Below are 43134 nucleotides of genomic sequence, written 5' to 3'. Positions count from 1 at the left end.
GCCGCGCGTCCGGCCCCGGCCGCCGCCCGTCCGGCTCCCGCCGCCGTGCCGGCCGCCGGCCCGGCCCGGTCCGCCCAGCAGGCGGCGGTGGCGTCGGTGTCCGCCGCCGCCGAGTTCGCCGCCGACGACGACCGGTCCGAGGCGGAGCGGGAACTGCTCCGTGCCCTGCAGGCGATGCGGTGAGGGATGCCATGAGCGTGACCAGCCTGCGCCAGCCCGACGAAACCGCCCCCGCCCCCCGCGCCGCGCGCACCGCCCAGCCGGCGCCGCGTCCCACCGCCGGGCGCAAGCGCCGCCGCACCCCGATCGTGCGGGTGCTGCCGGTGCTGATCTTCTGTGGCGTGCTGATGCTGTCGGTGCGGGTCACTGACCTGTTTCTCGGCCTGACCGGGCTCGGTTCGGTGTCGGTGGCGCCGTTGCAGGCGCAGCAGACCACCCCGCCGGCCCCGCCGCCGGCCGCCCCGGCCGCCGCCCCGGCGCCGGCCGCCCCGCTGACCGACCCCAACGAGGGACGGACCCCGACCGAACTCGACGTGCTCGAAAAGCTGCGCGACCGCCATGCCGCGCTCGACGCCCGCGAACGCGACGTCGAACGGCGCGAGGAGACCCTGCGCGCGGCCGAGAGCCAGATCGATCGCAAGATCGCCGAGATGAAGACGCTGCAAAGCACCATCGAGGGGCTGCTGCGCCAGTACAACGACCAGGAGGACAGCAAGATGCGGTCCCTGGTCAAGATCTATGAGAACATGAAGCCCAAGGACGCGGCCAAGATCTTCGAGCAGCTCGACATGAGCATCCTGCTTGAGGTGCTGGAGCGGATGAAGGAACAGAAAGTGGCGCCGATCCTGGCGGAAATGGACCCGATGAAGGCCAAGTCGGTCACCGCCGAAATGGCGCAGCGGCGCCAGATGCCGGCGCCCTCGAGTCCGGCGCTGGGCGCGGCGGGGCGGGGCGGGGCCGGCGGCTGATCGCGCCGCGCGAGGATCTGATTGCCGCGTTGTGTGTAAAAATGGCTTGCGCCCGTCGGCGGGGCTATCTTAACTAAGCCAATTCGTTAGAGTTCCGGTCAGTCGGTCTCTGCCGGATGGGTGTCTTGAAGGAGCGGATGGATGGCTGTCGATAAGAATATGAACGTCCTCATTGTGGACGATTACAAGACGATGTTGCGGATCATTCGAAATCTGCTGAAGCAGCTCGGGTTCAACAACGTCGATGAAGCCACCGATGGGGCGATGGCGCTCCAGATGCTCCGGGTCGGCAGCTATGGCCTGGTGATTTCCGACTGGAACATGGAGCCGATGACCGGCCTCCAGCTGCTGCGCGAAGTCCGCGCCGACGCCAAGCTGAAGCCGATCCCCTTCATCATGGTCACCGCCGAATCCAAGTCGGAAAACGTCATCGCCGCCAAGGAAGCCGGTGTGTCCAACTACATCGTCAAGCCGTTCAATGCCGAGACGCTGAAGAACAAGATGACCAGCGTTCTGGGCGATTTCTGACGGCGGAAGAAGGGGGTCGCGTCATGTCAGCAACGGGCGTTGATCGCGACCTGGAGGCGCGTCTCGATGCGATCCGTCGTGACCATGGGGACACGGTGCGGATCGATCAGGTCGGTGAGGTGGTGCGGTCGCTGCTGGATTCGATCGGCGGCGACATCAGCGCCGGCGATCTGAGGCTCTATCGCGAGGTCGAGTCGCTCGCCAATTACATCCACGCCGCCCGCGAGGAAATCGCGGCGCTGCGGCCCGGCGACATCAAGGATCGGTTCATCGCCTCCGCCACCGACGAGCTTGATGCCATCGTCGGCGCCACCGAGGCGGCGACCAACGAGATCATGGATGCCGCCGAAAGTCTCGAGTCCCTCACCGGCGAGATCGATGCCGCCGCCGGGGAGAAACTGTCGGAGATCACCACCCGGATCTATGAGGCCTGTACCTTCCAGGACATCACCGGTCAGCGCATCACCAAGGTGGTGAAGGCGCTGAAGGAGATCGAGGACCGCGTCGAGGGGCTGGTGCGGATGTTCGGCGCCGAATATGACGGCAAGGACGGCGCGGGCAAGGATCAGGCCGCTCCGGCCGCCCTGACCGACCAGGACCTGCTCAACGGTCCCCAGCTTCCCAGCACTGCCGCCAATCAGGCCGATATCGACGCGCTGCTGGCGAGTTTCGACTAGACAGCGATGGTGGCCTCGGCCCACACGTCGATGAACGCCCGCGCCGGCCGTCTTCTGGCCGCGTCGGTGGCGTTCGCCGCCCTGGTTGCCCTGGCCGGACCGGCCATGGCCCAGCCGTCGCCCCGTGCCGCCGATCACGACGGCTACGGCCGGATGGTGTTCGAATGGCCGGGGGCGGTGACCTTCTCCGCCGTCGTCGCCGACGGCGCCCTGGTGGTCAAGTTCAACAAGCCGATCGCCGGCGACCCCAAGGTGGTGGTCAAGCCGCTGGCCCGCTATCTGGCTGGGGTCAAGCTCAGCCCCGACCGCACCACCGCCACCTTCGCCCTGGCCCGTCCGGTCAAGGTCAAGAGCTTCCGCGACGGCGGCAAGGTGGTGATCGACGTCAGCGAGGACAACACCCCGCCGACGCCCAAGACCGCCCCCGCCGCTCCGGCTGCCGCCCCCGCCGCCACCGCTCCGGCCACGCTGCCGGTCGCCGCCACCGCCACGGTGGCGCCGCCGCAGCCGGCCACCGCCGGGCCGGCCCCGGCCGGAATCCCGGCCGGTCCGCCGACCGATCTGATGGTGCGGGGCGGCGAGCATACCGGCTTCAACCGGCTGGTGTTCGACTGGCCGAAGCCGGTGGGATACACCGTCGAGGAAGACGGCGGCGACCGGGTGATCGTCAGCTTCGCCCGGCCGGCCCGGATCAATCCGACCGCCCTCAAGAGCGCGCTGCCGGCCGATGTCGGTCTGGTCGAGGTCCGTCCCTCCGGCACCGGCACCGCGGTGGTGCTGTCGCTGGCGCCGGGCATGCGGGCCCGCCATTTCACCAGCGGCCCCAAGGTGGCGATCGATCTGGTCCGTCCGGCCGACGCGCCGCCGCCGCCCCGGGCGGAAGGGGTGCCGCCGCCGCCGCTGGCCCCGGCGCCGGGCGGCGAACAGCCGCCCAGCCTGCCGCCCAGCGCGCCGCCGCAGGCCGCGCCGGCCCTGCCGCCGGTGACGGTGCCGCCCGCTCCGGCCCCGACCCCGTCCGAGCGGGTGGTCAGCCTCGGCTTCGCCTTCGACAAGCCGACCGGGGCCGCGGTGTTCCGCCGGGGGCCGTGGTTGTGGGCGGTATTCGACGCCAAGACCGAACTCGACACCAAGCTGTTGAAGCGTACTGGTGGAGATCTGGTGGCGGAGGTCGAGCAGGTTCAAGGGGTGAAGGGCACGGCGGTGCGGATTTTGCTCCAGCCGGGCTACAATCCGTCGGTGCGCAAGGAAGGCCAGCTGTGGGTGCTCGACATCCACCGCCAGCCGCTCCAGCCGCGCCTCCCGGCCGAGGTCACCCCCCGGCTCGATTTCCAGGATCGCGGCCGGCTGGTGATCGCCGCCGCCGACGGTCTGCCGGCGCAGATGCTGCGCGATCCCGAGGTCGGCGACGTGATCCAGGTGGTGCCGCTGACCGAGGTCGGCCGCGGCGTGCGCGATGGCCGCGTCCTGCCGGGCGCGACCCTGCTGCCCAGCGCCCAGGGCGTCGCCGCCCTGCCGGTGGCCGACGGGGCCCGGCTTGATGTCGCCAAGGCCCAGATCGACCTGACCGCGCCGGGCGGGCTCTATCTGTCGCCGGCTCCGGCCGGCGGCCCGGCGGTGGCCGAGACCCCCGCCGCCGCGCCCGCCGCCGGCGAGGGGGGACCGCTCGACATTTCGACCTGGATGCGCGGTGGGCCCGACAAGTTCGCCGAGGAGCATGACGCCCTGCTGCACGATCTGGCGCAGCAGCGTCCCGACGAACGCAACCGCCAGCGGCTGGAGATCGCCCGCCATTACCTCGCCAACGGGTTCGCCCCCGAGGCGCTGGGCGAATTGCGGCTGATCGCCGCCTCCGATCCGGGGATGGCGGAATCGCCCGATCTGCGCGCGGTGCGCGGCGCCGCCAATTTCCTCGCCCACCATGACGAGGAGGCGATCGCCGACCTGTCGCTGCCGGCGCTGAAGGACGATCCCCGCGTCCAGCTGTTCCTGGCCGCTGCCACCGCGCGGGCCCGGCCCAATCCCGAGCAGCAGGCGCTGACGCTGCGGCTGGCCCCCGACGAGATCAAGGGCTGGGCCCCGCCGCTGCGGATGGCGCTGGGCGATGTCGCGGTGCGCACGGTGGCCGGGGCCGGCGACGGCAAGGGCGCCGCCCGCGTCCTCGACGCGATGATGGGGCCGGGCCTGTCGAACCGCGAGGTCGCCCACCTGTCCTACCTCGGCGGTCTCGCCTCGATCGCCTCCAAGCAGTACGATCAGGCGATCAACCGCTTCAACGAGGCCGAGGCCGGCCCCAGCCGGCCCGACCGGGCCTATGCGGTGCGCGACCGGGTCGAGTTGCAGCTCCGCCTCGGCAAGATCACCCCGGACCAGGCGATCTCGGAACTGGAGAAGATGCGCTTCGCCTGGCGCGGCGAGGATTTCGAGTTCCAGTTGCTGAAGCGGCTGGGCGAGTTGCAGCTCGACGCCAAGCGTTATGGCGAGGGCCTGCGCACCCTGCGCCAGCTCACCGTCAATTATTCCGGGCACAACAACATCCCGGCGGTGCTGGCCGACATGAGCAACGCCTTCTCCAGGCTGTTCCTGGCCGGCGAGGCCGACAAGCTGCCGCCGGTCACCGCGATCGGGCTGTATGACGAGTTCCAGGAACTGACCCCGTCCGGCCCGGCCGGCGACGAGATGATCCGCCGTCTCGCCGACCGTCTCGCCTCGGTCGATCTGCTCGACCGCGCCAGCGATCTGCTGCGCCATCAGGTCGAACAGCGGCTGACCGGGCTCGACAAGGCCCGCATCGGCAGCCGGCTGGCCTTCCTCAACATTTCCAACCGCAAGCCGGCCCAGGCGCTGGAGGCGCTCGACCTCAGCGAGGTGCCCGGCATTCCGGCCGACCTTGCCGCCCAGCGCCGCTATCTGCGGGTGCAGGCGCTCGACGATCTCGGCCGCTCGGCCGAGGCGCTGGCCCTGATCATCAACGATCAGAGCGAGGAGGCCGGCCGCCTGCGCGGCGAGATCAACTGGCGGCTCAAGAAATGGCCGGAGGCCGCCGCCGCGCTGGAAAGCGCGCTCGAGAAGCCGCTCGGCAACCGTCCGCTCGATCCGGCGATGAGCCACCGCGTGCTCGACACCGCGACGGCGATGACCCTGGCCCATGACGAGCGCGGTCTGGCCCGGCTGCGGCGCAATTTCGGTCCGCTGATGGAAAAGACCGAGCAGGCCGGCGCCTTCAACCTGCTGACCAGCGAACCCGAACGCGGTATTGCCGATTACCGCCGGATCGGCGACAAGATCAAGCAGGCCGAGGAATTCCAGACCTTCATGGGCGAGTGGAAGAAGCGGGTCAAGGATCGCGGCCTGTCGTCGATGAACTAGCCGCGCCGGCCCGGGGCGGCGCCGAAGGGGCGGAGGAAAGCGGGATGCGCTGGCAGAGGGTGGGGGCAATGGTCGCGCTGGGGCTGCTGGCCGGGTGCGGCTCGCAATTGCCGCCGCCCGAATCGGTCGCCTTCACCAGTCCGGTGGCCGGACGCACCCCGCCGCTGCCGGCCCGGGTGATGGTCTATGCCGGCCAGGACGATCTCGCCCGTCCGCTCAAGATCCAGGTCACCAGCCTGCACAGCGAGGAAAACCCCGAGGTCAAGGACGGCCTCGCCTTGGCCCGGGCCGCCACCACCGTGCTCGGCCGCGCCTTCGCCCGGGTCGCGCTCGACGATGCCGCCCTCCGGCCGCAGATCGTGGTCCGCCCCTACGGCAAGGCGCTGTGGTTCAAGCTCGACGGCCAGTTGCGGATCGGCTGCGGCCTCGACGCCTATACCGCCGACGGCTTCCCGCTCGGCAATTTCGCCGGCCGCTTCTCGGTCAGCACCGGCAATTACCAGGACGATCTGCTGCCGGCCTACGCCCAGTGCCTCAAGCGGCCGGTCGAAAGCCTGCTCGCCAGCCCCGCCCTGGCCCGGCTGGCCGCCGCCGGTTTCGCCGATCCGCCCGCCGGTCCGGTCGAGGCCTGGATGCGCACCCTCGGGCCGATCCCCACCCCGCCCTGAGCCGGCGGACAGGCTGTCGCGCGGGCTCCCGCCCGCGGACCCGGCCGGGGCGATGCCCCGGACCCCCTTCTTTTTTACGAAGGGAGGGGCGGGTGGGGGGCGCCTGAGCCGTTGCCGTCGGGCGGATTTTTCGACAGTGTAAAAGAGAGCGCGTGATCATCGCGGGAGGGGAGATGGCCCGGGCAAGCGACGGCGACCGGCTGCGGGCTCTGCTGGTCGAGGACGACCCGGCCGATGCGGCGCTGGTGACCCGGCTGCTGCGGCGGACCCGGCCCGGCGGGTTCGAGGTGACGGTGGCCGACCGGCTGGCGGCGGCGGTGGCGGCGCTGGCGGCCGAGCCGGACGGGTTCGACGTGGTGCTGGCCGATCTCGGCCTGCCGGATTCCTGCGGCATCGCCACCCTGGACGGGTTGACCCGGGCGGCGCCGGCGGTGCCGGTGGTGGTGCTGACCGGGCAGGACGACGAAGCCCTGGCCCTCGACGCGGTGCGGCGCGGCGCCCAGGATTATCTGGTCAAGGGCAGCGGCGACGGCGCGATCCTGTCGCGGGTGGTGCGCTACGCGATCGAGCGCAAGGCGACCGAGGCGGCGCTGCGCGAGGCCCGCGACGCCGCCGAGCAGGCGGCGCGGGCCAAGTCGGTGTTCCTGGCGATGATGGGGCACGAGATCCGCACCCCGCTCAACGGGGTGCTGGGAATGGCCCGCCTGCTGCTTGAAACCCCGCTCGCCACCGGGCAGCGCGCCCATGTCGATACCCTGCTGTCGGCGGGCGAGCTGCTGCTCGGGCTGGTCAACGACCTGCTCGATTTCGCCCGGCTCGACGCCGAGGCGCTGACCCTTGAATCCGAGGCGTTCGACCTCGCCGCCACGGTCGAGGAGGTGCGGCTGGTGCTGGCGCCGCGCGCCGGCGACAAGGGGCTGGCGCTGACCTGCCGGCTGGGGCGGGACTGCCCGCGCCGGGTGCGCGGCGACCGGCTGCGGCTGCGCCAGATCCTGTTCAATCTGGTCGGCAACGCGATCAAGTTCACCGACCAGGGTGCGGTGACCCTGACGGTTGCCCCGGCGGGGGGCGAACGGCTCGAATTCGTGGTCGGCGATACCGGGATCGGCATCCCGCCCGAGGTCGGGCTGGCTTTGTTCGAGGAATTCTGGCAGGGCGGGGATGGGGCGACCCGGCGGCGCGGCGGCGCCGGGCTCGGCCTCGCCATCTGCCGCCGGCTGTGCCGGCTGATGGGCGGCGAGATCGGCTATGACAGCAGCCCCGGCCAGGGCAGCCGCTTCCGGGTCGAACTGCCGCTGCCCGAGGCCTGCGGCCCCGAGGAGCCGGCGGTGCCGCCGCCGCCCAGCCCCGGCCCGTCGCGGCGGATCCTGCTGGCCGACGACAATCCGGTCAACCGCGCCGTCGCCGCCGGCCTGCTGGAACGGCGCGGCCATCAGGTCACCGCCGTCGCCGATGGCACGGCGGCGGTGGCCGCCGCCGCCGCCGGCCGGTTCGATCTGGTCCTGCTCGACTGGCGGATGCCGGGGCTCGACGGCCTTGCCGCCGCACGGGCGATCCGCGCCCTGCCCGGGGCCGCGCCGCCGCTTTATCTGCTGACCGCCCATGCCCAGGCCGAGGCGGCCGAACAGAGCCGCGCCGCCGGCCTGGACGGCATCCTGGCCAAGCCGTTTCGGGTCGAGGACGTGCTGCGCCTGCTGGCCGGGTCCGGTCCGCCGCTGCCGCCGCCGCTGGTGGCGCTGGCCGACCTCGCCGTCGATCGCCACGACCTCGGCGCCGAGCGGATGAATGGGCTGCTGGCGCTGTTTCGCCGCAGCGCCGGCGCCGATCTCGACCGCCTGCTCGGGCTGGTCGCCAGCGGCGCCTTGGCCGAGGCCGGTAGCACCGCCCACCGCCTCGCCGGGGCCGCCGCCAGCCTGCATCTGCGCCCGCTGTCGGAACGCTGCCGCGACCTCGAAGCCGCCGCCCGCCGGGGCGATGCCGTCGCCGTCGCCGCCCTGGCGGCCGATCTCGCGCCGCTGTGGCAGGCCTCGGTCGAGGCGCTGGCGGCGGCGCTGGCCTGAGCGGCAAACAGATACCGGTTCGTCGGCTTCTTAGCTGAAGGTCGCCTCGGCTTCGGCCTCGCGGACGATGTCGATCAGGCGGAGCAGGATATCGGGTTCCTGGGCGCCGGCGAGGGCGTACTGGCCGTCGAGGATCAGGCAGGGCACGCCGTTGACGCCGAGGCGGTGGGCGCGGGCATTGTCGGCCAGCACCGCCGCGAGGTCGGTCTCGGAGGCGAGGTGGTCATACAGCGCCTTGCGGTCGAGGCCGAGGCCGGCGCCGATTTCGGCCAGCACCGCGATGTCGCCGATATCGCGCCCCTCGCAGAAATAGGCGGCGTAGATCGCCTCGACCGCCTCGGCGTCGCGGCCGATCGCGGTGGCGTAGCGGATCACGCGGTGGGCGTTGAGGGTGTTGGGGGTGCGTCCGATCCGGTCGAAGGCGAAGGTGATCCCCTCGGCCAGTCCGGCGGTGGCGACCGCGGCGTGGATGCGCTGGGCCCGGGCCGGGCCGCCGAACTTGCGGTCGAGATAGATCCGGCGATCGACTCCCTCGGTCGGCAGATCGGGGTTGAGCAGGAACGGCCGCCACAGCAGCGTCACCCGGCTGTCCGGGCGTTGCCGCAATGCCCGCTCCAGCCGGCGCTTGCCGACGTAACACCAGGGGCAGACGGTATCGAACACATATTCAATCCGCATCCGCCACCGCCTCCGTCCGGGTCGCCGCCATGGCGTCAGGCTCCGTCGTCGAGCAGCTGGCCGGCCCGCGCCAGCAGGGTGGCGCGGTCGTCGTCGGCCTGGGCCTCGGCGCAGCCGACCTGGACCCACACCCGCACCGGCTGGAACACGTCGGGAATGGCGAAGTCGGTGTTGGACAGCACCCCGGCGATGCGGTGCATCACCACCTCGGCCTCGACCAGCGGGGTGTCGGGCAGCACCACGCAGAAGCGGTTGGCGGCGAAGCGGGCGGTCAGGTCCTCGGCCCGCACCAGCCGGTTGATCCATTGCCCGAGCTGGCGGATCAGATGGTCGGCGGCGGCGTCGCCGAAATGGGCCCGCACCGAATCGAGGCTGGGGATCGCGAACAGCACCGCCGTCAGCGGCCGGTCGCGTTCCCGCGCCGCCGCCAGCCGCAAATCGAGATGGCGGTCGAGGAACGGCCGGCCATAGGCGCCGGTCAGCGGATCGGCGGTGGCCGGGCCCAGGCTCTGGCCCAGGGTGGCGCGGATCGCCCAGCGCAGCCGCTGGCGCCGCACCAGGGTCAGCACCGCCGCGCGCAGCCGGCCCGGCCGCAGCGGGCGCAGCAGCACCCGGCTGGCCCCCCGCCGGTAGCCACGCGCCACCGTGGCGGCATCGTCGGCCAGCATCACCACCGGCAGATTGAACAGGCGGGTGTTCTGGCGCAGCTCGGCGGCGAAGGCCATTTCCGGCTCGCCGCAGGCGGTCAGGATCGCGGCGTCGGTCGGCGCCTGTTCCAGCAGCCGTTCGGCGGCGTACAGATCGGGGCAGACGGTGGTGTCGGCCTCGTCCGGCGGGATCTTGCCGGCCAGGCCCTCGGGATCGGGACCGATCAGCAGCAGCGCCGGCCGTCCGGTGGTGGGGGGGGTGACCCGGTCCGGCGCCTTCAGCCCGAACGCGGCGGCGGCGGCGGCGCGCAGCCGCAGCTCGTCATGCATCGTTCCCATCCGCACCAGCGGCCGCAGCCGGGCCAGCACCTCGGTCTCGTCGGCGCCGACCGCCAGCAATTCGTCGATCCCGGCCTCCAGCGCCCGGCCGGGCAGGGTTTCGTCCCCGTCGGCGGTCAGCACCACCAGCGGCACGTCGGCACAGGCCGGATCGGCCCGCAGCGCGGCGGCGCGGGCCAGCGGATTGCCCGCCGCCTCGCCGATCAGGATCAGGTCGGGGCACAGCCGGCGGGCCTGGGCGATCGGGTTTTCGCTGGCGACCACGACGGCATAGCCGGCGGAATCGAGCCGGTCGAACAGCCCCGCCGCCGCCGCCGGGTCGGCGTCGACGACGAGAAGCGTGGCAAGGCAATTCATTCGCGACTTGTCCAGGCCTGGGGAAAGATTGGCGCAGCATACTATGGGTTCGCTTCGTCCCAAAGGGGAACTCGGCCATGCGCGCTGCGGTTTTACGGGCCGCGCGCCGCCTCTGCCCGCCGGGGCCGCTGCCTGGTTATTGGGCGAAAAATAACGGCTGAATGCCTAAAATTGCGGCCCGGCGGCGATGACGCTGTTTTAGGCAGTGGCAATGTCATTGAAATGAAACGATTCTTTTCCAGGCCGGCGCTGGCGCGCTGCTTGCTTGCGAGGCGGCAACGCCGTGCGGGCGGGTGGATCTGGCTACGAGGATGATGATGGAGACGGCCAAAACCGGTGTGGATGTGTTGTTTGTGCTGTTGGGGGCGGTGATGGTGCTGGCGATGCATGCCGGCTTCGCCTTTCTCGAAGTCGGCACGGTGCGGCGGAAGAATCAGGTCAACGCCCTGGTGAAGATCCTGTCCGACTTCGCGGTTTCGACCCTGGCCTATTTCTTCGTCGGCTATGGGGTGGCGTATGGCACCTCGTTCCTGGTCGGGGCCGGCACCCTGGTCGGCGGCGAGGGCAGCGGTTTCGCGGCGCAGGGCTATGATCTGGTCAAGTTCTTCTTCCTCGCCACCTTCGCCGCGGCGATTCCGGCGATCGTGTCGGGCGGCATCGCCGAGCGGGCGAAGTTCCTGCCGCAATTGATGGCGACGGCGGTGCTGGTCGGTCTGGTCTACCCGCTGTTCGAGGGGATGGTGTGGGGCACCCGCTTCGGCGCGCAGGAATGGTTGCAGGCGACCTTCGGCGCCGCCTTCCACGATTTCGCCGGTTCGGTGGTGGTGCATGCGGTCGGCGGCTGGATCGGTCTGGCGGCGGTGCTGATGCTGGGGGCGCGGCTGGGGCGCTATCGCAAGGACGGGCGGCTGGTGGCGGTGCCGCCGTCGAACATTCCGTTCCTGGCGCTGGGGGCCTGGATCCTGTCGGTCGGCTGGTTCGGCTTCAACGTGATGAGCGCGCAGAGCGTCGCCACCCTGTCCGGTCTGGTCGCGCTCAATTCGTTGATGGCGATGGTCGGCGGCATCCTGTCGGCGCTGGTGGTCGGCCGCAACGACCCCGGCTTCGTCCATAACGGCGCGCTGGCCGGTCTGGTCGCGGTCTGCGCCGGTTCCGACGTGATGCACCCGGTCGGCGCCCTGATCACCGGCGCGGTGGCGGGCGGCGCCTTCGTCTGGCTTTTCACCCTCTGTCAGGTCAAGTGGAAGATCGACGACGTGCTCGGCGTCTGGGCGCTGCACGGGATGTGCGGGGCGATCGGCGGCATTGCCTGCGGCCTGTTCGGCCAGCAGATGCTGGGCGGCCTGGGCGGCGTCAGCCTGCCGGCCCAGCTGGTCGGCACCCTGGCCGGGGTGGTGGTCGGCTTCGTCGGCGGCCTCGCCGTCTACGGCACGCTGAAGGCGACGCTGGGCATCCGCCTTGACCCCGAGGCCGAGTTCAGCGGGGCGGATCTGGCGATCCACCAGATCGGCGCCTATCCGGAAGAGGCGATGCCGGTCCATGACGACGCGATCGCGATGGCCGCCCACGCCGCCAACCTCCGGCGCGGCTGACCGCGCCAGCCGCCGGGGGCCTTTTCCTCCGGCGGCTTTTTTACTGGTTCATCACGGAACTCCGGGGAAGAGAGCGGGCCATACCAACGGCGGCTGTCCTTGACCGCTCCTTGTTGGGCTATCGCCCAAGCCCATTTGGGGCGATGCCCCAAACCCCCTTTGATTCCTTTCATAAAATCTGGAGGCGGAAGACTCCATGCCCGCGCGGGGCGCAAGCCCAGCAGCGGGGAACGGAAAGGATGGGGCCGTTCTCCCCGCCAATCCGTGATGAACCAATTTTATGAGGTGCGCCAGCAAATACCTGGGCTACGCGGGTGGCCACTTACGATCTATTTTATGCCAAGGCGATGAAGGAGGTATGGTGTCAACCCCTCAACTATCGCTTTGGCAAATTCCTGGCTCTGAGCGGGTCCGATGATATCACCGGGCTTCAGTTCTAGCTTCTTTCCGGCGGCGATAAACGATTCTTTAAATGCGTTGTTTGTCCCTCTCTCATTGGATATCCTCATGACGATATCCATTGTTCTTTCAATCGCTTCCATATAGGATTTTTGCGAATAGCCGTTGCCGCCAATGGTTTCGTCGATCACCTCCGCCGACAATTGCCATAACAGATCGATTTCGATGGAATCGCCGGTCATTGGGTTCATTGCATAGGCTTCATCAAGGTCGGGGCCATCATAGTTGTCGCTCAGCAGGATGAGCCACCTAGCCAACCCGAAATACTCGACATACCCGAGCAACTTGCCGTCCACCTTGCTGCCGTGAACAGCCACGCAGTGGAAGACTGTATTGGCAGGGCGGGTATTTACGATGTCGACCAGATACGATAGACCATAGCAGAATGGCGGAGCCGAATCGTCGTGCAGGAATTCGAACACGCTTTCGCATGAATGTGGGTCGATCCCATTTTTGACGGCAAATGCGAGAGCCGTTTTGACGACTGACCGGCCTGCTAACGGTCCTCCAAATTGGATATCGACCTTCAAAGGCTCATTAAGGTAATTGTTCTGGGCTTTGGTGTTGGCAAGGGCTTCAGTCTGGTCGATCTGAGGAAATCGCTTCGCAATTTCTGATATCTTTTTGCGGGCCTCTCTCGGCGTTCTGGCCGCAAATGAAATCCTTGTCGTCTCTCCGTCTTTTACCTCTTCATATTTGAACTTGGCGGGTCGCATGGTCCCGTCAGGATGGAGCAAGAACTCCTCCCCTGAAATCGTCGCTACTCGCTCCGGCGGCGACTCTTTCCTGTCCCTAACGATGCCGACCATTACCGAAAACCAATTGAACTGAGCAGCTAGAGCTGCGTCCCACGTTTCCCCCTTGTCGCTATTGCAACTCCGGCAAATGAACCACTCCACCTTCTCCATTCCGCCGATGGAGTTTGGAATGATGTGTTCCTTCGTCCTGTTCTCGTCGGTGAGTTCGACTGGGCATAGTGCACAGATCAATTTGGTTGCCATAGCTATAGGTCCCAGTTCTAGTGCCGCGAGATTAAATCCGTACTGGCCGGTATCCCAGGCCTTTTTCGGCGGCTTTAGCCGCAGAGGCCGGCTGTGGACCAACATGGAGCGTCGCCGAGCGTCCCTCCCCTGGTGATGGCAATGCAGAAATTGCGTGCGTCGAACTTGTCAGGAACAAGTAAAGCGACGCGTTGTGCTGCCCGTAATCGGCTTAGATTCCGTTGTGGATCCCGGAATTATGTGCTGCCTTCTTACGAGTGAATTTCCCGCTTTGCTGCTCGCATCTGACCATCTAATAGATTATTTTATAATGAGAAATTCAGTATATTGTTGTGGCGTGGCTGGAGCGTCCACCTCCGGTGGCTTTTGATCGAAGCAGGTCCAGGAGCCGCTGGCTCCTGGCGGGTGCGGGCAGAGCCCGCGTTAAGCCTCGGGCAACCCGGCGACGCGCCGGATCAGGGCGTAGACGGTTTCGGGCCGCTCCTCGTGGGCGAGATGCCCCAGTCCGTCGAAGATCGCCAGTTCCGACCCCGGCACCATCGCGTGGACCTTGCGGGCGACGGTGGGGGGGATGGTGCGGTCGTTCGACCCGCTGGCCAGGACCAGATGGGTCGCGAGCCGGGGCAGATCGTGGCGCAGCGGCTTGAGGTCCCAATTGGCCATCATCGCGATGGCCGAGCCGACATGCTGGGGCGAGGTGCCGAGGCGGCGGTACAGCTCGACCGTTTCCGGTTGCAGCACCGAGCCGGTCCCCTTCATCAGGTCATCGACCATCGAGGTGTAGCGGGCGCGGAGCGCGAACAGATAAGGCGGGTGGGGCAGGGCGGCCATCAGCTTGGCCAGCGGCGAGAACACCCGTTGGGTCATGCCGTCGAGCGGCAGCAGGGCGCCGCCGAGGCTGATCACCGCGCGCGGCGCGATCATCCCGTCGAGGCACATCCGGATCAGGATCGCCGCCCCGGCGGAATGCCCGACCACCAGCTCCGGCTCGAGTCCCAGTTCACGCAGCAGGGCGGCGTGGGAGCGGGCCATTCCCGGCAGCGACAGATGGGACGGTGCCGGGCGGGTGGTGAAGCCGTGGCCGGGCATGTCGGCGGCGACCACGGTGAAGTCGCGGGCCAGCAGCGGCAGCAGCCCGGCCCAGGAATGGGTGGCGGCGCCGGTGCCGTGGATCAGGAAGATCACCGGCCCGGATCCGGCGATCTGGACATGCCAGGTGAGGCCGCCGGCATGGACGAACCGGCTGGCCTGGCGGTTGGGCCAATCGCGCCCATCCCTGTCCCAGATCAGCCGGCTGTGCATCATGCTTATCCTCTCCTGGACTCGGCGGCGACCGAATCCGCGGTGGTGGCCTTCACCGCCCGCGACATCGCCTGGGCGTCGGCATAGGGGAGCAGCAGGTACTTTGCCCCCATTTCCGCCGCCAGTTTCTGCGCCATCGCCTGCGGCCGGCGCGCGGTATCGATCAACATCGTGGCGAAGCCGGCGATGCGCAAGGCCTGGGCGGACTCGATCGCGTCCTTTTCGGCCTGGGGCCGGCCCGGGGTGCCGTCGCGGGCGATGTTGCCCTGACCGTCGGTGAGGAACACCAGCACCGGGGTCTGGCCCTTGTCGCGGCAGGTGGTGGCGACCATCCCGGCGGCGTCGATCGCCGAGGCGAGCGGCGTGCCGCCGCCGCCGGGCAGGCCGGCCAGCGACCGCTTGGCCCGCACCAGCGAGCGGGTCGGCGGCAGCAGCACCTCGGCCTGCTTGCCACGGAACGCCACCAGGGCGACGTTGTCGCGGCGGACGTAGCAATCGGCCAGCAGCAGTTCGACCGCGCCTTTGGCCTCGGCCAGACGCTGCAACGCCGCCGAGCCCGAGGCATCGACCACGAAGATGGTGGTGGTTTCCGACCGCTGCTTGAAGTGGGTGCAGCGGAAGTCGCTGCGCCGGACCTCGACCAGGGTGGAGATGCGGCCCTCGCGTTCGGCTTCCTGACGGCGGATCGGCTGCCAGGGCGCGGCGGCGCGCAGGGTCTCGATCAGGTTGAGGCGGGTGTTGGCGGTCGGCTCGCCGGCCCGGGTGGCGGCGGGGCGGCCGCGCCGGCCCTTCTTCTTGGCGGCGCCGGCCCGGCCGCCGCCGCTCGACTGGGCGCGGGAGCGGACGGTCTTGCCCTCGCGCAGCTGGGCCAGCAGCTTGTCCGGGATCGCCGCCTGGGCGACGGCGATCATCATCTCCTCCAGTTCCTTGGGGTCGATGCTGTCGGCGTCTTCCTGCTCCTCCGGCTCCTCGGGCGGGTCGGGCTCGGAATTCTCCTCCGGCGGCGGCGGCTCGTCGGGGGGCGGCGGTTCCTCTTCCGGCGGCTCGGCGTTGGGCAGGATGGTGGCGCGCGGGGCCAGCACCAGCGAGACGGCGGTGGCGGCGTCCTCCTGGGTCACGCTGTCCCGGCCGGCCAAGGCGGCGGCGGCGCGGGCGACCTTGATCGCCAGCAGCGAGGCGCGCACCGAGGCGACCCCGAACGCCAGCGCGGCCGAACAGATCGCGTTGACCATCTCGTCGGCGATGCCGACTGAGCCGAGCCGGGCGCGGGCGGCGGCGACCGCCTCGGCCGGCAGCGCCGGCACGGAGAGGTCGGCCTCGGTCACCGCCGACAGGTCGAGCAGGAAGGCGAGGCGGTCGGTCAGCGCCACCGGCGGATGCTCGTCGTCGGCGAGGCCCTCGTCGAGGGCGACCACGCCGATCCGGGTGGTCGAGCGCAGGCCGAGCCCGTCGCGTTCGAGCTGGACCTCGCCGCGATCGATCACCCCGCCGACCCGGCCGGCGACACCGGCGGACAGGCGTTCGGCCATCGCCAGCACCACCACGCCGCCATCGGCCTCGACCAGCAGGCCGCGCTCGGCCACCGGTTTGCCGGTGCGCAGCGTGGCGGCGAGGTCGAGCCCGCCGAGCAGGCGGCTGTCGGTGATGTGGTTGGGCACGCGGCGGAGGGGCGCGCCCTCCGGCAGGTAGTCGCGCAGCAGGGCGAGCCAGCGGTCGCGGGCCGGATTGGCCAGCGAGCGCAGCGACACGCCGTGCAGGCCGGCCGGATCGATCGCGAACAACGCGACGGCGCGCGCCGCCGCGGCCCAGTGCGGCGAGGCCGCGGGGCCGGCGTCGGCGGTGGTGCTCATTCCGCGAACACCTCCTGGAGCGCGCGCTCGATGCGGACGGTCGAGCCGGAATCGTCGAGCACGTTGCGGCGCAGGCGGTGGCGCAGCGCCGAGGGGGCGACGCGGCGGATATGCTCGGCCAGCACCTCGTCGGCGCCGTCGAGCGCGGCGACGGCGCGGGCGGTGCGCAGCAGGGTCAGCTCGCCGCGCAGGCCGTCGGTGCCGAGCAGCATGCACAGCTTCGAGGCCAGTTCCAGCACCGGATCGGACACGCCGATGCCGGGCAGGCGGGCGCGGGCATCGACGATCTTCTGGCCGATCTTGGCGTCTTCCTCGGCCCACTGGGCGACGAAGCCCTCGGGGTCGCGGTCGAAGGCGTCGCGGCGCTTGACCACCTCGATGCGGGCGGCGAGGTCGGTGGGGGTGCGGATCTCGACCGACAGGCCGAAGCGGTCGAGCAGCTGCGGCCGCAGCTCGCCTTCCTCGGGGTTGCCCGAGCCGACCAGCACGAAGCGGGCGGGGTGGCGGATCGAGATGCCTTCGCGCTCGACCACGTTCTCGCCCGAGGCGGCGACGTCGAGCAGCACGTCGATCAGGTGGTCTTCGAGCAGGTTGACTTCGTCGATGTAGAGGAAGCCGCGATTGGCGCGGGCGAGCAGGCCGGGCTCGAACGCCTTGACGCCCTGGGTCAAAGCGCGTTCGAGGTCAAGCGCGCCGACGACGCGGTCCTCGGTGGCGCCGAGCGGCAGATCGACCACCGGCACCGGCACCATCGCCGTTTCCGCCGGCTGGCCGTCGGTGCCGTGGCGGCCGTGACAGCCCTCGACGCAGGGCTTGGTCGAGGCGGGATCGGCGGCATAGCGGCAGCCGCTGACCACCGCCATCTTCGGCAACAGGGTCGCCAGGGCGCGCACCGCGGTCGATTTGCCGGTGCCGCGGTCGCCCAGGACCAGAACGCCGCCGACGGTCGGCGACACCGCCCCCACCAGCAGGGCCAGTTTCATTTCTTCCTGGCCGACGATCGCCGAAAAAGGAAAAACAACGCGCATGGTCATACCGCTCCGAACTGGATGAAGTGTCGCGCGCCGCCACCGATCCTGGCGCGCCGCCCGGTCCGCCGCCCGGCGGGCACGGGCGCGCGCCCAGGGTCTCGGGCGCGGGACCGCCGTTTCCTCGAAATGTGAGCTGCTGCTGAAAAAGTCGCCGGCTCCCCCCGAAGTGCGAGGCGCGGATGATATTTCATAAAGACCGCGCCCCGCAATTGCTTCCTCCGCGCCTTGACGCCGCGTCCGGCTGGGGTATCGTTCCCCGCCATTCCCGTCCGCCGAGGAGAGCCCGGCCCATGACCGCCCATCGCCCCGATCCTTCCGGTCCGGCTCGGATCGGCCCCAATTCGATCATCCGCATGGCCGAGGCACTGCGCGAGCAGCAGGGCGAGGCCCGCACCGCCGAACTGTTCGCCGCCGCCGGCCTCGCCGCCTATCTGACCAATCCGCCCGAGACGATGGTGCTGGAGGAAGAGGTGATCCGGCTGCATCACGCGGTGCGGGCCGGGATCGGGCTCGACGCGGCGTCCCGCGCCGGCTGGGACGCCGGCCGCCGCACCGGCGAATACCTGCTGGCGCGGCGGATCCCCAAGCCGGCCCAGGCGGTGCTGAAGCTGCTGCCGCCCGGCCCGGCCGCCCGCATCCTGCTGAAGGCGATCGGCCAGCATGCCTGGACCTTCGCCGGCAGCGGCCGGTTTTCCTACCAGCTCGGCCATCCGCTGCGGATCACCATCGAGAACTGCCCGACCGCGCGCGACGCCCAGGCCGATCAGCCGCTGTGCGCCTTCTACACCGGCACCTTCCAGCGCATCTTCACCGAGCTGGTCAGCCGGAAGACCGAGGTGCGCGAGATCGCCTGCGCCGCGACCGGGGCGCCGGCCTGCGTGTTCGAGCTGCGCTGGAAGGAATAGGCATTCGCGGGCTCTGCCCGCACCCGCCAAGGGCCGCAAGGCCCTTGGAACCCTTTCCTTGCCCTTCGCGCGGCAAGCGCCCGCGCCCAAGCTGAAAGACCGGTCCGTACCCGACCCCCCATGGGTTCCAAGGGCCTTGCGGCCCTTGGCGGGGGTGGGCGGAGCCCACATCACCAGAAAGGGTCAGGCGGTGCGGATCTCGCTGAGGAAGCGGCCGACCTCGTCGCGCAGATGCTGGGAATTGCCGGCCAGCGAGCCGGCGGCGCCCGACACCTGACGCCAGCTCTGTTCCGCCGTCTGGGCGGTGTCGGCGAAGCCGACCACCAGCGCCTGCACCCCCTGGGTGCCGCTGGCCGCCTGCTGGACGTTGCGGGCGATCTCGCGCGTCGCCGCGCCCTGTTCCTCGACCGCGGCGGCGATGGCGGTGGAAATCTCGCGCACCTGCTCGATCACCCCGGCGATGCCCTTGATCGCCTCGACGGTGTTGCGGGTTTCCTCCTGCACGGCGGCGATCTGCTGGCCGATCTCCTCGGTGGCGCGGCCGGTCTGGTTGGCGAGGCTTTTGACCTCGTTGGCGACCACGGCGAAGCCCTTGCCGGCCTCGCCGGCCCGTGCCGCCTCGATGGTGGCGTTGAGCGCCAGCAGGTTGGTCTGGGCGGCGATGTCGTTGATCAGCTGCACCACCGCGCCGATCCGGTTGGCGGCGTCGGCGAGGCCCTGGATCATCCGGTTGGCGCGGGCGGTCTCGTCCGAGGCGACGGCGGCGATGCGGGCGGATTCCTCGACCCGGCGGTTGATCTCGCCGATCGAGGCCGACAGTTCCTCGGCCGCCGCGGCGACGGTTTCGACGTTGGCGGCGGCCTGTTCCGCCGCCGCCACCCCGGAGGCCGACTTGGTGACGGCGGTGGCGGCATCGGCGGCCATCGTCTCGGCGGTGCCGCGCATCTCGCGTGACGAGGACGACACCGACTCGACCAGCGACAGCACCCGGCTCTCGAACAGGGCGGCCATCTCGTTGCGCTGGTGGGCCTGCTCGGCGGCGCGCTGGGCCTCGGTCGCCGCCTGCTGCTGGCGCAGCTCGGCCAACTGGCGCAATTGCTGCTGGAACACCCCGGTGGCGCGGATCATGCCGCCGATCTCGTCGCCCCGGTCGGCCTCGGCGATCTCGACCTCGATCTCGCCGGCGGCCAGGCGCTTCATCGCCCCGGTCAGGCTGCGCACCGGGCGGACGATGTCGCGGCTGATCAGCAGGCTGATCGCCACCATCACCACCATCAGCGCCAGGATCACCCCGGCCTGGCTGCGCAGGTTGGCATGGAAGGCGGTCTCGATGTCGTCGATGTAGACCCCGCTGCTGACCACCCAGCCCCACGGCTGGTAGAGCAGGGAATAGGAAATCTTGGGATAGACGGTGCTGCCGCCGCCGGCCTTGATGAAGCGGTAGGCGACGAAGCCGCCGCCCTGCTGGGCCGATTCGATCATCTTGCGGATCAGGGGGATGCCGTCGGCATCGACCTCCTCGATGCGCGACTTGCCTTCCAGCCCGCGCTTGACGTCGAGCAGTTCGCAGATGCCGCTGACATGGTGGATGAAGATGTAGTCGTTCTTGCCGTAATGCAGGGCGCGCAGCGCCTCGCGGGCCTGGGATTGGGCCTGCTCGCGGGTCAGCGCCCCGCTTTCCTCCAGCTTGCCGTAATGGGCGGTGATCGAGTAGGCCGCCTCGACCACCTGCCGCACCGCGATCTTGCGGTCCTCGGTGATCTCGTTGCGCAGGTTGAGGGCGGAGACGGCCGACACCGCGATCAGGGCGATCAGACAGATCGCGATCTGGAAGCCGATCTTGGTCCGCAGGCTGACGTTGCGTATCAGGCGGTTCATCGCACCCTCGCTGCTGGTTCGCCTCCGGCCGCCCTCCGCCTTCCCCGGTTGAGGCCGACCGCCCCGCACCATGACATGAATTTTCTAAGATATTATGACCTTAAGGGTCGTGATGTCCGCCCGCCCCGGGCCTTTCGGCGTGGGCGGGCGGGCGGGACGGTCTCAACCGCCGAGCAGGGCGTGGGCGAGGGCGGCGGCGGCGAGGATCCAGACCGTCAGACTGACCTCGCGGCCGCGCCCGGCCAGCAGCTTGATCGCGGCGAAGCTGATCAGGCCGAAGGCGATGCCGTGGGCGATCGAGAAGGTCAGCGGCATCGCCAGCGCGGTGATCGCCGCCGGCACCGCCTCGGTGACGTCGTCCCAGGCGATCCCCGACAGGCCGCCGGCCATCAGGCAGGCGACGAACAGCAGGGCCGGGGCGGTGGCGTAGGGCGGGATCGAGGCCGCGAGCGGGCTGAACAGCAGCGCCAGCAGGAACAGCGCCGCCACGGTCAGCGCGGTCAGGCCGGTGCGCCCGCCGGCGCGGATCCCGGCCGCGCTTTCGATGTAGGAGGTGGTGGGCGAGGTGCCGAGCATCGCCCCCCCGGCGACGGCCAGGGCGTCGGCGACCAGCACCCGGCCGACCCCGGGCACCCGTCCCTCGGCGTCGGCGAGGCCGGAGCGGTGGGTGACCCCGACCAGGGTGCCGACATTGTCGAACAGCACCACGAACAGGAAGGCGAAGACGATGGTGGCGAGGCCGAGGTCGAACGCGCCGCCGACATCCATCGCCAGCCAGGTGGGGGCAAGCGCGGGCGGCGCGGCGACGAGCCCGCCGAACGGCGACACCCCGAGCGCCATCCCGGCGGCGGCGGTGGCGAGGATGCCGATCAGGATCGCCCCCGGCACCCGGCGGGCCTCCAGCCCGGCCATCAGCAGCAGCCCGGCCACCGCCAGCAGCGGCTCGGGCCGGTGCAGCGGGCCGAGGGTCACCAGGGTGGCCGGGCTGGCGACGACGATGCCGGCGTTCTTGAGGGCGATCAGGCCGAGGAACAGGCCGATCCCGGCCGAGATGGCCAGCTTCAGCCCGCGCGGGATCGCGGCGATGATCGCCTCGCGCGCCGGGGTCGCGACCAGGATCAGGAACACCACGCCGGACAGGAACACCGCCCCCAGCGCGACCGGCCAGGGATGGCCCTGGCCCAGCACCACGGTATAGGTGAAATAGGCGTTGAGCCCCATGCCGGGGGCCAGGGCGATCGGATAATTGGCGATCAGCCCCATCAGCAGGCTGCCCAGCGCGGCGGCGAGGCAGGTGGCGACGAACGCCGCCCCGTGCGGCAGCCCGGCCTCGGCCAGGATCGCCGGATTGACGATGATGATGTAGGCCATGGTGAGAAAGGTGGTCAGCCCGGCCAGCAGCTCGGTCCCCACCGAACTGCCACGGGCGCGCAGCGCGAACAGACGGTCCAGCATCCCCGGAAACTCCCCCCTCCGTTTTGCCCTTGGCGGCGGCCAGGGCCGACGATACGGTACCGCCCGGCTCCGCCCGAGGCGAGCGGGAAGCGCCCCGGCCGGCGGCGGACCGGACCAAGCCCGCGAAAAGGAGTCGTGACCCTTGGCCAAACCCTCCCCCCGTTTCGTCTGCCAGCAATGCGGCGCGGTGACGACGCGCTGGGCCGGCAAGTGCGAGGCCTGCGGCGCCTGGAATTCGATCGTCGAGGAAGCGGCGCGCGAGGAGGTGCCGAAGGGCCTGTCCGGGGCCAAGGGGCGGCGGATCGAGTTCGTCGCGCTCGAAGGCCACGCCGCGCCGCAGCCCCGGCTGGTGACCGGGATCGGCGAGCTGGACCGGGTGTGCGGCGGCGGGCTGGTGCCCGGCTCGGTGCTGCTGGTCGGCGGCGATCCCGGCATCGGCAAATCGACCCTGCTGCTTCAGGCCAGCGCCGCCCTGTCCACCGGCGCCCGGGTTGCCTATATCTCGGGGGAGGAGGCGGTCGATCAGGTGCGGATGCGGGCCCATCGCCTCGGCCACGCCAAGGCCGGGGTGGCTTTGGCCGCCGCCACCAGCCTGCGCGACATCGTCGCCACCCTCGACGCCCCCGACGCCCCGGCGGTGGTGGTGATCGATTCGATCCAGACGCTTTATTCCGACGGCATCGAGGCGGCGCCCGGTACCGTCAGCCAGGTGCGCGCCACCTCGGCCGAACTGATCCGGCTGGCCAAGCGGCGCGGCTTCGTGCTGTTCCTGGTCGGCCATGTCACCAAGGAAGGGGCGCTGGCCGGGCCGCGGGTGCTGGAGCACATGGTCGATACCGTGCTCTATTTCGAGGGCGATCGCGGCCACCAGTTCCGCATCCTGCGCGCGACCAAGAACCGTTTCGGCGCCACCGACGAGATCGGAGTGTTCGAGATGACCGAGCACGGACTGGCCGAGGTGCCCAACCCGTCGGCGCTGTTCCTGGCCGAACGGCGCGGCAATGTCGCCGGGGCCTGCGTCTATGCCGGAGTCGAAGGCAGCCGGCCGATGCTGGTCGAGATTCAGGCACTGGTCGCCCCCAGCGCGCTGTCCTCGCCGCGCCGGGCGGTGGTCGGCTGGGACGCCGGCCGGCTGGCGATGGTGCTGGCGGTGCTCGACGCCCGCTGCGGGCTTGCTTTGTCGGGGAATGACGTTTATTTGAACGTCGCCGGCGGGCTTCGCATCACCGAACCGGCGGCCGATCTGGCGGTGGCGGCGGCGCTGGTGTCGTCGGCCTCGACACAGCCGGTGCCGGCCGACATGGTGGTGTTCGGCGAGGTGGGATTGTCGGGCGAGGTCCGGGCGGTGGCCCAGGCCGAGCTGCGGCTGAAAGAGGCCGCCAAGCTGGGATTCGCCCAGGCGCTGGTGCCGTCGCGGCCGGGCCGGGGCCGGGGCGGCGGGGAGGCCGGCCCGTTGGCGATTCGGGCCGTCGGCCATCTTCAGGACGTGCTGGGGCTGTTCCCCCCGCCCTGAGACCTCCGACGGAAGGGAACCAGGGCAATGCATGACCTCAACGTCACCGTGGTCGACATCGTCGTGATCGTGGTGCTGCTCGGCTCGGCCGGGTTCGCCTTCCTGCGCGGATTCGTCCAGGAGGTGCTGTCGATCACCTCGTGGGTCGGCGCGGTGTTCGCCACGCTGTACGGCTTTCCGGCGCTGCAACCGGCCTTTCGCGGCTGGATCGGCGTCCCCTGGGCGGCCGACGTCGCCGCCGGGGCGCTGCTGTTCCTCGCCACCCTGCTGGTGCTGTCGCTGCTGACCAAGCAGGTGTCGGACCGGGTGCGGCGCAGCGCGATGAACAGCGTCGATTCCTCGCTCGGCTTCCTGTTCGGGCTGGTGCGCGGCGGGGTGCTGCTGTCGCTGGCCTTCCTGTCGCTGGCCTGGCTGTTCGACGTGCCCGAGCATTATCCCTCGTGGCTGGCCCAGGCCCGCACCCGCCCGTGGCTCGAACGCGGCGGCGCGCTGCTGAAATCGCTGGCCCCGGCCGGGTTCGGTCAGGCCGAGGCGCAGACCCGCGCCGTGTCGGCCGAGGCGCGTCAGGCGATCGAGGCCGAGCAGACCTTCCAGAAATTCGTCGCCCCGCAGCCGGCGGCGCCGGCGGCGGCCCAGCCGGCCCCGGCGGCCGGCGGCGCTTCCGCCCCCGCCGCCGCCGCCAAGCCGGCGCCGGCCTATGACAACGAAAGCCGTTCCCAGATGGAACGGCTGATCCGCGGCAATCAGTAGGACGCCCCCCGATGCTGACCACCCATCCTTTTGACGACGATCACCTGCACGAGGAATGCGGGGTGTTCGGCATTTTCGGCCACCCCGAGGCCGCCGCCCACACCGCGCTCGGCCTGCATGCCCTCCAGCATCGCGGCCAGGAGGCGGCCGGTCTGGTGACCTATGACGGCCGCCAGTTCCACCATCATCGCGGCCTCGGCCATGTCGAGGACAATTTCGGCAACGAGGCGGTGATCCGCAAGCTGAAGGGCACCAGCGCCGTCGGCCATGTCCGCTATTCGACTACCGGCGAGACCCTGCTGCGCAACGTCCAGCCGCTGTTCGCGGAAATGGAGTTCGGCGGCCTCGCCCTCGGCCACAACGGCAACCTGACCAACGCGATGGCGCTGCGCCGCCAGCTGGTCCGGCGCGGCTGTCTGTTCCAGTCGACCACCGACACCGAGGTGATCATCCATCTGATCGCCATCAGCCTCTATTCGACCGTCGAGGAGCGGCTGATCGACGCGCTGCGGCAGGTCGAGGGCGCCTATTCGCTGGTGGCGCTGACGCCGGATTCGGTGATCGGGGTGCGCGACCCGCTCGGCATCCGCCCGCTCTGTCTGGGCCGGATGGAAAAGGGCTGGGTGCTGGCGTCGGAATCCTGTGCCCTCGACATCGTCGGCGCCGAGTTCGTCCGCGACGTCGAGCCGGGCGAGATCGTCATCCTGTCGGCCGAGGGGGTGCGCTCGGTCAAGCCGTTCGCCAAGACCGCCAGCCGGTTCTGCGTGTTCGAGTACATCTACTTCGCCCGCCCGGATTCGGTGGTCGAGGGGGTCAGCGTCTATGGCGTGCGCAAGCGGATCGGCGCCGAACTGGCGCGCGAAAGCGCGGTGGCCGCCGACGTGGTGGTGCCGGTGCCGGATTCCGGCGTGCCGGCGGCGATCGGCTATGCCGCCGAGGCCGGGGTGCCGTTCGAACTGGGCATCATCCGCAACCATTATGTCGGCCGCACCTTCATCCAGCCGACCGACAGCAGCCGCCACACCGGCGTCAAGATGAAGCACAACGCCAACCGCGCCGTGCTGGAAGGCAAGCGGGTGGTGCTGGTCGATGATTCGATCGTGCGCGGCACCACCTCGCGCAAGATCGTCGAGATGGTGCGGCAGGCCGGCGCCACCGAGGTGCACATGCGCATCTCCAGCCCGCCGACCACCCATTCCTGCTATTTCGGCATCGACACCCCGGAACGCAGCAAGCTGCTGGCCGCCCGTCACGACGTCGAGGGGATGGCCAAGCTGATCGGGGTCGATTCGCTCGCCTTCATCTCGCTCGACGGGCTCTATCGCGCCGTCGGCGAGCCGGGCCGCGCCGCCTCCGCGCCGCGCTTCTGCGACGCCTGCTTCACCGGCGATTATCCGGTGCGGCCGACCGACCACCTCGCCAGCGAGAGCGGCGATGCCGAGCAGATGTCGCTGCTGACCGAGGATATCGGCTGATGGCCGGCGCCTTCGCCGACAAGGTCGCGCTGGTCACCGGCGCCTCGCGCGGGATCGGCGCCGCCCTGGTGCGTCAACTGGCGCGCGAGGGGGCGACGGTGGTGGCGATCGCCCGGGGCCAGGCTTCGCTCGAGGAACTCGACGATTCGGTCCGCGCCGAGGGCGGCGCGCCGCTGGTGCTGGTGCCCGAGGATCTGCGCCAGCCGGAGGTGATCGGCCGGGTCGGCGCCGCGATCTTCGAACGCTGGGGCCGGCTCGACATCCTGATCGGCAATGCCGGGGTGGTTGGGGGCGGGCTGCGGCCGGTGCCGCACCTGGAGCCCGCCGACTGGGACGAGATGATCGCGGTCAACCTCACCGCCAACTGGCGGCTGATCCGGGCGATGGACCCGCTGCTGCGCAGCGCCCCCGCCGGCCGCGCCGTGTTCGTCACCGCCCCCGAGGCGGTCGAGGCGCCGGCGTTCTGGGGCGGCTATGCCGCCAGCAAGGCCGGGCTGGAGGCGGCGGTGCGCAGCTGGGCGGCCGAAACCGCCCGCCTGACCCCGCTGCGGATCAACCTGTTCGATCCCGGCACCGTCGCCACCCGGCTGCGCCGGATCGCCTGCCCGGGCGAGGACCAGAGCGTGCTGACCAGCCCCGAGACCGCCGCCGCCGCCTGCCTCGCCTTGTGCCGGCCCGAGTGCCAGCGTCACGGCGAACGGGTGCGTCTGGCCGATCTGGGCTGAGCCCCGCGCGTTCTTGACGCGCGGGCTGGTGGGTGATGTGGGCTCCGCCCACCCCCGCCAAGGGCCGCAAGGCCCTTGGAACCCATTGGTTGTCGGGCGCGGAACGGCCTTTCCGCTTGGGCGCTGGCGTTGGCCGCGCGAAAGGCAAGGAAAGGGTTCCAAGGGCCTTCGGCCCTTGGCGGGTGCGGGCGGAGCCCGCGCATACCCTTCCCCCCCAGGAACCCGACCTGACGCGACGGGAGCCTTTTGAAAAAAGGGGAGGCGGGGCCACGGTCCGGGATCGGGCTTGCGCCATGGCGGCGCGATGAGCTATCCCATCAGGATAAGGGCTTCCCTCGGGTGGAGCCGAAGCAACCTCGTCGAGAAGGGCGGCCCTCTTGCGGCCGGCAAGCAGCGGGATGAGCCATTCCGATTCGCAGGATGCGATCAGGGCCTTTGAAACCAAGGCGGCGAGCCTGATCGCCGCGACGCGCAGCCTCGACATTTCCCGCATCCTGACCCTGCGCCGGCTGACCCTGGCCGACGCCCAGTCGCGGCGCTGGGCCAGCGAGAAGCAGTTGACCGTGCTGTTCTCGGTGATCCTGACCAAGGCGGCCGAACGCTATGGCCTCGACGCGCTGAAGGCGGCGCGGACGCGCGGCTTCGCCCCGCTGGTGGCGGGCGAGGGCGACGGGCGCGACGAGGATCTGCGGGTGCTGGGCGAGATCGCCACCCAGCTGCTCGGTCCGCCCGAGCGCGACGCCGCCGAGGAATCCCTGGCCGGCTTCCAGGCCCTGCTGTCGCGCGGATTCGCGCCGATCCCGCCCCGGACCGCCCGGGTCCAGGCCGCCGGGCGCGAGCCGCCGCCGCTGTTCGCCGCCCAGCTCGGGCCGATGGGCGACCGCCGCGCCGCCCGTGCCCTCCCGCCCGAGGAGAGCGGCGTCGATTTCGCCGCCCTGTTCGACGAGACGCTGTGCTCCTACGTCCAGAAGACCCTGTCGGTGTTCCGGATCACCAGCCCGACTCACGGCATCCGCCTGCCGTTCCTGGTCGCGCCGGAATTCGGCCCGGTCTATCGCGAGGTGATGCGGCGGTTCATCCTGCCGCAGATGCGCGCCACCCGGCACATCCAGGCGCTGGGGCAGAGTTGCAACTGGGCCGAGGTCGGCGGCGCCCGGCTGATCGAACTGATCCAGGGCAGCGAGGTCAACAACCCGATCCTGCACAATTGGGAAGCGCGCTGGGCGGCGTTCCGTCCCGCCAAGCCGACCACCCCGCGCGGGCGCAAGAGCGCCGACGACGACAATCCCTGGCCGTTGCTGCGCGAGGAGGCCACCCGCTGCAACTTCCTGCCGCCGGGCGAGGACGATTTGACCCTGCTGCGCGACGTCCTGCGCTTCGAGGCCGAGGCGATCGCCCGCTGCTGGCGCGACCTCGGCCAGCTCTACGCCCAGGAATTTGGTGCCGACGGCCGGGGCGAGCCCGGCCGCGAGGGGGTGCTGCGCGACGGCCTGCTGCGCTGGTTCCCCAAGCTGCCCGACCATGTCGGCGAGCATCTGGCGATCAAGGCGGTGTTCGAATTCGAGCGGGTCGATGCGGCCTGGCTCAACCGGCTGTTCGGCGGGCTGGGCCGCACCGATTCCGAGCGGCGCCGGGTGGCGCCCTATCTGGCCGATTTCCTCACCGAACTGATGTGAGGCCCGGCCGGCTTCGCCGAGGGAGAGCGTGATCTTGCCCGATGCCCGGATCAGCGTGATCGAGGCCGACATCACCCGTCTCAAGGTCGATGCCATCGTCAATGCCGCCAATGCCAGCCTGCTCGGCGGCAGCGGGGTCGATGGCGCGATCCATCGCGTCGCCGGTCCCCGCCTGCTGGAGGAATGCCGCCATCTCGGCGGCTGCCCCACCGGCGAGGTGCGGGTCACCCACGGTTTCGATCTGCCGGCCAAATGGGTGATCCACGCCGTCGGCCCGGTCTGGCGCGGCGGCAATCACGACGAGGCCGGCCTGCTCGCCTCCTGCTATCGCAACGCGCTCGATCTGGCGGCGACGGTCCATGCCCTGACCGTGGCCTTTCCGGCGATCTCGACCGGGATCTACGGCTTTCCCCGCGACGAGGCGGCGGCGATCGCGGTGACGACGGTGGCCGACTGGCTGGCCGGCGCCCATCCGCTCGATCAGGTGATCTTCTGCTGCTTCTCGCCCGACAGCGCCGAGGCGCACCGTCGGGTCCTGGCGCGGCTGTGACCGCCCCCGCCTCCCGCGCCGGCCGCCAGATCGTCCTTCACGTCGCCCCCTGGCGTCCCGCCCCGGGCCGGCTGCCGCCGGCGACCCGGGCCTATGCCATCGGCGACATCCACGGCCATGTCGATCTGCTCGACGTGCTGCTCGGGGCGATCCACGCCGAGGCGGTGTCGGCCGCCGCCGCCACGCCCGGCCTGCGGCAGGTGCTGGTGACGCTCGGCGATTACATCGATCGCGGCCCCCGCTCCGACGCGGTGCTCGACCGGCTGTCCGGTTTCGACCTGCCCGGGCTGGAATGCCACTGTCTGCGCGGCAATCACGAGGAATTCCTGCTCGAATTCCTGACCACCCCGCTCAAGGTCACCTCCTGGCTGGTTCATGGCGGGCGCGAAACCCTCGACAGTTACGGCATCGCTCCGCCCGACCCGTTCGACCCGGTGGCGGTCGCCGCCGCTTCCGCCGCGCTGCGCGCCCACCTGCCGCCGGCCCATCGCGCCTTCCTCGCCGGGTTGCCTGATTTCTTTCGCCTCGGCGGCTATGGCTTCGTCCATGCCGGGCTGCGGCCCGGTTTGCCGCTCGAAGCCCAGGACCCGCGCGACCTGCGCTGGATCCGCGAGGATTTTCTCGAGTCCGATGCCGATTTCGGCTGCGTCGTGGTCCATGGCCACACCATCGTCCCGGCTCCGGTGATCCGCCGCAACCGCATCGGTCTCGATACCGGCGCCTACGCCACCGGGCGGCTGACGGCGTTGGTGCTCGAGGAATCGTCCTGCCGGTTGCTGACCGCCGCCCGCACCGGGTAGGCCTCGCGCGGGCGCTGCCCGCGACCCGCCGGGGCGATGCCCCGGACCCCCTTTGTTTTCATTGATGAAAAAAAGAGAGGCTCGGGCGGCAGCCTGCTTCAGGCCATCACCGAGACGAATTCGGCGAACACGTCGGCCTGCAACGCGGCGTGTTTGTGCATCGCCTCCTGGGCGCGTTCGGGGTCGGCGGCCTCGATCGCGGCCAGGATGTCGGCATGTTCGGCCAGACTGACGTCGATCCGGCCGGGGTGGCTCAACTGGTAGCGGCGATAGGGGGCGAGGCGGGCGAACAGGGTGTGGGCGATCTCGCGCAGGATCTCGTTGTGGCTGCCGCTTTGCAGCGCGTCGTGGAAGGCGAGGTTCGAGGCGTAATAGGCATCGACGTCGCGGGCGGCGGCGTAGCTGCGGGAATGGCGGTGCAGCGCGGCCAGCCGTTCCTTTTCCTCCATCGACATCCGCCGCGCGGCATAGCGGGCGCACAGGCCCTCGATCTCGCCCATCACCTCGAACATCTGCACCATCCGGTGCAGGTCGAGCGGCGCCACCACCGCCCCCTGGCGCGGCTTCTTCTCGACCAGCCCGGAATGGACCAGTTGCAGAATCGCCTCGCGCACCGGGGTGCGCGACAGGCCGAACCGGGCGGCGAGGCTCTCCTCGTCGAGGCGGGCGCCGGGGCGCAGCCGGCCCTGGAAAATGTCGGTTTCAATCGCGAGGCGGATTTCCTCCGCCCGGGTGATCGGTCTGGTCGCTTCTGTCATCGCATGGTTCCGTTGCGGCTGCCGGGCACTATAGCCGAGCCGGCTGCCTTGTTCAAATTAAGGCGGCAAATTGCACATTTTTAAGATTGCTGCGTATACAGCCGGGGCGGGAGGCGGGCAGGGGGGTGAATTTCCTCCTTCAGCCCCCCGGGGTTTCGGGGCACACTGCGCGAAGTTCCGCCACCGGATCGAGACGATGGATTCCTGCCCCGCCGAGTATGTCGCCCTTGCCCTCCGCCTTGCCGATGCCGCCCGGCCGGTGGTGCGGCGCTATTTCCGCACCCCGATCGCGGTCGATACCAAGGCGGATGCCAGCCCGGTGACCGTCGCCGACCGCGAGGTCGAGGCGACGATGCGGGCGATCCTCGCCACCGAGGTGCCCGATCACGGCATCCTGGGCGAGGAGCAGGGCCGCGATCATTGCGACGCCGAATGGGTGTGGGTGCTCGATCCGATCGACGGCACCGCCGCCTTCATCTCCGGCAAGCCGAGCTTCGGCACCCTGATCGCCCTGGCCCATCGCGGCCGGCCGGTGCTGGGGATCATCGATCAGGCCTATACCGACGAACGCTGGCTGGGGGTGGCCGGCCATCCCACCACCCTCAACGGCCAGCCGGTGGCGGTGCGGGCCTGCCCCGACCTCGCCCACGCCCAGGCCAGCACCACCGCGCCCGAACTGTTCGACGCCGCCACCCGGCCGGGCTGGGACCGCATCGCCGCCCGGGTCGGCCGGCTGCGCTACGGCAGCGACTGCTATGCCTATGCCCTGGTCGCCACCGGCTTCGTCGATCTGGTGGTCGAGGCCGGGCTCAAGCCCTACGATTACGCCGCGCTGGTGCCGGTGGTCGAAGGGGCGGGCGGGATCATGACCGACTGGGCCGGGCGCGGCCTGACCATCGAATCCGACGGACGGGTGGTCGCCGCCGGCGATCCCCGCACCCTGGCCGAGGCGCTGGCGGTGCTGGCGGCATGAGTCCGGACGCGGTTGACGCCCTTTACGCCCGCCTCGCCGCCGCCAATCCCGAGCCGCGCAGCGAGCTTGACTACCGCGACGCCTATACCCTGCTGGTGGCGGTGGTGCTGTCGGCCCAGGCCACCGATGTCGGGGTCAACAAGGCGACCGGGCCGCTGTTCGCCCAGGCGGCGACTCCCGAGGCGATGGTCGCGTTGGGCGAGGAGCGGCTGGCCGAGCTGATCCGCACCATCGGCCTCTACCGCACCAAGGCCCGCAACGTCATCGCCCTGTCGCGGATCCTGCTCGATCAGCATGGCGGGCAGGTGCCGGCCGAGCGGGACGCGCTGGAGGCGCTGCCCGGGGTCGGACGCAAGACCGCCAACATCATCCTCAACATCGCCTTCGGCCAGCCGACGCTGGCGGTCGATACCCATGTCTTCCGCCTCGCCAACCGCACCGGGCTGGCCCCGGGCAAGACGGTCGAGACGGTCGAGCGCGGCCTGCTGGCGGTGACGCCCGAACGCTGGCTGCGCCATGCCCATCACTGGCTGATCCTGCATGGCCGCCACGTCTGCAAGGCGCGCAAGCCGGCCTGCGAGTCCTGCCTCATCGCCGATCTGTGCGCCTTCCACACGGGGGCGGCGTGATTCCTGCGCTGATGCTGCAAGGCACCGGCTCCGACGTCGGCAAGTCGCTGCTGACCGCCGGGCTGTGCCGCCTGTTCACCCGGCGCGGTCTCAGGGTGCGGCCGTTCAAGCCGCAGAACATGAGCAACAACGCCGCCGTCACCATCGATGGCGGCGAGATCGGCCGCGCCCAGGCGTTGCAGGCGCGCGCCTGCCGGGTGCCGCCGCGCGCCGACATGAATCCGGTGCTGATCAAACCGCATTCCGACACCGGCGCCCAGCTGGTGGTCGGCGGGCAGGTGTGGGGCCAGGCCGGGGCGGGCGATTACCAGCGGCTGAAGGCCGGCTTGCTGCCCGAGGTGCTGGCCGCCTTCGCCCGGCTCGGCGCCGAGGCCGACCTGCTGCTGGTCGAGGGGGCGGGCAGCGCCGCCGAGGTCAATCTGCGCGCCGGCGACATCGCCAACATGGGCTTCGCCACCGCCGCCGACCTGCCGGTGGTGCTGGTGGCCGACATCGACCGGGGGGGCGCGATCGCCGCCCTGGTCGGCACCTGGGCGGTGCTGCCGCCGGAGGAGCGGGCGCGGATCAAGGGCTATGTCGTCAACCGCTTCCGCGGCGATCCGACCCTGTTCACCCCGGCGCTCGACGTGATCGCCGCCCATACCGGGCTGCCCTGCCTCGGCATCGTGCCGTGGTTCGCCGAGGCGGCGCTGCTGCCGGCCGAGGATGCCGCCAGCCTCGCCACCCGCCCGGGTGCGCCGGGGCGGCCGCTGCGGGTCGCGGTGCCGCGCCTGCCCTGCATCGCCAATTTCGACGATCTCGATCCGCTGGCGGCCGAGCCCGATCTCGGCCTCGATCTGGTCCCGCCCGGCCGAGCCCTGCCCGGCGACGCCGATCTGGTGATCCTGCCCGGTTCGAAGGCGACCATCGCCGATCTGGCCTTTCTGCGCGCCCAGGGCTGGGAAATCGACCTTGCCGCCCACCTGCGCCGGGGCAGCCGGGTGCTGGGGATCTGCGGCGGCTATCAGATGCTGGGGCGGCGGATCACCGACCCGCTCGGGGTCGAGGGGCCGGCCGGGGCCAGCGTCGAGGGGCTCGGCTGGCTGGAGGTCGAAACCGAGATGGCGGCGGCCAAGGTGCTGCGCGACAGCCACGGGGTCGATCATCTCGGCCGGCCGGTGCGCGGCTACGAGATGCACATGGGCCGCACCTTCGGTCCCGACGCCGAGCGCCCGCTGGTGATCCTCGACGGCCGCCCCGACGGCGCCCGTTCGGTCGATGGCCGGGTCGCCGGCTGCTACCTGCACGGCCTGTTCGCCTCGGATTCGTTCCGCGCCGGCTTTCTTTCCACGCTCCGCCCCGGCCGCGCCGAGGGCGAGGCGTGGGAACCCCGGATCGAGGCGATTCTCGACCGGCTGGCCGACCATCTGGCCGATCATCTCGACCTCGCCCGCCTCGCCGCGATCGCCGGTCTGTAAAAGTCGGAAAAGGATTGGGATCCAAGGGCCTTGCGGCCCTTGGCGGGTGCGGGCCGCGCCCGCTTTTATCCCTGTTCGCCCTCGCGAACCTGGGCGCGGACGCCGCTGAGCAGCCACACCAGCCCGCCGGGCAGGGCGCCGGCGGTGCAGGTCAGGCCGAACAGCACCGACAGCACCAGGGCGGAATGGGGCTCGGTGCCGATATAGCCGAAGGCGGCGACCATCGCGGTCTCGCGCACCCCCCAGCCGGCGATCGAGATCGGCAGGGTCATGATCAGGATCACCGGCGGCACCAGCACCAGACAATCGACCACCGAGATATCGAGGCCGAGCCCGACCGCCAGCACATAGACCTGGAGCGCCAGATTGACGTGGCCGAAGATCGCCACCGCCAGGGTCGAGCCGCCCCACACCGGACGGAAGAACAACGCCCGGGTGTCGCTGGCCAGATGCATCAGCCCGCGCACCAGCCGCAGATGGTTGAGCGAGTCGGGCAGGCGGTCGAGCAGCGACAGCACCAGAATTCCGACCACGCCGAGAGCCGACAGCAGCGGGAACACCCAACTGCCGGGGATGGTCGGCACCCGCGCCAGCAGCAGCGGCTGGGTCGCCGCCACCAGCAGCACCAGCCCGAGCACGGTGGCGGCGCGTTCGAGCATCACCGAATTGACGCTGGCCGCCAGCGACAGGCCGGAGCGGCGGGCCTGCCACATCCGCACCGCGTCGCCGCCGATCGCCCCGGGCAGCACGATCGAGAAGAACACCCCGATGTAATAGACCACCAGCGCCTGGGTGGCGGTGAAGGACGCCTTCAGCGCCCGCAGCACCAGCCACCAGCGCACCGCGCCCAGCCAGACCTGGAACAGCGCCAGCGCCAGCGCCAGCACCAGCATCAGCGGATCGAGGGTCTTGGCCTGACTCCAGGCGGAGGCGAGATCGACCTTACGGAAGACGAACCAGATCAATCCGGCCGACAGAGCGCCCTTCAACAGCCAGGGCAACCACCGTTTCATCATCTGTTCCGTACCGCGATGCCATCGGAGCGGCGAGCTATATCATGAAATCCGCCGGGGAGATACCGATCCCCCCGGTGGGCCGTTTGGGCTGAAAGGGGTTGGGCTGCCGCCCAAGCCCGCCCGGGGCGATGCCCCGGACCCCCTTTGTTTTTTCGGTTCATCAGAGGGCGTCCTCCCCGTCAATCCGTGATCAACCGAAAAAAGGGGGCTTGGGGCATCGCCCCGGGCAGGCGCGGGCGGCAGCCCGCTTGGCGAAAGCCAAAATGAGAAAAGCGGCCCGGCGGGTGTGGATAAAGCTACCCATCAATCCAGTAGTCTGGTAGACCTGTTGTCATTGGTCCGGTTTGCATCTGGGTCGTGATGGTTCTGGTCTCTCTCCCCTGGGTCGAGGTGGTCGGGTTCGCCGGCTTCCTCCCCTTTCTCCCGGCGGTGGCCGGGGCGGCGGATCCCTGTACCGGGGCGGCGGCGTTCTGAGCCGCCGTCGGCGTGTGCCCGCGTGGCCGCGCCCTGCTTTTCCCGGCTGGATCCCTCTCCCAGGAGAATGACGCCATGTCCTCGTCCCCGCGCGCCCCCCAGGGGTCGCTCAAGCACGGCCATCTCGGTTTCGCCGACGTGGTCGCCCAGGCGGTCGGCACCATCGCCCCGTCCGGCACTCCCGCCTTCGTGATTCTCGGCGTGTTCGCCACCGCCGGCAACGGCACCTGGCTGGCCTATCTGTTCGCCACCCTGGCCTTGCTGCTGCTCGCCCTCAATCTCAACGTCTTCGCCAGCCGATCGGCCTCGCCCGGGGCGCTCTACACCTTCGCCGGCCAGGGGCTGGGGCCGTTCTGGGGCAATGTCTCCGGCTGGGCGCTGGTGATCGCCTATCTGTTCACCGCCGGGGCGGTGGTGTCGGGCTCGGTCAATTACGCCGAGGTGGTGCTGGCGGCGCTGTTCGGGATCGGGTCCGGCCCGGCGCTGGCGGCGGCGCTGTCGCTGGCGGTGATCGGCGGGGCGTTCCTGATCGCCTGGCGCTCGATCCGGCTGTCGACCCGGGTCTCGCTCGCCGCCGAGGCGGTGACGGTGGGGGCGATCCTGCTGGTGCTGGTCGCCGCCCTGGTCCATGGCGGCGGCGCGGTTGATTCCCACCAGCTCAGCCTCGACGGCGTCAGCCCCGACAGCCTGCGGCTCGGGCTGGTGCTGGCCTTCTTCAGCTTCGTCGGCTTCGAAAGCGCCACCGTGCTGGGCCACGAGGCGCGCGACCCGCTGCGGCTGATCCCGCGCTCGGTGATCGTCACCGTGCTGGCGACCGGGATCTTCTTCGTCGTCGCCGGCTATATCCTGGTCGCCGCCTTCCAGGGGGTCGAGCCCGGCCTCGACAAGACCGACGCGCCGCTGTCGCTGCTGGCCGGCCGGGTCGGGCTGGGCGCGCTCGGGCCGGTGATCGCCGCCGGGGTGTCGGCCAGCTTCTTCGCCTCGGCGCTGGCCAGCATCAACGCCGCCGCCCGGGTGATCTTCCTGCTGTCGCGCCACGGCGTGCTGCATCCGCGCGCCGGCGACGCCCACGCCACCCACGCCACCCCGCATGTCGCCATCGCCGCCTCGGCCGCGATCGTCGTCCTGCTGTCGCTGCCGCTGACCCTCGGTGGGGTCGGGCTGCTCGACTCCTTCGCCTATCTCGGCACCGTCGCCACCTTCGGCTTCCTGGTCGCCTACATCCTGGTGTCGGTGGCGGCGCCGCTCTATCTGCGCCAGCGCGGCGAGCTGAAGCCGGTCAACCTGCTGCTGTCGGCCGCCTCGGTGCTGCTGCTGATCCTGCCGCTGGTCGGGGTGCTCTATCCGGTGCCGGATTATCCCCTCAACCTGCTGCCCTATCTGTTCGTCGCCCTGCTGGCGGCCGGCACCCTGTACTTCCTGCGGCTGCGCCGGGTTTCCCCGGCGGTGCTCGACGAGATTCAGGCCGATCTCGACCAGGCCTCCTCGGTGGCGGCGGGGGCGCGCTCGTGACCAGCCTCGCTCCGGCCGACGGGGCAGCGCGGTGGGTGGAGGCGGACCGCCTCCACCTGCTCCACCCCCAGCATCATCCCGCCGACCTCGCCGACCCGATTCTGTGGGTGGCGGGGGAGGGGGTCGATCTGATCGACGCCGCCGGCAATCGCTATCTCGACGCCTTGTCGGGGATGTGGAACCTCCATCTCGGCCATGGCCGGCCGGAACTGGTGGCGGCGGCGGCGGCGCAGATGTCCCGCCTCGCCTTCGCCACCGCCTATGCCGGTTCGACCCATCCGGCGGTGATCGCCCTGGCCGAGCGGCTCGCCGCGCTGGCGCCGCCCGGGATCGAGGCGTTCTTCTTCACCAATGGCGGCAGCGATGCCACCGACAGCGCGATCCGCACCGCCCGCTGGGTGTGGCGGGCGCGCGGCCGGCCGGACAAGACCATCATCCTCAGCCGCGATCTGTCCTATCACGGCTCGACCGTCGGCGCGGCCAGCGCCACCGGGGTGGCCGAGTTCTCCGACCCGTTCGGGCCGCGTTTGCCCGGCTTCGCCCGGATCGCGCCGCCTTATCCCTATCGCGGCCTCGACGGGGCCGGGGCGGCGGCGGCGCTGGAGCGGGCGATCCTCGACCTTGGCCCGGACAAGGTCGCCGCCTTCATCGCCGAGCCGGTGCTGGGCGGTGGCGGCGGGGTGATCGTTCCCGACGCGGATTATTTCCCCCGGGTACGGGAGATCTGCGACCGCTACGACGTGCTGTTGATCCTCGACGAGGTGATCACCGGCTTCGGCCGCACCGGGCGCTGGTTCGCCGCCGAGCATTGGGGCCTGCGCCCCGACATCCTCCAGTTCGCCAAGGGGATTACCGGCGGTCATCTGCCGCTGGGTGGGATCGGGGTCAGCGCCGCGATCAAGCGGACGCTGGAATCCGTTCCGGCCGAGGCGCGCTGGTGGCACGGCCTGACCAGTTCCGGCCATCCGGTCGCCTGCCGGGTCGCGCTGGAGACGATCCGCATCATCGCCGACGAGGGGCTGGTCGAACGCTCGGCCCGGCTCGGCGCCCGCCTGCTCGACCGGCTGCGGGCGGGGCTGGCCGACCATCCCCAGGTCGGCGAGGTGCGCGGGCTCGGCCTGCTCGCCGGGATCGAACTGGTGGCCGACCGCGCCGACCGCCGCCGTTTCCCCGCCGCCTTCGACCTCGCCGGCCGGCTGCGCGCCGCCCTGCGCGCCCAGGGGGTGGTGACCCGCGTCGTCAACGACACCCTCTGCCTCGCCCCGCCGCTGACCATCCCCGAGGACCGTCTCGACGCCCTGGCCGACGCGGTCGCCGCCGCGATCGGGACGGTGTTTCCCTCGCAATCCTGATCCGAAAGGCTCTTATCCGATGTCCCGTATCGCTCCGGTCGATCCCGCCACCGCTCCGGCCGAGATCCGTGCCGCCCACGATGAACTGATCAAGTCCCATGCCCTCTCCAACATGAAGGCGGTGCTGCTGCATTCGCCGGCCGCGCTCGACGCGGTGCTCCAATGGTACCGGCTGTTCGAGCAGGTCGCCCCGGTGATCGGCTCGCGCGGGGCGGTGCTGTTCTGCTTCGCGATCTCCAAGGCCAATGCCTGCGAGCTGTGCACCACCTTCATGCGCCGCGAGATCATCGGCTGGGGCGAGGATCCCGAGGCGCTGACCCTGACCCCCGCCGAGCAATTGCTGTGGGATTACGGCCAGCAGCTCGCCCGCGACGCCAACCGGGTCGATGACGCCCTGTTCGCCCGGCTCCAGGCCGCCTTCACCCCGCGCCAGATCGTCGATCTGACCGTGTTCGGCACCCTGATGATCGTCAACAACCTGTTCAACAGCGCGCTGCGGATCGACGTCGATGCCGTCCTCGATCCCTACCGGATCGACCCCGAGCATTATTTCGTCTGACTCCGCCGCCAAGGATCCGACCATGAGTGAACGCGATTTCGGCTTCGCCACCCGCCAGCTGCATGCCGGCCAGAGCCCCGACCCGGCCACCGGCGCCCGCGCCGTGCCGATCTATCAGACCACCTCTTTCGTCTTCAAGGACTTCGCCGCCGCCAAGGCGATCAGTTCGGTCGAGGAATTCGGCTTCGACTATACCCGGATCACCAACCCGACCAATGAGGTGCTGGAAAACCGCCTCGCCGCGCTGGAAGGCGGCAGCGGGGCGCTGTCGCTGGCCTCGGGGTCGGCCGCCACCGCGCTGTCGATCCTCAACCTGACCCATGCCGGCGACGAGGTGGTCGCCGCCAAGACCCTGTATGGCGGCAGCTTCAACCTGTTCGTCAACACCCTGCCCAAACACGGGGTGCGCACCACCCTGGTCGATCCGGCCGATCCCGACAATTTCGCCCGGGCGATCACCCCGCGTACCAAGGCGATCTTCGTCGAGACCATCGGCAATCCCGACATCAACGTGATCGATTTCGAGGCGGTCGGCCGCATCGCCGAGGCCCATGGCCTCCCGCTGATCGTCGACAACACCTTCGGCACGCCCTATCTGTTCCGCCCGTTCGACCACGGCGCCAACATCAGCGTCCATTCCGCCACCAAGTTCCTCGGCGGCCATGGCACCTCGATCGGCGGGCTGGTGGTCGATGGCGGCAACTTCAACTGGGCCAACGGCAACTTCCCCGACTTCACCACCCCCGACCCGGCCTATGGCGGCTTCGTCCATTGGGAAAAGTGGGGCAATTATCCCGGCGCCGGCAACATCGCCTACATCATCAAGCTGCGGCTGCATTACCTGCGCGATTTCGGCCCGACCCTCAGCCCGTTCAACGCCTTCCTGTTCCTCCAGGGGATCGAGACGCTGTCGCTGCGGCTGGAACGCCAGGTCGCCAACGCCCAGCGCATCGCCGAATGGCTGGAACAGCGGCCCGAGGTCGCCTGGGTCGCCTATCCCGGCCTGCCCAGCAGCCCCTATTACCAGTTGGCGCGCAAATATCTGCCGAAAGGGGCCGGGGCGATCCTGACCTTCGGGGTCAAGGGCGGGCTGGCCCAGGCGCGCAAGCTGATCGAGGCGACCCGGATCTTTTCCTTCCTCGCCAATGTCGGCGATTCGAAGTCGCTGATCGTCCACCCCGCCACCGTCACCCACGGTCAGCTCAGCGAGGCGGAACAGCGGCTGGCCGGGGTCAAGCCCGAACAGGTCCGCCTTTCGGTCGGCACCGAGGACATCGACGACCTGCTGTGGGACCTCGATCAGGCCTTCGCCGCCGCCGCCTGAGTCGTTGCCGGGGCTGCCGCCCCGCGCGCAAACATGCGCAGGTTAGGCGGGCTGCCGCCCCGCGCGCTTCGCGCGCAAACAAACACAGGTTAGGCGGGCTGCCGCCCGCCGGCCCGCCCGGGGCGATGCCCCGGACCCCCTTTGTTTCCCCTCATGAAAACGGGAGAGGTCTGGAGGCGGAAGCCTCCAGGCGGGGCCCGGGGCGGCAGCCCCGCAGGAGGAACGGCAAAGACGGGGCCGTCCTCAGCGATGAATCCAAAAAGGGGGGGGTCAGCCGGGGGTGGAATCTTCCGGGTGTTTCGGCCAGGGGCGGGTCTGTTCGCCGCCGTCCCACGGCACCGGCTCGGCCAGCCATTTCTGGATGAAGCCCCAGGATTGCTTGTAGCCGTCATGGGGCAGGGTACAGGCCGAGCAATCCTTGCGCCGCACCCCGTTCTTGCTGGTGAAGGCCTTGTAGGGGCCGGGGCAGGCCAGGGCGTTGAGCGGACAGTAACAGAACAGACAGTTGAACTCCCGCTTCACCCCTTCGTGGCAGGGGTAGAACGGACAGTTGGTGTTGGTGAAGCCCTTGTAGGCCTCGTTCTGGGTGGTGTCTTTCGGTTCCACCGGGGGGGGCCTCCCTGAAGCGGGCCGCCGCCGGGCGGGCGGCGGCCCTTGCGTTCCTCAGGCCCGCACCGCCGCCAGCGCGGCGGCATAATCGGGCTCGTCGGCGATCTCGGCCACCAGCTGGGTGTGGACCACCTTACCGCCCTTGACCACCACCACGGCGCGGGCCAGCAGCCCGGCCAGCGGGCCGTCGGTCAGGGTGACGCCATAGATCTTGCCGAAATCCTTGTGGCGGAAATCGGACAGCGGCTTGACCCGCTCCAGCCCCTCGGCGCCACAGAAGCGGGCCTGGGCGAACGGCAGGTCGGCCGAGATGCACAGCACCGCGACGTCGCCCAGCGCGTTGAGTTCGGCGTTGAAGCGGCGCACCGAGGCGGCGCAGGTCGGGGTATCGACACTGGGGAAGATGTTGAGCACCACCGCTTTGTTGTCGGCGAAAGCGGCCAGGCCGTGATCGCTGAGATCGGTCGCGGTCAGCACGAAGTCGGGGGCCGGGCTGCCGACCGCGGGCAGCTCGCCGGCGGTGTGGAACGGGGTCCCCTTCAGGGTGACGGTGGCCATGGGATCTTGCTCTCCGGATGAATGAGGAGAGCCCGACTTTGCCCCATTCGCCGCCATCCGGCAACGCGGTTGGTCAGTCGAGTCGGCGCCGCATCACCGACCAGACGATCCAGGCGGTGATCGCCGGACCGCAGATCAGTGCCAGACGGTTGAGCGCCACCGCGAAGCCCCACCGCTCGCCCGACAGCAGATAGGCCTGCTTGCACTCGTAACGCTGCTGGAAGCTGCCCTCGCAGGTGCGCATCCGCTGCTGCATCGTCTTGGCGGTGTGGTTGTCGACGATCTCGGGCGGGACCTCGTGGAAGAAGCCCCAGGTCGCCAGCGCCAGCCACACCGCGCAGCCGAGCGCCACCAGCCGGTCGCCGATGCGGCGCCGGCGCGCGGGGTCGGCCTCGACAGAAGACAGGGACATCGTCATTCGCCGGAACGCGCCAACGGGATCATCTCGTAACCCGCAAAGGTAGATCTCCCCGGGTTAAGGCGGGCTTAAACCGGGGGGATCGGGTCAGTGCTGGCCGGCGAAGGCGCAGCCGCCGCAGCCCTGGCTGGGGCAGGCGGGCGGCAGTTCGGCGGCCTTGGCCTTGCCAAGATTGGGGGCCATGATCGCCTTGCTGACCGCATGGCTGCCGCATTCGGGACAGGTCAGCCCGCCTGCGGCGGCGCGGCTGTCATATTCGGCGCCATTGCCGAACCATTCCTCGAATTCGTGACCGTGTTCGCAGCGCAGTCGGTAAAGAATCATCGCCCGGGTTCCTTCTGAATCACGCCCGTGGGTTATAGCGGCGGCGGGCGCCCGACCTCAAGTGCTTGCCGCCCCGCGACAAAAATAGGAGAGGGTCCGGGAGGCGCAAGCCTTCCGGTCGGGGCCCGGGGCGAAGCCCCGCCTCTTTCCTCCCCCCCCACCTGTTATTAGAATAGCCCGATGTCCTCCCCCCCTCCCGTCGAATGGCGCCTCTCCGACCACCCCGAACCCTATCCCGCCACGTTGGCGGCGATGGAGGCCCGGGTCGAGGCGATCCGCGCCGGCACCGCGCCCGAACTGGTCTGGCTGCTGGAACACCCGCCGCTCTATACCGCCGGCAGCGGCGCCGACCCGGCCGACCTGCTCGACCCCGACCGCTTCCCGGTGTTCGCCGCCGGGCGCGGCGGCCAGTACACCTATCACGGCCCCGGCCAGCGGGTGGCCTATGTGATGCTCGACCTCGCCCGGCGCGGCCCCGATCTGCGCCGCTTCGTCCACGACCTCGAGGAATGGCTGATCCGCACCCTGGCCTGCTTCGCCGTCCGGGGCGAACGCCGCCCCGGCCGGGTCGGAGTCTGGGTCGATCGCGGCGGCGGGCGCGAGGACAAGATCGCCGCGATCGGGGTGCGGGTCCGCCGCTGGGTCACCTTCCACGGCATCGCCCTCAACGTCGATCCCAACCTCGACCATTATCGCGGCATCGTCCCCTGCGGCATCGCCGAGCACGGCGTCACCTCGCTGTGGGACCTCGGCCTGACCCCGACGCTGGAGGAGGTCGATGCCGCCCTGATCGCCGAGTTCAACGCGGTGTTTGCCGACTGAGCGCCGCCACCGCCCGCCCCGGCGCCAGGGTCAGCCCCAGCCCGAGCAGGATCAGCAGGGTGCCGAGCAGATCCTCGCCGCGTAACGGGGTGGCGAAGGCCAGCGCCGACAGCGCCACCCCGAACGGCGGGTTGAGCAGATGGAAGCTGGCGGCGGTGCCCGGCCCGTGGCGGCGGATCAGCACCACCCACAGCGCCAGCCCACCGATCGTCGCCCCAAAGGCCAGATAAAGCACAGCCGCCACCGTCGCCGCCGACGGCATCCCCACCGGCGCCCCGAACAGCACCGCCGCCGGCAGCAGCGCCAGCGCCCCCGCCGCCGATTGCCAGAAGGTCAGCGCCAGCGGCGGCAGCCCGTGGGCGCGGTCGCGGGTCAGCACGGTCGCCAGGGCAAAAGCGACGGTGCCGGCCGCCACCAGCGCCAGCCCGCGCGGATCGGGCGCGGGCCCCGCCGTCAGCCCGGCCATCACCGCCACCCCGGCAACCCCCAGCCCCAGCCCGGCCAGCGGCCGCGCCGCCAGCCTCTCCTGTCCCGCCACCGCCGCGAACAGCCGGGTCAGGAACGGAGTGCAACTGACTGCCACCACCACGATTTCCGGCCGCAGCAGCTTCAGCCCGCTGAAGGTCAGGCCGAGATACAGCGCATTGTTGAGCAATCCCAGCAGCAGCCCGACCCGCAGCGCGCGGCGGTCGATCCCTCCGGCCAGCACCGGCAGCAGCACCAGCGCCGCCAGCCCGAACCGCGCCGCCAGCAGGGTGAAGGAATCCAGCTCGGCCAGCGCGATCTTGCCGGCGACGAAGGCCGAACTCCACACCAGGCTGAACAGCACCACCAGTCCGATCCGTCCCATCGCCGTACCTCCTTGGTTGCGGCTTTATCCTCGCGGTGGGCGGGTCCTCTGGAAAATTAATAGTCAGGCGGTCATAATAAGAAGGAGCGGGGCTGCCGCCCCGCGCCCCGCCTGGAGGCTGACGCCTTGTATCTTGCGTTCACCAACGTCGAGCAACGAAAACGTTGGAGCGATGGGGCCGGTGGCCACCGGCCCCATCGCGCGGCGGGCGGCGCCCGAGTACGCCTCGGTTACAACCGCTCTGGAGCA

General features: G+C 70.3%; 38 protein-coding genes and 1 pseudogene. 24 read left to right on the top strand and 15 right to left on the bottom strand.

The genetic code is table 11. The features are described from left to right. From ACFSNB_RS13955 to ACFSNB_RS13925, 7 genes and pseudogenes are all read left to right on the top strand, one after another. Positions 1 to 183, top strand: a pseudogene (locus ACFSNB_RS13955) (DUF6468 domain-containing protein); the annotation flags it as partial. Positions 184 to 191: 8 nt separating this feature from the next. Further along, on the top strand, positions 192 to 968 hold the full coding sequence (locus ACFSNB_RS13950) for a MotE family protein (RefSeq protein WP_377317598.1): 777 nt from the start codon (positions 192 to 194) through the stop codon (positions 966 to 968). Between the two features lie 141 nt (positions 969 to 1109). Continuing rightward, positions 1110 to 1496, top strand: coding sequence for a response regulator (locus ACFSNB_RS13945; RefSeq protein ID WP_377317596.1), 387 nt, complete (start codon positions 1110 to 1112; stop codon positions 1494 to 1496). 23 nt (positions 1497 to 1519) lie between these two features. Then, positions 1520 to 2173 carry a protein phosphatase CheZ gene (locus ACFSNB_RS13940; RefSeq protein WP_377317594.1) on the top strand — a complete coding sequence of 218 codons (654 nt, stop codon included), beginning with the start codon at positions 1520 to 1522 and terminating at the stop codon, positions 2171 to 2173. Between the two features lie 6 nt (positions 2174 to 2179). After that, positions 2180 to 5539, top strand: a complete 3360-nt coding sequence (locus tag ACFSNB_RS13935) for a tetratricopeptide repeat protein (protein ID WP_377317592.1) — start codon at positions 2180 to 2182, stop codon at positions 5537 to 5539. A gap of 44 nt (positions 5540 to 5583) precedes the next feature. After that, positions 5584 to 6207 (top strand): hypothetical protein, encoded by a 624-nt coding sequence (locus ACFSNB_RS13930; RefSeq protein ID WP_377317590.1) that lies wholly within the window; start codon positions 5584 to 5586, stop codon positions 6205 to 6207. Between the two features lie 173 nt (positions 6208 to 6380). Beyond that, on the top strand, positions 6381 to 8267 hold the full coding sequence (locus ACFSNB_RS13925; protein ID WP_377317588.1) for a response regulator: 1887 nt from the start codon (positions 6381 to 6383) through the stop codon (positions 8265 to 8267). A 30-nt stretch (positions 8268 to 8297) separates the two neighbouring features. Here the strand turns inward: ACFSNB_RS13925 and ACFSNB_RS13920 are convergent, their stop codons facing one another. Together ACFSNB_RS13920 and ACFSNB_RS13915 are read right to left on the bottom strand one after the other, a co-directional pair. Then, positions 8298 to 8945, bottom strand: a complete 648-nt coding sequence (locus ACFSNB_RS13920; protein WP_377317586.1) for a DsbA family oxidoreductase — start codon at positions 8943 to 8945, stop codon at positions 8298 to 8300. Positions 8946 to 8980: 35 nt separating this feature from the next. Next, complete coding sequence (locus ACFSNB_RS13915) at positions 8981 to 10288, bottom strand: diguanylate cyclase domain-containing protein (protein WP_377317584.1); 1308 nt, start codon at positions 10286 to 10288, stop codon at positions 8981 to 8983. A 317-nt stretch (positions 10289 to 10605) separates the two neighbouring features. Between ACFSNB_RS13915 and ACFSNB_RS13910 the strand changes: the two genes are divergently transcribed. Further along, positions 10606 to 11880 (top strand): ammonium transporter, encoded by a 1275-nt coding sequence (locus ACFSNB_RS13910; RefSeq protein ID WP_377317582.1) that lies wholly within the window; start codon positions 10606 to 10608, stop codon positions 11878 to 11880. Positions 11881 to 12209: 329 nt separating this feature from the next. Here ACFSNB_RS13910 and ACFSNB_RS13905 read toward each other — a convergent pair whose 3' ends face one another. The 4 genes from ACFSNB_RS13905 to bchI form a co-directional block, all read right to left on the bottom strand. Further along, a complete protein-coding gene (locus tag ACFSNB_RS13905; RefSeq protein WP_377317580.1) occupies positions 12210 to 13445 on the bottom strand; it encodes an HNH endonuclease in 1236 nt (411 codons plus the stop codon). Between the two features lie 318 nt (positions 13446 to 13763). Beyond that, positions 13764 to 14645 carry an alpha/beta fold hydrolase BchO gene (gene bchO, locus ACFSNB_RS13900; protein ID WP_377317578.1) on the bottom strand — a complete coding sequence of 294 codons (882 nt, stop codon included), beginning with the start codon at positions 14643 to 14645 and terminating at the stop codon, positions 13764 to 13766. Positions 14646 to 14647: 2 nt separating this feature from the next. Next, a complete protein-coding gene (locus ACFSNB_RS13895) occupies positions 14648 to 16492 on the bottom strand; it encodes a magnesium chelatase subunit D (RefSeq protein ID WP_377317576.1) in 1845 nt (614 codons plus the stop codon). Continuing rightward, a complete protein-coding gene (bchI, locus tag ACFSNB_RS13890) occupies positions 16489 to 17475 on the bottom strand; it encodes a magnesium chelatase ATPase subunit I (RefSeq protein WP_417629371.1) in 987 nt (328 codons plus the stop codon). The genes ACFSNB_RS13895 and bchI overlap by 4 nt, the downstream gene beginning before the upstream one ends. A 338-nt stretch (positions 17476 to 17813) precedes the next feature. Between bchI and bchJ the strand changes: the two genes are divergently transcribed. Continuing rightward, entirely contained in the window at positions 17814 to 18428 is a 615-nt protein-coding gene (gene bchJ, locus ACFSNB_RS13885) for a bacteriochlorophyll 4-vinyl reductase (protein ID WP_377317572.1), read from the top strand. 183 nt (positions 18429 to 18611) lie between these two features. Here bchJ and ACFSNB_RS13880 read toward each other — a convergent pair whose 3' ends face one another. Continuing rightward, complete coding sequence (locus ACFSNB_RS13880; protein ID WP_377317570.1) at positions 18612 to 20306, bottom strand: methyl-accepting chemotaxis protein; 1695 nt, start codon at positions 20304 to 20306, stop codon at positions 18612 to 18614. A gap of 162 nt (positions 20307 to 20468) precedes the next feature. Beyond that, entirely contained in the window at positions 20469 to 21761 is a 1293-nt protein-coding gene (locus ACFSNB_RS13875) for an NCS2 family permease (protein ID WP_377317568.1), read from the bottom strand. Positions 21762 to 21903: 142 nt separating this feature from the next. On the opposite strand from ACFSNB_RS13875, the gene radA reads away from it, so the two are divergent. From radA to ACFSNB_RS13840, 7 genes are all read left to right on the top strand, one after another. Next, on the top strand, positions 21904 to 23274 hold the full coding sequence (radA, locus tag ACFSNB_RS13870) for a DNA repair protein RadA (protein ID WP_377317566.1): 1371 nt from the start codon (positions 21904 to 21906) through the stop codon (positions 23272 to 23274). A 27-nt stretch (positions 23275 to 23301) separates the two neighbouring features. After that, positions 23302 to 24024: a CvpA family protein gene (locus ACFSNB_RS13865; RefSeq protein WP_377317564.1), complete on the top strand. Its 723-nt coding sequence runs from the start codon at positions 23302 to 23304 to the stop codon at positions 24022 to 24024. Positions 24025 to 24035: 11 nt separating this feature from the next. Beyond that, the gene (gene purF / locus ACFSNB_RS13860) at positions 24036 to 25499 is read left to right on the top strand and encodes an amidophosphoribosyltransferase (protein ID WP_377317562.1); all 1464 of its coding nucleotides are present in this window, start codon (positions 24036 to 24038) and stop codon (positions 25497 to 25499) included. Next, positions 25499 to 26224, top strand: a complete 726-nt coding sequence (locus ACFSNB_RS13855) for an SDR family NAD(P)-dependent oxidoreductase (protein WP_377317560.1) — start codon at positions 25499 to 25501, stop codon at positions 26222 to 26224. The genes purF and ACFSNB_RS13855 overlap by 1 nt, the downstream gene beginning before the upstream one ends. Before the next feature lie 398 nt (positions 26225 to 26622). Continuing rightward, positions 26623 to 27900 (top strand): hypothetical protein, encoded by a 1278-nt coding sequence (locus ACFSNB_RS13850; protein WP_377317558.1) that lies wholly within the window; start codon positions 26623 to 26625, stop codon positions 27898 to 27900. A gap of 28 nt (positions 27901 to 27928) precedes the next feature. Then, the gene (locus tag ACFSNB_RS13845) at positions 27929 to 28450 is read left to right on the top strand and encodes an O-acetyl-ADP-ribose deacetylase (RefSeq protein ID WP_377317556.1); all 522 of its coding nucleotides are present in this window, start codon (positions 27929 to 27931) and stop codon (positions 28448 to 28450) included. Then, positions 28447 to 29250 (top strand): metallophosphoesterase, encoded by an 804-nt coding sequence (locus ACFSNB_RS13840; protein WP_377317554.1) that lies wholly within the window; start codon positions 28447 to 28449, stop codon positions 29248 to 29250. Before ACFSNB_RS13845 ends, ACFSNB_RS13840 begins: the two co-directional genes overlap by 4 nt. 98 nt (positions 29251 to 29348) lie before the next feature. Here ACFSNB_RS13840 and ACFSNB_RS13835 read toward each other — a convergent pair whose 3' ends face one another. Next, the gene (locus tag ACFSNB_RS13835) at positions 29349 to 30008 is read right to left on the bottom strand and encodes a GntR family transcriptional regulator (RefSeq protein ID WP_377317552.1); all 660 of its coding nucleotides are present in this window, start codon (positions 30006 to 30008) and stop codon (positions 29349 to 29351) included. A 196-nt stretch (positions 30009 to 30204) separates the two neighbouring features. Here ACFSNB_RS13835 and hisN point away from each other — a divergent pair, with 196 nt between their 5' ends. Genes hisN through ACFSNB_RS13820 form a run of 3 tightly spaced genes read left to right on the top strand, consistent with a single transcriptional unit; the run spans position 30205 to position 33067 of the window. Further along, the gene (gene hisN / locus ACFSNB_RS13830) at positions 30205 to 30981 is read left to right on the top strand and encodes a histidinol-phosphatase (protein ID WP_377317550.1); all 777 of its coding nucleotides are present in this window, start codon (positions 30205 to 30207) and stop codon (positions 30979 to 30981) included. Next, the gene (gene nth, locus ACFSNB_RS13825; protein WP_377317548.1) at positions 30978 to 31610 is read left to right on the top strand and encodes an endonuclease III; all 633 of its coding nucleotides are present in this window, start codon (positions 30978 to 30980) and stop codon (positions 31608 to 31610) included. The genes hisN and nth overlap by 4 nt, the downstream gene beginning before the upstream one ends. 11 nt (positions 31611 to 31621) lie before the next feature. Then, positions 31622 to 33067 carry a cobyric acid synthase gene (locus ACFSNB_RS13820; RefSeq protein ID WP_377317600.1) on the top strand — a complete coding sequence of 482 codons (1446 nt, stop codon included), beginning with the start codon at positions 31622 to 31624 and terminating at the stop codon, positions 33065 to 33067. A 65-nt stretch (positions 33068 to 33132) separates the two neighbouring features. Here the strand turns inward: ACFSNB_RS13820 and ACFSNB_RS13815 are convergent, their stop codons facing one another. Continuing rightward, positions 33133 to 34080, bottom strand: a complete 948-nt coding sequence (locus ACFSNB_RS13815) for a lysylphosphatidylglycerol synthase transmembrane domain-containing protein (RefSeq protein ID WP_377317546.1) — start codon at positions 34078 to 34080, stop codon at positions 33133 to 33135. A 552-nt stretch (positions 34081 to 34632) separates the two neighbouring features. Between ACFSNB_RS13815 and ACFSNB_RS13810 the strand changes: the two genes are divergently transcribed. The 4 genes from ACFSNB_RS13810 to ACFSNB_RS13795 are packed head-to-tail and all read left to right on the top strand — an operon-like array spanning position 34633 to position 39304. Next, positions 34633 to 36069, top strand: coding sequence for an APC family permease (locus ACFSNB_RS13810; protein ID WP_377317544.1), 1437 nt, complete (start codon positions 34633 to 34635; stop codon positions 36067 to 36069). Next, positions 36066 to 37421 (top strand): aminotransferase family protein, encoded by a 1356-nt coding sequence (locus ACFSNB_RS13805; RefSeq protein WP_377317542.1) that lies wholly within the window; start codon positions 36066 to 36068, stop codon positions 37419 to 37421. The genes ACFSNB_RS13810 and ACFSNB_RS13805 overlap by 4 nt, the downstream gene beginning before the upstream one ends. Before the next feature lie 19 nt (positions 37422 to 37440). Further along, positions 37441 to 37980: a carboxymuconolactone decarboxylase family protein gene (locus ACFSNB_RS13800; RefSeq protein ID WP_377317540.1), complete on the top strand. Its 540-nt coding sequence runs from the start codon at positions 37441 to 37443 to the stop codon at positions 37978 to 37980. Between the two features lie 22 nt (positions 37981 to 38002). Next, on the top strand, positions 38003 to 39304 hold the full coding sequence (locus ACFSNB_RS13795) for an O-acetylhomoserine aminocarboxypropyltransferase/cysteine synthase family protein (protein ID WP_377317538.1): 1302 nt from the start codon (positions 38003 to 38005) through the stop codon (positions 39302 to 39304). Between the two features lie 270 nt (positions 39305 to 39574). Here ACFSNB_RS13795 and ACFSNB_RS13790 read toward each other — a convergent pair whose 3' ends face one another. From ACFSNB_RS13790 to ACFSNB_RS13775, 4 genes are all read right to left on the bottom strand, one after another. Continuing rightward, positions 39575 to 39910, bottom strand: a complete 336-nt coding sequence (locus ACFSNB_RS13790; RefSeq protein ID WP_377317536.1) for a cysteine-rich small domain-containing protein — start codon at positions 39908 to 39910, stop codon at positions 39575 to 39577. 57 nt (positions 39911 to 39967) lie between these two features. Continuing rightward, complete coding sequence (tpx, locus tag ACFSNB_RS13785; RefSeq protein ID WP_377317534.1) at positions 39968 to 40471, bottom strand: thiol peroxidase; 504 nt, start codon at positions 40469 to 40471, stop codon at positions 39968 to 39970. A 73-nt stretch (positions 40472 to 40544) separates the two neighbouring features. Beyond that, positions 40545 to 40883, bottom strand: coding sequence for a hypothetical protein (locus ACFSNB_RS13780; protein ID WP_377317532.1), 339 nt, complete (start codon positions 40881 to 40883; stop codon positions 40545 to 40547). A gap of 93 nt (positions 40884 to 40976) precedes the next feature. Next, a complete protein-coding gene (locus tag ACFSNB_RS13775; RefSeq protein ID WP_377317530.1) occupies positions 40977 to 41213 on the bottom strand; it encodes a DUF1178 family protein in 237 nt (78 codons plus the stop codon). Positions 41214 to 41393: 180 nt separating this feature from the next. Here ACFSNB_RS13775 and lipB point away from each other — a divergent pair, with 180 nt between their 5' ends. Further along, positions 41394 to 42035, top strand: coding sequence for a lipoyl(octanoyl) transferase LipB (lipB, locus tag ACFSNB_RS13770; RefSeq protein WP_377317528.1), 642 nt, complete (start codon positions 41394 to 41396; stop codon positions 42033 to 42035). Here the strand turns inward: lipB and ACFSNB_RS13765 are convergent. Then, entirely contained in the window at positions 42013 to 42885 is an 873-nt protein-coding gene (locus ACFSNB_RS13765; protein ID WP_377317526.1) for a DMT family transporter, read from the bottom strand. The genes lipB and ACFSNB_RS13765 overlap by 23 nt on opposite strands. Positions 42886 to 43134 lie beyond the last annotated feature (249 nt).

The organism is Phaeospirillum tilakii (assembly GCF_042683125.1).
GTDB lineage: Bacteria > Pseudomonadota > Alphaproteobacteria > Rhodospirillales > Magnetospirillaceae > Phaeospirillum > Phaeospirillum tilakii.
This window is presented reverse-complemented; position numbering and strand designations above follow the sequence as displayed.

Excerpts from the sequence above, each read along its gene's own strand:
- lipB (WP_377317528.1), top strand. The coding sequence starts at position 41,394 with ATGTCCTCCCCCCCTCCCGTCGAATGGCGCCTCTCCGACCACCCCGAA.
- ACFSNB_RS13905 (WP_377317580.1), bottom strand. The coding sequence starts at position 13,445 with ATGTTGGTCCACAGCCGGCCTCTGCGGCTAAAGCCGCCGAAAAAGGCC.
- ACFSNB_RS13800 (WP_377317540.1), top strand. The coding sequence starts at position 37,441 with ATGTCCCGTATCGCTCCGGTCGATCCCGCCACCGCTCCGGCCGAGATC.
- ACFSNB_RS13940 (WP_377317594.1), top strand. The coding sequence starts at position 1,520 with ATGTCAGCAACGGGCGTTGATCGCGACCTGGAGGCGCGTCTCGATGCG.
- tpx (WP_377317534.1), bottom strand. The coding sequence starts at position 40,471 with ATGGCCACCGTCACCCTGAAGGGGACCCCGTTCCACACCGCCGGCGAG.
- ACFSNB_RS13930 (WP_377317590.1), top strand. The coding sequence starts at position 5,584 with ATGCGCTGGCAGAGGGTGGGGGCAATGGTCGCGCTGGGGCTGCTGGCC.
- hisN (WP_377317550.1), top strand. The coding sequence starts at position 30,205 with ATGGATTCCTGCCCCGCCGAGTATGTCGCCCTTGCCCTCCGCCTTGCC.
- ACFSNB_RS13880 (WP_377317570.1), bottom strand. The coding sequence starts at position 20,306 with ATGAACCGCCTGATACGCAACGTCAGCCTGCGGACCAAGATCGGCTTC.
- ACFSNB_RS13835 (WP_377317552.1), bottom strand. The coding sequence starts at position 30,008 with ATGACAGAAGCGACCAGACCGATCACCCGGGCGGAGGAAATCCGCCTC.
- ACFSNB_RS13855 (WP_377317560.1), top strand. The coding sequence starts at position 25,499 with ATGGCCGGCGCCTTCGCCGACAAGGTCGCGCTGGTCACCGGCGCCTCG.
- ACFSNB_RS13795 (WP_377317538.1), top strand. The coding sequence starts at position 38,003 with ATGAGTGAACGCGATTTCGGCTTCGCCACCCGCCAGCTGCATGCCGGC.
- ACFSNB_RS13820 (WP_377317600.1), top strand. The coding sequence starts at position 31,622 with ATGCTGCAAGGCACCGGCTCCGACGTCGGCAAGTCGCTGCTGACCGCC.
- ACFSNB_RS13920 (WP_377317586.1), bottom strand. The coding sequence starts at position 8,945 with ATGCGGATTGAATATGTGTTCGATACCGTCTGCCCCTGGTGTTACGTC.
- ACFSNB_RS13915 (WP_377317584.1), bottom strand. The coding sequence starts at position 10,288 with ATGAATTGCCTTGCCACGCTTCTCGTCGTCGACGCCGACCCGGCGGCG.
- ACFSNB_RS13765 (WP_377317526.1), bottom strand. The coding sequence starts at position 42,885 with ATGGGACGGATCGGACTGGTGGTGCTGTTCAGCCTGGTGTGGAGTTCG.
- ACFSNB_RS13925 (WP_377317588.1), top strand. The coding sequence starts at position 6,381 with ATGGCCCGGGCAAGCGACGGCGACCGGCTGCGGGCTCTGCTGGTCGAG.
- ACFSNB_RS13865 (WP_377317564.1), top strand. The coding sequence starts at position 23,302 with ATGCATGACCTCAACGTCACCGTGGTCGACATCGTCGTGATCGTGGTG.
- ACFSNB_RS13810 (WP_377317544.1), top strand. The coding sequence starts at position 34,633 with ATGTCCTCGTCCCCGCGCGCCCCCCAGGGGTCGCTCAAGCACGGCCAT.
- bchO (WP_377317578.1), bottom strand. The coding sequence starts at position 14,645 with ATGATGCACAGCCGGCTGATCTGGGACAGGGATGGGCGCGATTGGCCC.
- ACFSNB_RS13910 (WP_377317582.1), top strand. The coding sequence starts at position 10,606 with ATGGAGACGGCCAAAACCGGTGTGGATGTGTTGTTTGTGCTGTTGGGG.
- ACFSNB_RS13775 (WP_377317530.1), bottom strand. The coding sequence starts at position 41,213 with ATGATTCTTTACCGACTGCGCTGCGAACACGGTCACGAATTCGAGGAA.
- purF (WP_377317562.1), top strand. The coding sequence starts at position 24,036 with ATGCTGACCACCCATCCTTTTGACGACGATCACCTGCACGAGGAATGC.
- ACFSNB_RS13950 (WP_377317598.1), top strand. The coding sequence starts at position 192 with ATGAGCGTGACCAGCCTGCGCCAGCCCGACGAAACCGCCCCCGCCCCC.
- bchI (WP_417629371.1), bottom strand. The coding sequence starts at position 17,475 with ATGAAACTGGCCCTGCTGGTGGGGGCGGTGTCGCCGACCGTCGGCGGC.
- ACFSNB_RS13895 (WP_377317576.1), bottom strand. The coding sequence starts at position 16,492 with ATGAGCACCACCGCCGACGCCGGCCCCGCGGCCTCGCCGCACTGGGCC.
- ACFSNB_RS13780 (WP_377317532.1), bottom strand. The coding sequence starts at position 40,883 with ATGTCCCTGTCTTCTGTCGAGGCCGACCCCGCGCGCCGGCGCCGCATC.
- ACFSNB_RS13850 (WP_377317558.1), top strand. The coding sequence starts at position 26,623 with ATGAGCCATTCCGATTCGCAGGATGCGATCAGGGCCTTTGAAACCAAG.
- bchJ (WP_377317572.1), top strand. The coding sequence starts at position 17,814 with ATGACCGCCCATCGCCCCGATCCTTCCGGTCCGGCTCGGATCGGCCCC.
- ACFSNB_RS13875 (WP_377317568.1), bottom strand. The coding sequence starts at position 21,761 with ATGCTGGACCGTCTGTTCGCGCTGCGCGCCCGTGGCAGTTCGGTGGGG.
- ACFSNB_RS13945 (WP_377317596.1), top strand. The coding sequence starts at position 1,110 with ATGGCTGTCGATAAGAATATGAACGTCCTCATTGTGGACGATTACAAG.
- ACFSNB_RS13935 (WP_377317592.1), top strand. The coding sequence starts at position 2,180 with ATGGTGGCCTCGGCCCACACGTCGATGAACGCCCGCGCCGGCCGTCTT.
- nth (WP_377317548.1), top strand. The coding sequence starts at position 30,978 with ATGAGTCCGGACGCGGTTGACGCCCTTTACGCCCGCCTCGCCGCCGCC.
- ACFSNB_RS13815 (WP_377317546.1), bottom strand. The coding sequence starts at position 34,080 with ATGAAACGGTGGTTGCCCTGGCTGTTGAAGGGCGCTCTGTCGGCCGGA.